The organism is Streptomyces sp. ST2-7A (genome assembly GCF_021390475.1).
GTDB lineage: Bacteria > Actinomycetota > Actinomycetes > Streptomycetales > Streptomycetaceae > Streptomyces.
Genome location: NZ_JAJUWS010000010.1, coordinates 1 through 55831, shown reverse-complemented (window position 1 = coordinate 55831; position 55831 = coordinate 1). Strand labels below are relative to the sequence as shown.

Genomic DNA, 55831 nt, shown 5'->3' with positions numbered 1-55831 from the left:
ACGTGGGCGACACCAAGACGCTGGACGTGCACGTCAAGCGGCTGCGGGCGAAGATCGAGCCGGACCCGGGGGCGCCGCGCTACCTGGTGACGGTGCGTGGGTTGGGATACAAGTTCGAGCCGTGACGGTCGCGGGCCGGGCGGTGTGTTCGGTCCGCCGGCTTCACCGGCCCCACCGCCCGGGGCCGGTGAAACGGGCGGTGGACGCCGGACGGGCCCTGTCGGTCCCGCCCCAGCGGGGGGGGACCGACAGGGCCCGTCTCGTTGTCGCCGGCATCGTTTCCGCTGTTTCCCGCCGCGTTCCACCGGTTCCCGACGGGGTACGGCGGGTGGGGCACGGCCGTCGTCACCCCGGGCGCGCGGCGCGGGGGTGCGGGTGGGGTGCGTGCCCGGTGCGCCCGCCCGGCGGGCGCGTCGAGCGCGCCGCCGTCGGGGCGCGTCCGGTGCGTGCCGGGTGGGGAAGGGGGATCGGGCGGAGCGGAGGGGAGGGATCAGTCCTCGCCGGCACCGCCGGTCTCACCCTCGCCCTCCTCGTCCTCGACCTCGCCGGGCAGGCGGTCGGCGGGGGCCTCCTCGGTGTCCTCTCCCTCGCCCTCCCGCAGGCCCTCCTCGACGTCCTCGACACCCTCGATGGCGTCCTCGTCGATCTCCGCCTCGTCCTCGACCTCGATCTCGTCGATGGTCGGCGGGGCCCAGTCGGCGTAGTAGTCGAAGAAGTCGACGACCGGCATGACCCGCGCGTACAGGGCGGCCTCGCCGCTGGTGCTCAGGTCGAAGATCAGGTGCTGGGCGTTGCCCGCGGCGATGCCGGCGCTCTCCGGGTCGTCGATGATCGCGGTGGCGTTGCCCTCGCCGCCCAGCGCGATCGAGCCACGCGCCGGGATGACGATCTCGTCCTCGCCCTCGGCCGGGACCAGCTCCATCTCCTCACCGCTGCCGGGCAGGGTGATGGAGAGCAGGGTCTGGTCCTCGGTGCCGTCGTTGAAGATCCGGGCGCTGACGCCGGCGGGACCGTCCTCCTCGGAGAGCAGGACGTTGACGTTCTGGATCTTGATGTCCTCGATCTCGACGGCGGCCTGCATCGGGCCGACCTGATCCGTCTCGGCGTCGAAGCCGGCGCCGCAGGCGGCGAGCGGGGCGATAGAGAGCACGAAGGTCGCGGTCAGGGCACCGCGTCGAAGGCTGCTGCTCACGGCGGCGGCATCTCCTTGGTCGAACTTCGGCGGCGGGCCGCTCGCCCGGCCGCACTGCGGGTGTCATCCAATGGCGGGCCCAGCCTATCGAGCGGCCCCGCACCCTCCGCAGCCGACCCGGCCGTGGCGTCCGGGGGACGGCGGTCCGGACCGCCCCCGGGGGCCGGGAACCGGGGGTTCGGGTCGACGAGCGCCCCAACCCCCGTGTGGGCGAACGGAATTCCCGTGTCCGTGGTCGACGGTCGACCGGTGAGCGGGGGAGCGGGTCGGGAACAACCCCGGGAACGCGGCGGACGCGCCTCGTATCGGACCGTTCTTGATCGTTTCCGGGCGGTGGTCGTCGGTTTCCCCATGGCGTGTCGTGACCGGACCGTGATCACCCGCTTCCCGGACTCCCCTGCGAGGTTCTCGCGGGGGTGCATTCCCAATCCGGGATCGGGTTTCCGGAGGAGATGTCGGCAACTGTGGTGCCCCCGGGAATACCGCCGGAAGGGGGTGGGGAAGTGTGGCGGAAGTCGACCACCCGGAACTTCGGGAACCTCCACGATGTGATTCCGTCAACCATGACAAAACGGACATGATTTCGCCGTGAAGTGGCTTCCCGTCCGAGTTCGCGGCGTGATTCCGCCGGTCGCCGCCACCGCCCCGACCTGCGAATACCCCCCGCCGGGGGCGGGTCGATGCATGTCGACGGCGGGCTTGTCAAGCCCTGAGATATGGGCTGACCTGCGGAAACGCCATTCATGTGGGGAGAGATCCGTGTTACCCTGGATAGCCACGGAAGGGGTACCTGTCACATGACGTTCAAGGTTGGCGACACCGTGGTGTATCCCCATCACGGGGCCGCGCTGATCGAGGCCATCGAAACTCGCCAGATCAAAGGTGTGGACAAGACCTATTTGGTGTTGAAGGTCGCCCAGGGCGATCTCGAGGTGCGTGTCCCGGCGGAGAACGCCGAGCTGGTCGGGGTGCGCGACGTGGTGGGCCGGGAAGGGTTGGATCGGGTCTTCGAGGTGCTGCGCGCGCCGTATGCCGAGGAGCCCACCAACTGGTCCCGTCGTTACAAGGCGAATCTGGAAAAGCTCGCCTCCGGCGATGTCATCAAGGTGGCGGAGGTCGTCCGCGACCTGTGGCGCCGTGAGCGCGAGCGCGGTCTCTCCGCCGGTGAGAAGCGGATGCTCGCCAAGGCCCGCCAGATCCTGGTGAGCGAGCTGGCGCTCGCGGAGAGCACGAACGAGGACAAGGCGGAGACGCTGCTCGACGAGGTTCTCGCCTCCTGAGCGCCTCCTGGGTCCGTCCGGCTCCGCCGGTACGCGGAAGGGGTCGCCGGAAGGCAGCGGTTGGGGTGCCCGGTTCGTCCCGGGGGATCCTCTCGTGTCACGTCGCACTCGTGACGCGACGGGCGATCCCGTCGGTCGTGCTCGGTGCGTCCGATATCCCACCCGCCCTTCCGGCCCTGTCCCGCGTTTCCGTTCGGGGTCGCTCGCTCCCGTTCCCACCGCCGGTGTGACCGGTCATGCCGGCGGTCGGTCGTCGTCCGGGTCGATCCCCGGTACGGCCGTCTCCCGCATCCTTGCCCATCGAGTCCTGCCCTGTCGATGGGAATTCACACCCCGGCCCGAACCGGTGATGCGATCGATCGGATCGCGGTGTCGCAGGGACGCGGCTGACCCGCGGTCGCGGCGTGTGCCGGGGTGGCGGCGCATGCCCGTCGTTCCCTCATCCGTCGTTCCGATCCCGAGGGACGGGAACACGGGTGACGACGAGCCGTGGTGATCCCCGGGTACGGGGGTATGACGGCTCGAAACCACGGCTCCGCCGCTCCCGTCCGGCCAACGCCCGGCACGGCGAACCCCGGCACACGGTCGACATCGGTCATGACCGGCGCCGGAACGAGGCGCGTGGTCGATCGCGCCGATCACCGAGGCCCCGGCGCGCGACAGACGGGAACGCGCCCGGTCGGGAAACACGGGCCGATCACCCGACCCGGGCCCCGGCTCGAACACCCGGCGGTCGGCCCGGTACCTTCGGGCACCACCCCGGACGTTCCCGCGTCGGGGCGGTCGCCGGAGCGACGCCGTGCGGCGCGGGTGCGCTTCCGGAAGAGCGGCGCGATCGAGGTCACGGAGGGTTCGGAAGGGGGTCGATCGCGCGACTTCCCGGCATACCCGGGCCATACCCACCCCACCACCGACGACAAACCCGGCCCGCCGAACCCGGTCCGGAAACCTCCCCCGGAAGCGATGACACACAACCCATCCGCCGAGGCCGCCCGGCCCGGCCCCGGCCGCACCGCGGTCGTCATTCCCGCCGCCGGCCGCGGTGTCCGCCTCGGCCCCGGCACTCCCAAGGCGCTGCGCCCGCTGGGCGGCGTCCCCATGCTGGTGCACGCCGTCCGGGCGATGGCCCGATCCACGGACGTGGGGCCGATCGTGGTCGTCGCCCCGGCCGACGACGTGCCCGCCGTCCGCTCGTTGCTCGACGGGCACCCGCTGCCCGACCGGGTCACCCTGCGGGTGGTCCCCGGCGGTGACACCCGTCAGGAGTCGGTCCGACTCGGCCTGGCCGCCATCGCCGGGGGCACCGGGGGTGTGGCCGGTCCCCACGCCTCCGATGCCCCCGATGACGGAGTGGACGTGGTGCTGGTGCACGACGCGGCCCGCCCGCTGGTCCCGGTGGCCACCGTCGACGCGGTCGTCGCGGCGGTCCGCGCCGGCGCCCCCGCCGTCGTTCCCGCGCTGCCGGTCACCGACACCGTCAAACAGGTGGCCCCGCCCGCCGACCGTGATCCGGCGGACCCCGAGCCCGTCGTCGCCACCCCCGAGCGCGCCTCGTTGCGCGCCGTGCAGACCCCGCAGGGCTTCGACCGCGCGGTGCTGGTCGCCGCGCACGAGGCCGCGGTGACGGGGGCGGACGCCGGCGACGCCGCCACCGACTGCGCCGGCCTGGTGGAGCGGCGCGGCGTCCCGGTGGTGCTGGTGCGCGGCCACGAGGAGGCGTTCAAGGTGACCCGCCCCCTGGACCTGCTGCTCGCCGAGGCCGTCCTCGCCCGCAGGAGCGTGGCCGATGGCTGGTGAACACGCGCCCTCTCCCGAAACGACCCCCGCCGTGGTCGTCCCGCTGGTCGGGATCGGCACCGACGTGCACGCCTTCGAGGCCGGTCGGCCGCTGTGGTGCGCCGGCCTGCTGTGGCCCGACGCGGAGTTCGGGCTCGCCGGTCACTCCGACGGTGACGTGGCCGCGCACGCCGCCTGCGACGCGCTCTTCTCCGCCGCCGGTCTCGGCGACCTCGGCGCGCACTTCGGTACCTCCCGCCCGGAGTGGGCCGGGGCCTCCGGCACCCGCCTGCTGGGCGAGGCGGCCCGCATCGTGCGCGCCGAGGGCTTCGCCATCGGCAACATCGCCATCCAGGTCATCGGGGTCCGGCCGAAGATCGGCACCCGGCGGGCCGAGGCCCAGCGGGTGCTCGGCGGGGCCGCCGGCGCCCGGGTCACCGTCGCCGGCACCACCACCGACGGCCTCGGCTTCACCGGACGCGGCGACGGCTTGGCCGCCGTCGCCACCGCGCTGTTGCTGCCGGCCGCCGGCCGCTGAACCGAATCCGCCCCGACCGGGGCGCGCGCGTTCCGGCGGGTCCGCCCGCCGGGATGCACACGCCCCGGTCCCGGCCCACTACCCTGGTGCCGTGACTCTTCGCCTGTACGACACCGGAACCCGGCGGATCCGCGACTTCGACCCGCTCGTCCCGGGTCACGTCTCGATCTACCTGTGCGGTGCCACCGTGCAGGCCGCCCCCCACATCGGCCACATCCGCTCCGGCCTCAACTTCGACCTGCTGCGCCGCTGGCTGACGTCCCGCGGGTACGAGGTCACCTTCGTGCGGAACGTGACCGACATCGACGACAAGATCATCACCAAGGAGGCCGAGGAGGGCCGCCCCTGGTGGGCCATCGGCTACGCCAACGAACGGGCCTTCGACGACGCCTACACGGTGCTCGGCTGCCTGCCGCCGACGTACGAGCCGCGCGCCACCGGCCACGTGCCGGAGATGATCGAGATGATGAACGTGCTCATCGAGCGCGGCCACGCCTACGCCGCCGACGGCAACGTCTACTTCGCGGTGCGCTCCTACCCGGAGTACCTGGCGCTCTCCAACCAGGATCTCGACAACCTGCTGCAGCCGGCCGGCGAGGGCGAGACCGGCAAGCGGGACCCGCGCGACTTCGCGCTGTGGAAGGCCGCCAAGCCCGGCGAACCCGCCTGGGACACCCCCTGGGGACGCGGCCGTCCCGGCTGGCACCTGGAGTGCTCGGCGATGGCGCACAAGTACCTCGGTCCCGCCTTCGACATCCACGGCGGTGGTGTGGACCTGGTCTTCCCGCACCACGAGAACGAGATCGCCCAGTCCCGCGCCCACGGCGACGACTTCGCCGCCTTCTGGCTGCACAACGCCTGGGTGACGATGAGCGGCGAGAAGATGAGCAAGTCGCTGGGCAACTCGGTGCTGGTCTCCGAGATGGTCCGCCGGCACCGGCCGATCGTGCTGCGCTACTACCTCGGCACGCCGCACTACCGCTCCACCATCGAGTACTCCGAGGCGTCGCTGGCCGAGGCCGAGACCGCCTTCGGCCGGATCGAGAACTTCCTGCACCGGGCGGTCGACCAGGCCGGGGCGGTGGAGCCGGCCGGACCGGACGCACTGCCGGCCGACTTCGTCGCCGCGCTCGACGACGACCTCGGCGTGCCGCAGGCGGTGGCCGTCGTCCACACCGTGGTGCGGCGCGGCAACACCGCGCTGGACGAGGGCGACAAGGAGTCGGTGGCCTCGCTCGCCGCGCAGACCCGCGCGATGCTCGGCGTCCTGGGGATGGACCCCCTGGACCCGATGTGGAGCGGGGGTTCGGGCGGCGTGAACCGCGAGGAGAAGCTGACCGGGGCCCTGGACCAACTCGTCGGGTTGCTGCTGGAACGCCGGCAGGCCGCCCGCGAGAACCGGGACTGGGCCGAGGCCGACGCCATCCGTGACCGACTGCGCGAGGCGGGAGTGGCCATCGAGGACACCCCGGCCGGGGCCCGCTGGGAGCTGGCCTGACCGTTCGCCGGACCGGCGGGGCCCCGCCGGCCGGGGGCCGATCCGGGCCGACCAGGACCGGACCGGCCCGACGGTACGTCCGTCCCGGTCCCCGATGCCCCGGAAGCACCCCTTTGACCCCGCGTCGGCCGTGACGGCGTCCGGCGCCCACCGGCCCGAACCCCCGGGCCGGCCCGTCCGTCCCCGGTGACGGGCCCACCGAACCCATTCCCGTCACATCCCGCCCGCCGCCGATCGCGGCGGACGGGCGGAAGGAAAGCGAATCCCATGGCAGGCAACAGCGGGCGTCCCAACCGTCGCACCTCCAACAAGAAGGGCGCCACCGTCGGCAGCGGCGGCAAGCGCCGCCGCGGGCTGGAGGGCAAGGGCCCGACCCCACCCGCCGAGATGCGCAAGGGTCACGCCAAGCAGCGTGCCGCCCAGGCCCGCGCCAAGCGGACGACCGTCGCCCCCAAGCGGGCCACCGGTCGCGGCGGCAAGGGCACCTCCGAGTTGGTGGTCGGCCGCAACCCGGTGGTCGAGGCGCTGCGCGAGGGCGTGCCCGCCAACGCGCTGTACGTCCAGCAGTTCGTCGACAGCGACGAGCGGGTCCGCGAGGCGCTGCGGCTGGCCTCCGCGCGCAGCGGCGTGCGGCTGGTCGAGGCGCCCCGGCCCGAGCTGGACCGGATGACCAACAACATGAACCACCAGGGGCTGGTCCTCCAGATCCCGCCGTACGAGTACGCGCACCCGGACGACCTGGTGACCGCCGCCCGGGACCTGGGGGAGGACGCGCTGATCGTCGCCCTCGACGGGGTGACCGACCCCCGGAACCTGGGCGCGGTGGTGCGCTCGGTCTCCGCCTTCGGCGGGCACGGCGTCGTCGTCCCCGAGCGGCGGGCCGCCGGCATGACGGCGGGGGCGTGGAAGACCTCCGCGGGTACCGCCGCGCGCACGCCGGTGGCGCGCGCCGCCAACCTCACCCGCACGCTGGAGGCCTACCAGAAGGCGGGCCTGATGGTCGTGGGCCTGGCCGCCGAGGGCGAGGTGGAACTGGGCGACGTGGCGGTGCTGGACGGCCCGGTGGTCATCGTGGTCGGCAGCGAGGGCAAGGGCCTGTCCCGACTGGTGGGGGAGACCTGCGACGTGCGGGCCCGCATCCCGATGCCGGGCGGCGCGGAGTCGCTGAACGCCGGCGTGGCGGCGGGCGTGGTGCTGTACGAGGTGTCCCGCCGCAGGAGCTGAACCCCCGTCGCCCCGGGCCGCGTGGCCCGGGGGGGGTGTCGTGGCGGCCCGTCGTCCCCACCGGGGGCGGCGGGCCGGCGCCGTCGGGGGCGCGGTACCGGGAGGAGGCGTGGGCGACTTCGGGCCCTCCGGTCCCCGCCGGTCCGCGCCGGTCCCCGGGACCGCCATCCGAACGGTTCACCGCGGTCATATTCATCACATCCGTCGTGCGAGCCACATCTTTCACACCGCTCGTTCCCTTCGCCGTATGTATTTCGTTATCGGCCCCCGTGCAACGAATTCCCCGGGTCGTTGGTCTGATCGGGTGCCCAGTCCCACGTTTTCGGGGGTACTTCATGCGCTCCGCGCACATCCGCAGGTCCGTCGTGGCGGTCACCGCCGCCGCCCTGCTGCTCACGGCGTGCGGTTCGGGTTCCGACACCGACCCCGAGCCCGTCGCCAACGAGGCCACGACCGAGGTCACGGCCGAGCCGGAGCGGGCGGAGGAGGAGGAACCCGACGGGGAACCGGAGGACGAGCCGGACGACGAGGAGACCGAGGAGCCCGAACAGCCGGTCGACGAGGTCGTCATGGGCGCCGGGGACAACTCCGAGCGGGTCCGCGAACTACAGGCCCGGCTCGGGCAGGTGAACCACTTCGCCGCCAAGCCCACCGGCTTCTACGGGGACGTGACCGTCGGCGCGGTCGCCGCCTACCAGGAGGCGCACGACGGGTTGGAGGTCTCCGGAACCGTCCACACCTCCACCTGGGAGCACCTGCTGGCCCGCACCACCGAGCCCACCCGGGACGAACTGTTCCCGCGCGAGCAGGTGATGGGGTACGGGGACGACTCCGAACAGGTCCGCGAGCTCCAGGCCCGCCTGGGGCAGCTCGACCTGTTCGACGACAACCCCACCGGCTACTACGGCAACGTCACCGTCGAGGCGGTCAAGGCGTACCAGCGCTCCGCCGGTCTCGAGGCCGGCGGCACGGTGTACGACGACACCTGGGCCGCCCTGACCTCGGCCACCACCAAGCCCGCCCGGGACGAGATGTACGTGCCGGTCGAGGTGCCGGTGGTGGAGAAGGAGACCCCGGCCGGTCTGGACACCCGCTGCATGACCGGCCGCGCGCTGTGCATCTCCAAGAGCACCAACAGGCTGTCGTGGGTGGTGGACGGCACCGTGCGCACCACGCTGGACGTGCGGTTCGGCACCGAGGAGTACCCGACCCGCGAGGGTCAGTTCACGGTCTACTGGAAGAGCCGCGACCACCACTCGACGCTCTACGACTCCCCGATGCCGTTCGCGATGTTCTTCGACGGCGGCCAGGCGGTGCACTATTCGGAGAACTTCCGGCAGAACGGGTACACCGGCGGCTCCTACGGCTGTGTGAACGTGCGCGACCGGGAGGCCATCACCGCGCTCTTCGACCAGGTCCGCGAGGGCGACAAGGTGGTCGTCCACTGGTGAGCCCCGGCCCCCGCCGGTGAGGCACCCGGAGGAGGACGCCCCCGGTCGGTCCCGGCCCGCGCGACGCGGGTACCGGACCGGCCGGGGGCGTCTCGCACGCGTGTCCGATGCCCCCGTACGGGCGTGTTGACGCGTCACCGTCGGATTTCTCGCCGCCGAACAGTGTCCTAACGGTCGGTCACTCGGTTAGACGAGTGTGGACACACGAACACCCCGCACCGCTCCGGGGGGGCACGGGCCCGGATTCCATGACGTCGCCGACGCGTTCCTGAACACGACCAAGCCGTCCTGCGATCCCGCCCAGGTGATCGTCAACCACGCCAGCTTCCGGGTGCGGCTCGGGACGCCCGCCCCGGTGGGCGTCGAGAGCCCGCCCCACCTCGCGGTCGAGACGGCCCCGATCGGGGTGCCGTTCGCAGGGGAGGGGACGCTCCTCGGCGCGTCCTCCGCCGGGAGGGGAGCCCTCATCCGTCCCGGCGGTCGCCGCCCGGTGATCCGGGTCGGGGACACCGGCGCGGCGGCCGCCGCCGCGGCCGGCCTGTGGCAGTCGGCGCTCCGCCGGCAGGTGGTGACCGCCCCGGCCGGGGTGCCGGTCACGGTTCCGGCCGGTCCGGCCGGTCCCGGGGAGGAGCCGGGCACCGCGACCACCACCCTGTTGCCCCGGGTCACGCGGGTCGGGACCGCCGTCATCGGTCCCCGCTCGGCGCCGATCTCCGAGACCGTGGTCCTGCCGCGCCTGCCCGCCGTGCCGCGTCGTCGGCGTGCGACGGGCCCCGGCGGGCCGTCCGACGGGTTCCGCCCGTCGGACGACGACATCCGGACCGACGGGACGGCGGCCGACGATCTCGAGCCGCTGGTCGGACCCTCCCGCCACGATCCGCCGGAGCACGACCGGGACGGGGCCCGGTCGGGCACCCGCCCGGGCGGTGACGGCCGGCACGCCTACTACCCCGGCCGGGGGATGAACCTCGGCATCGTGCTGCTGCCGCTGCGCCTGCTGATCGGCTTCATCATGATCTCCGGGGGCATGGGCAAGCTCACCGATCCGGTGTACTTCGACGGTGGCGAGGGCGGCTCGATGGTCGCCTGGCTCTCCTCGCTCCAGCCCTGGGGACCGGCCGGACCGTTGCACGAGTGGGCGTTGGCCCATCCGGTGGGGGCGGGCCTGACGGTCGCGTTCACCCAGATCGTGGTGGGCGTGCTGACCATCGCCGGCCTGTGGCAGCGACTGGCGGCGGCCCTCGGGGCACTGCTGTCGATCGCCCTGCTCATCACGGTCAGCTGGCACTCCGGCCCGACGGACACCCCCGACATCATCCTGCTCGCGGCCTGGAGCCCGCTGATCATCGCGGGCGCGCCGGTGTACTCCCTGGACGCCCGACTGGCGGGGGAGGCGTGGCGGACGCTGGGCCCACACGTCCCGCTGCGCGAGCTGCGGGGCCGGGTACTGCGCAGAGGAGCGTTGATCGCCTGCCTGCTGCTGGGCGTGACGCTGCTGTTCGGCTCGATCATGGGCAGCGCGGTCCGCTCCTCGGAGTTCTCCACGGTGCCCCGCCCGGGCGAGGCGCCGCGCAACCACCTGCCCGGCGCGCCGCTGCCGCCCGGTCTGGACGGGGGCGAGCCCGGTACCCCGGACATGGACGAGGAGGTCGGCCCGGTCGGATCGGCGGAGGCCGTGACCGACGGGCCGGCCGGTTCGGACGCGGACCCGGGGTCGGCCGCCGACATCTCCCGGCCCGCCACCGGGAGCGGTGAGAGCCCGAACGGCGCCGGGGAGGCCGCTCCGGCGGAGGGCGTTCCCGGTGGGGACCAGACGGTTCGGGTGCCGCCGCAGCAGTCCGGTCCCGCCGTGCCCGAGCAGGGTCGGGAGGGCGGTGCCCCGGCCCCGGCCCCCGCCCCGGTCGACGGGGGCGGCGCCGGTGGCGCGGGCGGCGAGGAGCCGCCCGCCGAGAGCGGATCGCCCTCCACCCCGCCGGCCGAGGGGGGTGATCGGAGCAGCCTCGGCACCCTCGGTGGGCTGCTCGGTTAGGCGGCCTCCTCGGCGGCTGAACCACCCCGTGCGGCGGGGCCCGTCCGCGTCCGGCTCCTGTCCGGTTCGGCCGCGTGGACACCGCCATCCGACTTTGAGTTGACGCTTCAAGTAAAAAATGCTTCCATGTGACTTGAGGCGTCAAATTAGGGTGGGAGGCATGAACACGACGGAACCCCGCTGGCTGGACCCCGAGGAGCGCGAGACCTGGCTCGAGCTGGTCGGGCTGATGATCCGCCTGCCCACCGCGCTCGACACCCAGCTGCGCCGTGACGCCGGCCTGAGCCACTTCGAGTACCAGGTGCTCGCCGGCCTCTCCGAGGCCCCGGAGCGGACGCTCCGGATGAGCGACCTCGCCGTCTTCGCCGACGGCTCGCTCTCCCGCCTCTCCCACGTGGTCAAGCGACTGGAACAGCGGGGCTGGGTGCGCCGCACCCCCGACCCGGCCAACGGCCGCTACACCCTCGCCGTCCTCACCGACACCGGCATGGAGAAGGTCGTCGCCACCGCCCCCGGCCACGTCGAGGAGGTGCGCCGCCTGGTATTCGATCCGCTCACCGCCGCCCGCCGCCGACAGCTCCGGGAGATAGGGGCGCGGATCAACACCGCCATCGGCCCCGACGACTGCCCAGCCCACCTGCCCCGACGCACCCCGCCGGGTCCGGATCGATCCGAAACCGCCGCCGGACCCGGGGCGCCGACCACCGGGGTCCCGATCCCCGACGGGGCGACCCCGGGGGTGCCGGCGGAACCCCCGGAAGGAACTTTCCCATGATCGTCGTCACCGGAGCCACCGGCTCCCTCGGCCGCCTGACCGTCCACGCGCTCCTCGCCCGCGGCGTGCCCGCAGCCGACATCGTCGCCGCCGTCCGCTCCCCCGAGCGGGCCAAGGACCTCGCCGCCCTCGGCGTGGAGGTCCGCGAGGCCGACTACGACCGCCCCGAGACCATGGCCGCCGCCCTCGACGGCGCCCGCCGCGTCCTGCTGGTCTCCGGCAACGAGGTCGGACGCCGGGTGCCCCAGCACCGTGCCGTCATCGACGCGGCCGCCGCCGCCGACGTCGAACTCCTCGCCTATACGAGCGTTCTGCACGCAGACACCACCCCGCTGGCCCTCGCCCTCGAGCATCTGGCCACCGAGGGTCTGCTGCGTGCCTCCGACCTCCCCTTCACCCTGCTGCGCAACGGCTGGTACACCGAGAACTACGAGCAGGTCGTGCGCCGGGCCGTGGAGGAGGGCGTCATCGACTCGGCCACCGACGGCGGTCGGATCGCCTCCGCGCCCCGCGCCGACTACGCCGGGGCGGCCGCCGCCGTCCTGACCGCCGACCGCCCGGCGCAGGTGTACGAACTGTCCGGCGACACCGCCTGGAGCATGGCCGAACTCGCCGCCGTGGTCGGCGAGGTGGCCGGCGTGTCGGTGGTGCACCGCTCCCTGTCGCCGGCGGAGTACGAGGAGGCCCTCACCGGCTCCGGCGTACCCGTGGAGACGGCCCGGACACTGGCCGGGATGGACACGGACATCGCCGCCGGATGGCTCGCCGACACCCCCGGCGACCTCTCCCGCCTCCTGGGCCGCCCCACCACCCCGCTGCGGGAGACGATCTCCGCCTTCCTCGCCGGCTGACCCCGGCACCGTGCCCGCCCGGCCGGGAGCCGGTCGTCGGCATCGTGTCCATCCGTCCGGGGGCCGTTCCCCGGCACCGTGCCCGCTCGGCAGGGCCCGTGCCCGCGGCGCACCCCGTCTCGTGGGTTGGCCCCGACCCCACCGGGCCCCGGCCTCCGGTGGGGTCGAATTCCCGGTCCCGCACCCGGCGTGACGCCCCGCCGGCCGCAGCTCCGCTCTCCCCGCCCGGCCGTCCCTCTCCGCCGCCCGGCCCCTCCCGATTCGGAGCCTCCCGTGAACGACCCCTTCCACCCGGCGCGTCCCGCCGGAGCCTACGAGGACTTCCTCCCCGGCGCCCTGGTCGCGCCCGCCCACCCCCGCTGGACCCCCGCGGACGGCCCCCTGCCCGCCCTGTACATCAGCCACGGCGCGCCCCCGCTGCTCGACGACGGGCCGTGGATCCGCGCGCTCTTCGACTGGGCCCGGTCGATGCCCCGCCCCGAGGCCGTGTTGATCGTCTCCGCGCACTGGGAGGACGCCCCGCTCGCCCTCTCGGCGAGTGCTGCCCACACCCCGCTGGTGTACGACTTCGGCGGTTTCCACCCCCGCTACCACCGTCTGCGCTACGACACCCCCGACGCGGGCCGGCTCGCCGACCGGGTGGCGGCGATGATGCCCGCCGCGGAGCCCGTCCACCGGCACCCCTCGCGGGGCCTGGACCACGGGGCCTGGATACCGCTGATGGCCATGTACCCGGAGGCCGACGTGCCGGTCCTCCAGATGTCGCTGCCCTCGGGGGACCCGCACCGCCTGATGGGGTTGGGCCGCCGACTGGCGCCGCTGCGCGAGGAGGGAGTGCTGATCATCGGGTCGGGTTTCATGACGCACGGCCTGCCCTTCCTCACCCGGGACATGGTGATGAACGGAACGGTGCCCGGCTGGTCCTCGGAGTTCGAGGCGTGGGCGGTCGAGGCGTTGGACCGGGGGGATGTGGAGGAGCTGGCGTCCTGGCGGGACCGGGCCCCCGGGATGCCGTACGCCCACCCCACCGCCGACCACTTCCTGCCGATCTTCCTCACGATGGGGGTGGCGCCGGGGCGGGCGGACACCGCCCGCACGGTCATCGACGGGTACATGATGGGGTTCGCCCGGAGGTCCTTCCGGGTCGGCTGAACCCCGCGCCGCCGGTGCCGTCGCCGGTGGCGGCGGTCGACCGGGGCGCCTGCGGCGCGCGCCCGCCGGGCGTTCGGCGAACGCGTGTCGGAGGCGGGTCAGCCGGCGTTCTCGCCGCGCAGCTCCCGGGCGGCCTCGGTCAGGTCCTTGGCGGTGTCGATGGCCCGCCAGTACGAGCCCTGCGGCAACGGGAAGCCCGCCAGCCGTCGTTCACGGGCCAGTCGCGGGAAGGTGGTGCGCTCGTGGTCCCCCCGCTCGGGCAGCAGCTCCGCGAAGTCGGGGGAGAAGACGTAGACACCCGCGTTGATCTGGTACGACAGCGGCGGGGACTCGATGAAGTCGGTGACGTTGCCGAACTCGTCGGTGGCCACCGCGCCCCAGGGGATGCGCGGACGGGCCAGGGCGATGGTGGCCGTGGCGTCCCGCTCGGCGTGGAAGTCGGCCATGGAACGGAGCGAGAAGCGGGTCCAGATGTCGCCGTTGGTGGCGTACCAGGGCTGATCGGGGCGGGGCAGGGCGGAGGCGGCGTACTTCAGACCGCCCCCCCGGCCCAGCGGCTCGGTCTCCACGACCGTGCTCACCCGGACCGGCAGTTCGGTGTCCTTCAACCACTCCTGCAACACCTCGGCGAGGTGGCCGCAGGAGACCACGACATCGGTGACCCCCTCGGACGCCAGCCAGGTGAGCTGGTGGCCGATGATCGGCGTCCCGGTCCCGGGTATCTCGACCATCGGCTTGGGACGGTCGTTGGTGTAGGGACGCAGGCGGGAGCCCTGGCCACCGGCCAGGACCACCGCCTGCGTGGGCTGCGAGGCGTCGTTCATGCTCCGCACAGTAGCCGGGTCACCGCTCCTGCGTGACACCGATCGCGAAAGAGGTGTCGCACACCGGGCGGGCGTGCCGGTGGGCCAGTTCGGCGCTGCCGTACTTCACCACCGCGGCGCGGCCCAACTCCCGTGCGAGGGTCGGGCAGTGCTCGGCGAGCGAGGGATTGCGCTCGACCTCCCACTGGAGAGTGGTGAGCGCCACTCCGGGGTCGGTGCGCCGCAGCTCGTCCAGCAGCACCTCGAGCAGCACCTCCTCGGGGGCGGGGCCGGCGTCGGCGGTCGCCGGCTCGGTTTCCGTGTCCGCCTCGGACTCCGGCGCCGCGCCGGGCAGGCCGTACCCGCCGGCGCCGGCGGGCAGCACCGTGGTCTCGGTCACGCCGCTCCAGGGGACGTTGGCGACGGCGAGGGTGCCGGAGAGCACCAGGACGACCGGGAGGACGAGGGCGAGAGTTCTGCCGAAACGGCGGGCTGCCTGGTTCACGTGGTTTCCTCGCGTCGAATCGATCGGTTCCCGGGGCCGCCCCCTCCGCCGCGTTCGCCGGGCGGACCGGTGCGGAACCGGTTCGGGGTCGCGGCGGGGTCGGGAGCGGGACGAGACGATCGTAGCGAGAGGTGTCCGTTTGGCCACCTTGCGTCACTCGACGGAGTGAATCCGAAGTGGCGACGGCGCGTGGGGTGTTGACGAACGGGATCGAAATCGGGCGATTCGGGCGTTAGTGCCGTCCGGGCCGAACGCTTTCCCCACCCGCCGCCGGAACGTCCGACCCGGCGGGCGGCGACGGGCGGGACGCGGGCCCTCGGGAAGGCGCCGGGAGGAGGCGGTGGGGAGTGTCGGGAACGGCGAAACGGTCGGGGGCGGACCCGGTATGGGTCCACCCCCGACCGTCGAACCGAACCCGGGCCGATCGGCGGGGCGGAAGGGGCCCGCCGACCGGCCCGGACAATCCGTGTGATCTCGCGTGATCCCGTCCGGGGCGGCGGGATCCGGCGGATCAGTCGCTCAGGCGCGCGCCGGTGCTCTTGGAGAACACGTGGGTCTCGCCGGACTTCGGCACCACGTGCAGCACGGCGCCCTTCTCCGGGATCTGCCGGCCGCCGACACGGACCACCAGGTCCTTGGACCCGCCGTCGACGTCGGCGGTGCCGTAGACGAAGCCGTCCGCGCCCAGCTCCTCGACCACGTTGACGGTCACGGCCATGCCGGCCACGGCGTTCGGGTCGTCCTTGGCCAGGGAGGCGCCGGCGCCGTCCTCCACGATGGTGAAGTGCTCCGGGCGGCAGCCGACCACCACGTGGGTGTCGCCGCTGTTCTGGGCCTCGGTGAGCGCGGCGCGCTCCACCGGCACCACGCTGTTGCCGAACTTCACGCCACCGTCGGTGATCGGCGCCTCGATCAGGTTCATCGCCGGGGAGCCGATGAAGCCCGCGACGAAGAGGTTGGCCGGCTTGTCGTACATGCTGCGCGGGGAGTCCACCTGCTGCAGCAGGCCGTCCTTGAGGACCGCGACCCGGTCACCCATCGTCATGGCCTCGACCTGGTCGTGGGTCACGTAGACGGTGGTGACACCCAGGCGGCGCTGCAGGCCGGCGATCTGGGTACGGGTCTGGACGCGCAGCTTGGCGTCCAGGTTGGACAGCGGCTCGTCCATGAGGAAGACCTGCGGCTCGCGGACGATCGCCCGACCCATCGCGACACGCTGCCGCTGACCACCGGAGAGCGCCTTGGGCTTGCGGTCCAGGTACTCGGTGAGGTCGAGGATCTTCGCGGCTTCCTCGACCTTGGTGCGGATGTCGGTCTTGTTGACGCCGGCGATCTTGAGCGCGAAGCCCATGTTCTGCGCGACGGTCATGTGCGGGTAGAGCGCGTAGTTCTGGAACACCATGGCGATGTCCCGGTCCTTGGGCGGCAGGTGGGTGACGTCGCGGTCACCGATGCGGATGGCACCGCCGTTGACGTCCTCCAGGCCCGCGAGCATCCGCAGGGAGGTGGACTTGCCGCAGCCGGAGGGGCCCACCAGGACGAGGAACTCACCGTCCGCGATGTCGATCTCGAGCTTGTCGACGGCGGGCTTCTCGGAACCCGGGTAGATCCGGGTCGCCTTGTCGAATGTGACCGTGGCCATGGTGACGCTCTCCCTCACCGGCAGGAACGTGCCGGACGATCCGAGTAAAGGTGGATGCTCCACGTACGTGGACGCGAAGTGAACCTAACCCGAAGGAGTGACTCCTGTCATCATTCGGCGCCGATCCCGTGCCACGGACAACCCTCCGTGTTCACCAGGGAGGGCTTGGGTACACTGCATCCGTCACGCCGCCTTAGCTCAGCTGGTCAGAGCAGCTGTCTTGTAAACAGCAGGTCGTCGGTTCGAATCCGACAGGCGGCTCCACCTCGCCGACCTGCGATGACGCGTTCCGCTCGAACGCGACTCGGCCCCGGTCGCCCCTCGCCCGCCGCTCCGCGCGTCGGCCCGGGGTGCCTTCCGGGATACGCGCCGGTCGAACCCGCCCCCGGCGCGCGCCGACGTGCACGCCTTCCCTTTTCGGCCGTCTCGCGCCCCTTGTGTCCCGTTTCGATGGGTTTCGGGGGCGAGTCCCGCTCCGGGGTGTACGTCGTGATCACTGCCGGGCCCACCCGGCGGGCACGGTATCCCTGTGAGGCCGCGACGCCCGCCCGGGCCGTCGTATCGGTACCAGGAATGGAGAGCCCCGTGACAGCGACGCCGCGCACCGCCCCGTCCGCCTTCCCCGCCGCCGAGCAGGCCGCCGACCCGGCCCGGGGGCGGGCATCCGGACGGGCCGTGCCCACCGGCACCCCCGGTCCGCGCCGGCCGGCCGGCGGCAGAGCCGGGCGCCTGACCGCGGTGCTGCTCGGTGCCGCCCTGCTCGCACTGCCCCTCGCGGCCTGCGGAGAGGCGGAGAACGGCGCCGACGCCGCCGACGGCGCGGTGGACACCGACACCACCCGCACCGCCGGCGGCACCTCCGATACCGGCGGTACCACGGAGGGCACCGACGAGGGCGACACGGAGAACACGGGGGCCACCGGGGACGCCGAGGAGGAGGCCGAGGGGGACGCGGGCACGGACGCCGGCACCGACGCCCCCGAGCCGGCCTCCACCGACGACCCGATGGTCTTCAACTACTACCGGGCCGAGGGCGGCCGCGCCGACCGCGCTCCCGACAATCTCGTGCTCACCGAGTTCAGCACCCTCAACGACGTCACCTGGGAGAGCTGGGACGGTCGGGAGGCCATTGGCAGCGGCCTGCTCTCCGGCACCTGGTGCCTGCCCGACTGCCTCGACGACCCGTTCCCGGCCGAGGTCGTGCTCAAGGACCCCGAGGACATCAACGGCGAGCCGTACTTCACCGCCTTCGAGTTGGAGATCACCGATCCCTCCGGGTACTCGCAGGAGATGGTCGAGGCCGCCGAGACCGAGGGCTTCCTCGGCCGCCCCTGAGCCCGGCCACCCCCGACCACGGTCGTCGTGTCGTCGGACGGCCCGGGCCGTCCCTCACCGGGCGTCTTCCCGGGTTCCCGTCTTCCCGGGTTCCCGTCGGGCCCGGGTGTCCGTCCGTCCCGGGTGTCCGCCGTCCCCACCGGGCCGTCGGCTCCGCCTCGTCCCCGCTTCCGACCCCGTCGCGGACCCGGGGCGGGGACGAGTCCCCGTTCGGTGGGCAACGCCGCTCCCGGCCCCTGTCGTGTGGAGCCGCGCCACCCTCCCGGGAACCGGGGACGGGTGGCGCGGACGGGGTCGCACCACCGCCCGGCCCCGGGCCCCGAGCGGTCCCCACCCCTTACGACTTACGACGACACCGGTCCCCGGGGCAGCAGCACCACCTTGCCCGTGGTGGCCCGCCCCTCCAGGGCCGCGTGCGCCCGGGCCGCCTCCACGAGGGGGAAGGACGTCACCGGCGGGCGGAACACCCCCTCGGCGGCCAGGGTCAGGGCTTCTTCCTCCAGCGTCCGAACGGGGTTCGACCCGCCCACGGGTTCCGTGAGGGCCGATCCCGTCACCCACCGGGAAACGGCCCCGGGGGCCACCCGTTCCGCCTCCTCCGGCCCGATGGCGCCGTGCCCGTCGAACCCCGTGGCGGCCCAGCCGTACGCCAGGTGTCGGCCGCCGGGCGCGAGGAGCCCCAACGCCTGCCGGGCGACCTCCCCGCCCAACCCCTCGCACACCACCGTGACCGGTCGGTCCCCGCCCAGCGCCTCCCGGACGGTGTCGGTCCAGCCGGGGACCGTGTAGTCCACGGCCGGGTCGGCGCCGAGGTCCCGGACCATCGCGACCTTCGCGGCGCCGCCGGCCGTCCCCACCACCCGGGCGCCGCGTTCCCGGGCCGCCCCCACCAGCAGCGAACCGATGCCACCGGCGGCGGCCGCGACCAGCACGGTGTCCGAGGGGCCCGGGGCGGCGAGTCGCAGGATCCCGGCCGCCGTGCGCCCCGTCCCCACCAGCGCCACGGCCCGGTCCTCCGGCAGGTCGGCGGGGAGTTCGTGCAGCCGCTCCACGGCGGTCACGGCCCGTTCCGCGTAACCGCCGGGCACCATGCCGAGGTGGGCGACGACCCGCCGCCCCAGCCATCGTTCCGGAACGCCGGACCCCACCGCGTCCACCGTGCCCGCCACCTCCCGACCGGGCACGGTGGGCAGTTCGGGCAGGGGGAAGCCGCCGGCCCGGCCGGCGCGCAGCGCGGCGTCCAGCAGGTGCACGCCCGCCGCGACGACCGCGATTCCCACCTCACCGGGGCCGGGCTCGGGGTCGGGGACCTCCTCAAGGCGCAGGTTCTCCGGCGGACCGAAGGCGTGCAGACGGATGGCGCGCATGGCGGGGCCTCCCCACTTCCGTCCCGACCCGGTGCCGGGAGCAGTGTGCCGCCCGGTGACCGGCGGCGGGTCCCATGCTGAAACCTCCAGTTGACTTGAGGTCAAGCGGGAAGGCGGTCCCCTCCCGGCCCCACCGGCCACGCCCGTCCCGGGGGTCCCTTCCGGGACAGTGGGCCCCGGGGCCCACCGATTGTCGGTGTGACGGGGCACACTGCCCCCATGCCCTCCTCCGGCCGTCGCCGCCCCGCCGCAGTTCGCGCCACCGCCCGTACCGGACCCCGACCCCCGGCCCCGCCCCGACCGCCGGAGATCTCCCTGCCGATACTGCGGTCCGCTCCCGGCCCCCCGTACCTGGGTCCCGGCAGCGACCACGACGCGGAGGAGTTCATCGGTATCGACTTCTCCGGTGAGGACGGCGGGGGCGCCACCTTCCTGGAGTGCCTGCTGCGCGACTGCGTCCTGGACGGGACCCGGCTGCGTGGCGCCCGGCTGGTCGACTCCCTGCTGGAGAACGTGCGGGGCCTGGGCGTCGGCCTCGGCGAGGGCGTGCTGCGCGACGTGGAGTGGCGCGACGCCCGCCTGGGCGGCGCGCAGTTCTCCGGAGCGCAGCTCAACCGGGTGGTGTTCCGGGGCGGGAAGATCGACTACGCCAACTTCCGGCAGGCCGGCCTCGTGGACGTCGCCTTCGTCAACTGCGTGCTGATCGAGCCCGACTTCGGTGGAGCCCGACTGGAGCGGGTCTCCTTCGAGGGGTGCGAGGTACGCGGAGCGGACCTCTCGGCGGTCCGCATGACCGATGTGGACCTGCGCGGTGTCACCGCCCTGGAGATCGCGCGCGGGGTGGACTCCCTGGCCGGGGCGATCGTCGCCCCGACCCAACTCCTCGACCTCGCGACCGTCCTCGCCGCCCACCTCGGGCTGCGCGTCGAGCCCTGAGGGGCCCCGGGCCCCGGTCGGGGCCGGTCGCTGCGGGCGGCGACGGGCCGGCGGCCGGAACCCCGCGGATGGCCGGGGGGCCGGACGAGCGCCGGTGCGACGGCCGGTGACGGGCTTCGTCCGACACCTCGTCCGCCGACGGGAGATGCCCACGGCCGGACCGACGACTGCCGGGCCGGCATCCCGCGCCGGAGCCGGCATCCCGCGCCGGAGCCGGCATCCCGCGCCGGAGCCGGCATCCCGCGCCGGAGCCGGCGCCCCGGGCGTCCCGGCGTGCTCAGACGCGGGGGAAGCGGGCCCGCAGGTCCCACACCACCGGGTTCTCGGCCAGGTCATCGTGCATGTCGGCGAGGTCCGCCAGCAGGTCGTGCAGGAAGTCCCGCGCCTCCCGGCGCAGTTCGGCGTGGTGCACCGACAGCGCCGGCTGATCGGGCGAGGGGTGCTCGGGGGCGATGTCCACGTGCCCGAACCGCCGCACGAACAGCCACACGTCCGCCGACTCCGGGAAGTCCAGCGCGGCCCGCTGCGGACGCGCCGCCCGACTCCCCATCGGGTCCCGGTCCAGCCGCTCGGCGATGTCGCACAGCGCCCACGCGAAGTCCAGCACCGGCACCCAGCCGCGCGCGGTCGCCAACTCCTCGTCCCGCTCGGTGTCGGCCAGGTACACGTCCCCGGAGAACAGGTCGTGGCGCAACGCCTTGACGTCGGCCCGCCGGTAGTCGGTCTGCGGCGGGTCGGGGAAGCGGGAGGAGAGCGCGTAGCCGATGTCGAGCACCCCCCGATGCTCCCACGCCGGCCGGGCTCGGTCGGGCGGGGCGTGGGCGACGGGGCGGTGAGGGCGGCGGGGGAGGTCACCCGGCGGGCGTCGCTCCCTCGACGGCTCCGGGGGCCCCACCGGCCTCCAGAGCCTCCAAGTGGGAGTGAAGCCGTGCCGCTCCGGCCACCATCGCCCGCGTCCGGGCGTGCAGAGCGGCCCCGCAATCCGCCAGTGCGGCGCGCAGGGCCCCGGGACCGCCGGCCCCGCGCACCTCCTCGACCACGGGACGGATGCGGGCGAGGGAGTACCCACCCCGACGCAGCAGGTGGACGACCCGGGCGTCCCGCACGTCCCGGGCCGCGTACACCCGGTATCCGGTGCCTCGCCGCCGGGTCGGCGCGAGCAACCCGGCCCGCTCCCACACGCGAAGGGCGGACGGCCGTACCCCCAGCAGGCGGGCCACCCCGCCGATGGGAAGGCCACCGGCGGACGAACCGGATGAACCGTCGCCGGGGGAGGAGCCGGCGAGGGGGGTCAGGGCCGCCTCGATCTCCTCCAGTGACCGCCGCTCCGCGTGCGCCGCCGCGTGACTCGCGTCGATCAGCGCCAACGCCCCGGACACGTCGTCCCGGCCGACGGCGACCATCACGGCCCGGGCGGTGACGTGGCCGTGCCCGACCACCAGCGCGCGGTGGGTGAGTAGCGCCCGGCGGTACCCGGCAGGGGTTCTCGCGGCGGCGGGCAGCACCCCGGCCGCCTCCAGGTTCCGCACGGTCTGCACGGCCACCCCCGCCCGCCGCGCCAGGTCCACCGGCCTCATCCCACGCCCTCCACCCCGGTTGGAGACTTTCCGACGGAGTCTCCGGCGATCCCCGGACGAAATCAACTTCGGGGTCTCCAGAAGCACTTCAAGGATAAAGTTGAAGTGGAATGTGACCCGGTGAAAGGGATGGCATGAAATTCCACATCGACATCGACACGGACGAATTGACCGGTGGGACGGAGGAGGAGTTGGGTCGGATCCTGCGGTACTGGGCCGGCAACCTCAAGCATTACCGCCTCGACGAGGAACGCTCCGAAACCATCCACGACTCCGCCTACCGGGAGGTCGGCACCTGGTCCCTGGGCTGAGGACTACCTCGCTCCCGCCCCGGGCGGGAACGTCTTCCTTCCCGGAAACGCCCGCCAGGCTCTGCTCGGCGCCCCCTTCACACGCTCGGGTGCACCCGCCTCTTCGGAGTCTCTTCCGGCTCACCCGAGAAAGTAACCGGATGAAAAAGTAACGACGTTTCGGCCGGGTGATCGTGGAGGGAATGTTGACCTGTCGGCAAATGCTGCCCGCCGCACGCAAGGTGTGAGGCAGGCGGCATTCCGGTGACAGATCAACGCGGGTGGGATGGCAGGGCGAGTCGAACGAGGGTGCGCGCCAGATCGATGCTTTCCGGGAGAGTGCCGATCCGGAGTGGCTGTGTGGTGAGGGCGCCTTCGTGCAGCAGGAGGAGTCGAGTGGCGAGGGTCGCGGGGTCCGAGCAGCCGGCCTCCGCGGCGAGCTCCTCGAACAGGTTCAGTAGCCAGAGCTTTTGATCCACGGCGATGCGCCGCGCGGGATGATCGGGGTCCGGGAGTTCGGCCAGCGCGTTGACGAAGGCGCATCCACGGGTGTGTGTGTCGGTCCAGGTCCGTAGTACGTCGAAGGGGGCGAGGACGGCGTCAGCGGGCTGTTCACAGGCTTCGACGGCTTGACGGACGAGAGCTCGCCAGTGCTGGTCGCGTTCCGCGAGGTAGACCGCCACGAGGTGGTCCTTCGAGCCGAAACGGTTGTACAGGGTGCGCTTGGTCACGCCCGAGCGCTCGGCGATCAGATCCACGCCCACCGCTGTGATTCCGCGGTTGTAGAACAACTCCTCGGCGGCGGCCAGGATGCGGCGGCCGGCCGGTGTCATGGGTTGTGCTTCCTGCATCGAGCGCTCTTTACCGATCTGTATACCATGGGAAAAGTTCACCGATCAGTGTACTTGTGAGGAGACGTGTGATGGAGGTCCCCGGAACCATCCGGGCGGTGCGGATCACGGAGCACGGAGGACCGGAACGTCTCGAGTTGGTGGAGGTGGCCGTACCCGTTCCGCGGGAAGGGGAGGTGCTGGTGCGGGTCGGCGCGGTGGCGCTGAACAACACCGATCTGTGGACCCGCGAGGGGTCCTACGGTCGCCCGGGGGCCCCGGACGCGCTGTCGGGCTGGCGGGGACCGATCGATTTCCCCCGGATTCAGGGGGCCGATGTGGTGGGTCGTGTCGTCGCGGTCGGTGTCGACGCGGAGGAGAGTCTTCTCGGTCGCCGGATGCTCGTCGACCCGGCGATCCACGACTCCGGGGGGCCGGGCGCGAACCCGGTGGGTCTGATGGGGAGCGAACGCGACGGTGGTTACGCCGAGTACGTCACCGTGCCGATGGAGCGGGTGCACGATGTGACCGAATCACCGCTCACGGACGAACAACTCGCCGCACTGCCCATCGCCTATGGAACGGCCCTGGGCATGATCGAGCGGGGAGGGGCGGAGGAGGGCGGGACCGTCGTGGTCTCGGGGGCCTCCGGCGGAGTCGGCCTCGCGCTGGTCCAGCTCGCCCGGGAGCGCGGTGCGCGGGTACTCGCCATCAGCAGCGGATCCAAAATCGACTCGGTACGCGAGGCGGGCGCCCACCATGTCGTCGACCGCGCGCAGGGCATCGTCGAGCAGATCCGTACCGTGGCGCCGGAGGGCATCGACATCGTGCTCGATGTCATCGCCGGTGACTTTTCGGGAGAAGGACTTCCATTGCTGCGCGAAGGTGGCCGGTGGGTCGTGGCCGGTGCGCTCGGCGGGTACGACGTGAACTTCGATGTGCGTCGTCTCTACCTGCACAACAATCGGATCATCGGTTCCGCGATGCATGCGCCCCGGCATTTCGACCTGCTCGTGGACCTGGCCCGGCGGGCCGGAATCCAACCCGTTGTCGCCGCGACGTTTCCCCTGGAGCAGGCCGCTCGCACACAGGAGGAACTCGCCCGTCGGGAGCACGTGGGAAAGATCGTCATGCACCCTTGACGCCGGAGTTCCCGGATGTGGGTCGGCAGAAGGAAGCGTGTTCCCCGCGAGTCCTCCCCCTCGATCGTCGAGACGTCCCTCGGTCCGGGGCTCGAGACGGGCTTCCCTTCTCGTGGTCACCGGATGTCGGAGGGGTGGGGTTTCGGGTGAAAGAAAGGGGGTGTGTTCGACTCTTCCGGAACGTGAGACGGGGGCTCGATTTTTTCCGGGAGCGCGCGTTCCGTGTTTTTCTGGTGACAGAGGGGAATGAATCACCGGGAATCACTCGGTAGGGTGAGGAAGGCTGGCGTGGAGCGAAAGTGAAAGAAAATCACATCATCTCGGAATGGTGCTGTAAGTTCATGCCCGGCCGGGTACGGGGTGCCGTTTCCCCGTGTGTCTCCCGGGGGCGGGGCCGATGAGGGCGGGCGTGTTCCGGTGCGAGGTGATCGCCCGGTGTCTGGAGTCGCAGGGCGAGTGGGTGCTCGCGAGCCGCTCGGTCGGTTCCCCGCGTCTGGCCCTGCGCTGGTTGCAGGAGTGGGCGGGGCGGCTGGCCGAGACCCCGGGCTCGGAGGGGGGTGAGAGCTCCCCCTCCTCGCTGCACGGTTGGCCGGCCGACCGCCGGCACCGGGAGGGCCGGGCGGCGCTGCTGGCCGCCGGGCGGCCGGTGCGGTTCCTCGTGGACGTGGTGGACCGGATGGGCGGCGGGGGTGGCACGGTGGCCGTTCGCTACACGCTCTCCTGCCGCCCGATCCTGCCCGCCCGGTCGCTGCGGCCGATGCCGGAGGAGTTCCCGGAGGCCGTGTAGGGGCTGGGCAGGCGGTGGGCGGGGGAGTCACGGGAAGAGACCCCCCGAGGGGTGCTTGAGGGGTCTCCATGGCAGTGGGGGAGCGGGTCAGGCGGGGTCGAGGTCGCCGTTGCGCAGGGCGGTGACGAAGCCGGTCCAGCCGGTGGGGGTGAGGTGCAGATGGGGGCCCCCGGGGTTCTTGCTGTCCCGGACGGGGACGAGGCCCCGGGCCCGAGCCCCATCGGGTGCCCACTCGACGCACTGCCCGCCGTCTCCGCTGCTATGAGTGGACTTGACCCATGTCGTCGGCTCGCCGTTCACGGTGCTCATCGTGTGTACTCCTTCATCGCCTCGTGAAGCGCGTCGAGGGACTTCCTGGGTGACAGGGAGTCAGCGCGTAGGCGCTCGTACCGATCGGTGCCCGTTCTCACGATAGACGCCGAGTCGATCACGCGACCCAACCCCTGGCCTCCGAGTAGAGGACCGGCGCCGCGTCCTCATCGTCCTCGAATGTCAGAAGCGTAAACGCTTCCGCCGCTGCCGGGGCCCCCGAGTCGTACGGCAGTACTTGGATGGTCGCATTCGGCCCTTCGGCTTCGCGTAGGAGATGTTCCATCTGGTTGCGCATGGCCTCGCGTCCGCCAACCTGCGCGTCGCAGGCACGACTCATCCAGTACCACCCACAGCAGCGGTGGAGAGGGTTGTTCGAGGGCGATTCGCCGTCGAAGTCGCGCGGCGACCTTCTCCTTGATCACCTCGTCGGCGTCCCTGGGATGGGCGGCTCGGAACAGGGCCTCCGCGTACGCCGGGGTCTGCGGGATGCCCATGATCAGGAAGGGCGAGAAGTCGAGCACCCGCGTGGCCTTTTCCTCAAGTCGCAGGTACGGCACGAACCACTCGGGATGACCGTGTTGGGAGGCCCTGGTCAGGAGACGGGCAAAGTACCCGGAGGTGTTGAAGAACCGGTCGCACCCCTCGGCGAAGTGGGGTGACGGCAGGGTCTTGCCGCTTTTCACCTTCGATGCGTACGGCTCCTTGTAGCCGGTGACCTCCGCCAGATCGCGTTGCTTGGCCCGCTTGTGCTCAGGGGCGGCCCTCAGTTCTCGCCCGAACCACTCAAGACCGTTTGCCGGCTCGGGTGATGAATCGATCACGTGCACGCACCCCTGGCTTTCCAGGCGGTTTGGAAACCTCTTACCCCCATCCGAGAGTACGCCGGTTCCGTAATGGTGAACGCACGGATAGTGAAGATCCGCTCCTGCGGGGGACGGATCGGTGCGATGCGGAGGGGCCGGCATGACGACGGATGAGGACAACGGGTCCAGGGGCGACGAGATCGGGGAAGCCGAGGCGGTGTGCGACGGGTTGGAGGACGCGCTGAGGGCGCACGGCATCACGCTGCCGTCCCTGTGCGTGGACGCGGGTACCGCCATCCGTTGGCCTCGGTCGCACCCCCTCTCGTGGAATTGGGGCGGTGCAACGTGGAGACGGCCAGGGCCCTGACGGCCGCCCTCGCCTCCGACGCGGCGACGGGTGCGGCCCGGTGAACGAGGTGCTTCCGGTACCCGCTCCGGTTCCCGAGGGGGAGGAGGACCCCGCCGACGCGACTTCCGGTCTCGCGGAGTTGGGTGAGCGGTGGAAGGCCCTCGGCGCGCGCATCGCGGAGCACCTCCACACCCTGGAGGGCGGTGACGTGTGAGGTGAGTGCCCCGCTCCGGTTCACCGAGGAGGTGCCCACCCACCCCCGGCACGACAAACGCCCCCGTCGGAACGGGGGCGTTTCCCGGTGCGGCCCCGGCGCCGGCCGGTGGGCCGGTACGGCGTTCCGGGGGTGGGTGCGCGGTCTCAGACGCTGACGCCGTAGTCCTGCGCGATGCCGACCAGACCGGAGGCGTAACCCTGGCCCACGGCGCGGAACTTCCACTCGGCGCCGTTGCGGTACAGCTCGCCGAAGACCATGGCGGTCTCGGTGGAGGCGTCCTCGCTCAGGTCGTAGCGGGCGATCTCGGTGCCGCCGTTCTGGTTGACCACGCGGATGTAGGCGTTGCGGACCTGACCGAAGTTCTGGCCACGGGCCTCGGCCTGGTGGATGGAGACCGGGAAGACGATCTTGTCGACATCCTGGCCCAGGCCGTCGAGGAAGACGTTGATCTGCTCGTCGTCGCCCTCGCCCTCACCGGTGAGGTTGTCACCGGTGTGCTGGATGGCCTGGTCGGGCGAGGCGAGGTTGTTGTAGAAGATGAAGTGGCCGGGGGAGACGACCTTGCTGCCGGCGTCCACGGCGATGGCGCTGGCGTCCAGGTCGAAGTCGGCCCCGGTGGTGGTGCGGGTGTCCCAACCGAGCCCGATGGTGACGGCGGTCAGCCCCGGCGCCTCCTTGGTCAGCGAGACGTTTCCGCCCTTGGTCAGGCTCACGACCATGACATAACCCCTTGTGTGTCTGTTGTCCTGTGGTCCCGGCGTGTTCACCGGTGCGGGTCGGGGCGTGTGTCCCGCGCCGCCCCGGCCCTTCGCGGACGACGTTACCCGCATCGTTTCCAACGTCGGGTGAGGTCGGAGAGGTTCCGCCCCGGACGGACGCGATGGCCGAACCTCTTCGGCCCGGGGCCGAAAGGCGCGGTGCGGCGCGCGGCCCGTGCGCGGTGCGGCGCCGGCAGGGGACGCCGGTCGGGGTGTTCGGGGTGTTCGGGGCGGTGGGGCCGGATAAGGGGATGCGTCGGCGGGTTCCGACGGGGAATCATGGGGGCATGTCCGAGCCAGTCGTGATCCGCGGTTCGGTCGTCCTCCCGGAGTCCGAGTTGCGGTGGCGCTTCTCGCGCTCCTCCGGGCCCGGCGGCCAGCACGTGAACACCACCGACAGCCGGGTCGAGGTGAGCCTCGACCTGGCGGCGACGTCTGCCCTGCCGGAGGTGTGGCGGGAGCGGGCGCTGGAGCGGTTGGCCACCCGGCTGGTGGACGGGGTGCTGACGGTGGCGGCCTCCGAGCACCGTTCGCAGTGGCGCAACCGTGAGGTCGCCGCACGGAAGATGGCCGCGCTGCTGGCGGAGGCGACGGCCCCGCCGCCGCGTCCCCGCCGGGCGCGGAAGGTGCCGCGCGGTGTCAATGAGCGGCGGCTGCGGGAGAAGAAGCGGCGCGGCGACACCAAGCGTGGACGGTCCGGCGGCGCCTGGGACTGACCCGGCGCCCCGCCGGGCGCGTCGGGGTCCGGCCGGTCGGGTGGATGCCGGAGCCCTTCGGTTCGACGTGTTCGGGCACCGCTGTTCCGGAAGGGTCCCCCGGCTCCCGACGACCGTGCCCGGGGCTCGGTGCGGGTGTTCACGGGGCGCCGTCCGATCTCGCCGGTCCCCTCGGACGGCCTCCGGCCGTTTTCCCCGTCCCGCCCCGTCCCGCCGGCGCCCGGAGGCGGCCCCCCGGCCCCGGAGGGCCGCTCGACGCGGGACCGCCCGTCGTGGCCGACCCGGCCGCGATCTCCGCCGGCGGCCGGCGGCCGGTCGGTGGTGGGCGACCGGATCGTGACCGGAGGACGGGCTGCCCCGGCCCGTCCGACCGGCGCGCCCGTCCGACCGGCCCGACCCGCTCCGGTCGCTCAGTCCAGGCCGCGGTAGCGGCTGCGGAAGTAGGTCAGTGGCCGGGCCTCGGAGGCGGGCAGGTCGGTGTGCAGGACCCGCCCGATGAACAGGGTGTGGTCTCCCGCGGCCACTCGTTGTTCGGTGCGGCACTCCACCACGGCCAGGGCGCCGTGCAGCAGGGGCGCGCCGGTGTGGTCGCCGAGGGTGTGGGGCGTCTCGCGGAAGACCAGGCGGTCGCTGAGCCGGCCCTTCATGGCGAACCGGCCGGCGAGCGCGCGCTGGTCCTCGGCGAGGAGTGAGGCCGCCCACAGGTCGGTGTGGCGCAGCGCCTCCTCCATCCGGGAGTCGGTGCGCACGCTCACCATGACCAGCGGCGGGTCGAGGGAGACGGAGAGGAAGGCGGTGGCGGTCATACCGATCGGCGCGCCCATCGGGCCGTCGTCCTCGTCGTGGGCGGTGATCAGGACGACACCGGCGGCGAGGCGGGCCATGGCGGCACGGAAGTCGTCGGCGTTCACGTTCCCCGTCGCCCCGAGGGGGGCGTCGGCGGGATCGGGGGCGTCGGTCAGGGCCGTGCGTCGGGTCGCTTCGCTGTCGAACACACCGAAACGCTAACCGCCCCGAGGGCTCCGCGCATGGGTCCGGGGTCGGGATCGGTCCCGGGTCCGGAGACGGAGACTCCGGGGGCGGTCCCGGGAGGGATGGGGCGGGGAGGCGCCGTCGGATCGGACGGACGGCCGATGGGAACGCCGGGGCCGGTGTGGGACGTTCGGCCGAGGGAGGCTTTCTGTGCGAATGTGATCGCCAGTGTTGATGTGGCAGAGGGTGAAGGGGGGCCGCACGGGGCGCACGGGGCGCACGGGGCGCCGATCGTGATTCCATCAGGGGTAGGAAATGTGACATGAATCACATGATGGGACTAATTGTTGACCCTGTGTACCTAGTGAGCAGCGCGCTGTGATTCAGTGGTCTGTGTGTCTGCACGTGCACGCGAGCGCCGGGGGAGTGATGGAAACGGATACGGAGCCCTATGTCCACCTCGCCTCGCTGCGCGAGCTGCACGAGGTCGTGTCCCGGCTCAACACCGCCCGCAGCATGGCGGACACCCTCCAGGCCATCGCCGACGGCGCCGTGCGCACCCTCGGTTTCGAACTCGCCGCCGTCAACCTCGTGCGCCCCGACGGGGACCTCCTGGTCGCCGCCGTCGCCGGCAGCCCCGGTGCCGAGGCACTGATGGCCGGGCGCACCGGCTCCCGGGACGCCTGGGAGCGCCGCCTGTCCATGGGCGAGCAGTGGGGCGAGCTGCGCTTCATACCCCACACCGAGGGCTGGGTCCTCGACCACGACGACGTCCCCCAGTGGCACGCCACCGGCCCCGCCCCCCGCTACCCCGACGAGTGGCACCCCATGGACCGGCTCTTCGCCCCCATGTACTCCTTCGACGGCGAACTGATCGCCGTCCTCTCCGTCGACAAGCCCCGCAACGGCCGCCGCCCCGGGCAGTGGGGCCGCGAGGCGATCCGCTTCTACGCCACCCAGGCCGCCGTCGCCATCGGCAACGCCCGCCTGCGCGCCAACATGCAGCGCGCCCTCGCCCGCCTGGAGCGCGAACAGGACGCCCTGCGTGCCAGCGAGGAGAGCTTCCGCCAGGCCTTCGAGTACGCCCCCAGCGGCATGGCCGTCGCCGAGATGGGCGGGGATTCCCACGGCCGGCTGATCCGCGTCAACGACGCCCTGTGCCGGATGCTCGCCCGCCCCGCCTCCCAGCTGCGCCGCCACTTCTTCGCCGATCTCGTGCACCCCGATGACATCGGGGTGCTGCTGCGCAGCTCCGCCGAGGGCGGCCGCGCCGAACTGCGCCTGATCCACCGCGACGGTGGCACGCTGTGGGTCTCCCTGCGCAACTCGGTCGTCGCCGACACCGCCGACGGACCCCGCTTCCTGCTCATCCACGTCGAGGACATCGAGGAGCGCAAGCGGCACGAACAGGCCCTCGCCCACCGTGCCAGCCACGACGCCCTCACCGGCCTGCCCAACAACGCCGAGCTGCGCCTGCGCCTGGGCAACCGGATATGCGCCCGCCCCCGCGAGACCCCGGTTCGCCGATCCACCGACGTCTTCGACGGGTTCGGCACCCCGGCTCCCCCGCCCTACGACCACCACGAGCACCTGCTGGACCCCGACACCCCCGGAGCGGACGGCAAGGGTCTGGCCGTGCTCTTCTGCGACCTCGACGGCTTCAAGTCCATCAACGACCGTTTCGGCCACGACAGCGGCGACGCTGTCCTGCGGGAGGTCGCCCGCCGACTCCGCGAATGCGTGCGCGACGACGACACCGTGGCGCGGCTGGGTGGTGACGAGTTCGTGGTCCTCGCCGACGGCCTCGGTCCGGCCGACGCCTCCGACCTCGCGGTACGCCTGCGCAGCGCCGTCATCCCGCCGATCCGCATCGACGGCGGATCCGTGCGGGTCGGCGCCAGCTTCGGCATCGGCTGGGCCTCCTGTGGCCTCTCCATCGAGGAAATACTGCGCTCGGCCGACCAGCGCATGTACATCGAGAAGCGGGCGCGCTCCCACGGCAGACGCCGCGCGGGCTGAGTCGCCGGCCGTCCGGAAGGGACCTGCGTTCTCACCCGAACGGGGTAGGCTCGGCCCCGGCATGACCGAGGGCGGGGAACGAGAAGGAGCGCGAGCCATGAGCGCGGGCCACCACGGAGCGGGGACCCCGGAGGGGGACGACCCGTTCGGCTACCTGTACCGCCCGGAGAACGGCGCCTCCGGCGCCGCTCCGGCACCGCCCTCCGGTTACGACCGGGTGCGGCCCGTCGGCGAACGCGACTACGGTGCCGGCCGCGGCGGCGGGTACGGCTACCCGCAGCAGCAGAACGGCTACGCCGGCCACCAGCAGCCCGCGCCCCACTACGCCGCCCCCGAGACCACCGGTTACGGCACCCCGCCGCCCGGACCGCCCGCCGGCCACGGCCGGAGCGACGACTCCCGGCGCAACGGTCTGCTGATCGGCGCCATCGCCGTGGTCACCGCCGTCGTCCTGGGCGTCGGCGCGGCCATCGTCTTCAGCGGCGACGACGGGAAGGCCGGCGACGACCTCGCCGGCGTCGGCAACCCGCAGTCCGTCGGCGCCGGCGACTCCGGGGACGAGGAGCCCGGGGAGCCCGGGGAGGACGACGACCCGCGGGACGGCGATGAGGGCGATGAGGAGGACGAGGAGGACGAGGAGGACGAGGAGGAGCCCGTCGAGCTCCCCGGGGCCGACCTCGCTTCCCTTCAGCTCTCCAACGGCGCGGGCCTCGCCGGCGACATCCCCAACGCGCGTTCCGCCGACGGTTCCTACATCGCCGGCCTCAACCGGGTGGGCGCCACCGTCACCTGGACCTTCGACTTCCGGGGGGAACCGGGCAGCTACGACCTGTGGGTCGGCTATTCGGTGCCCAACGGCGACCAGAAGATGAGCTTCGCGATCAACTCCACCTCGGAGATCCGCGACGACCTTCACCTGCGCGACTTCGTCAAGCAGGGCGCCTGGGAGAAGAACTGGACCCGGACGTACAACTACATCGACCTCAAAGAGGGCGAGAACGTCATCTACATCGGGTGCGACAACGGTGACAGTTGTGACGCCGTGATCGACCGGATCCTGATCACCGAGCGGGGCGCCAAGCCGGATTGGTGAGGCGGATCACCCGCGCGCCCGACGGCGCGTGGGTGGACCGTGACGGGGACGACGACACCGGGGCCGGGCCCACCCCTCGGGGCGGACCCGGCCCCGCCGCGTGTTCCGGGCCGCGGCCGGGTCAGGAACGGGCCGCGCCCGCCGTGGGGGCCGGCGCCGCGACGGCGTTCGGTGCCGGCGGACCGGACAGCCACTCGCCGCGCCGCATCACGCCCACCACCGTCAGGTCGGTGTCCAGCACCACCAGGTCGGCGTCCTTGCCCGCCTCGATCGATCCCACCCGGTCCCCGAGCCCCAACACTCGCGCCGGCGTCGTGGACAGCGCGTGCGCCGCCTCGGTGATGCCCAGGCGGTCCTCCAGCACCGCCCGGCGCAGCGCGTGGTCCAGGGTGAGGGTGGAGCCGGCGATGGCCCCGCCCTCCGCCAGCCGGGCCACACCGTCGCGCACCTCGACCTCCAGCGGTCCCAGCGGATAGGTGCCGTCGCCCATCCCCGCCGCGCCCATCGCGTCGGTGATGAACGCGACCCGGCCCGGCCCGGCGTTGCGGAAGGCCAGTCGCAGCACCGAGGGGTGCAGGTGGACGCCGTCGTTGATCAGCTCGACCGTCACCCGCTCGTCCTCCAGCAGCGCGGGGATCGGCCCCGGGGCGCGGTGGGCGAGCGCCGGCATGGCGTTGAACAGGTGGGTGGCGACCCGGGCGCCGGCGTCGATGGCCCGGCGGGTGGTCTCCCAGTCGGCGTCGGTGTGCCCGACGGCCGGGATCACGCCGTGGTCGGCCAGCAGCCGCACCGCCTCGATGCCGTGCGGCAGCTCGGGCGCGATGGTGAGCATCCGGGCCGCGCCGCGCGCCGCCCCGATCAGCTTGCGCACCTCGTCCGGCTCCGGCTCGCGCAGCAGCGAGGGCTGGTGGGCGCCGCAGCGGTTGAGGGCGATGAACGGCCCCTCGAAGTGGATGCCCGCCAGGTCGCCCTGTTCGGTCAGTTCGGAGAGCAGGCCGGCGCGTTCGGCCAGCTCGTCGAGGTCGTCGGTGACGGTGGAGGCGACCATGGTGGTGGTGCCGTGCCGCCGGTGGGTGTCGATGACGGTCAGGGCGTCGTCGGCGGCGCCGGTGGAGAACGAGGCCCCGCCGCCGCCGTGCACGTGCATGTCGACGAAGCCGGGCAGCACCCAGTACCCGGTCAGGTCCAGGGTGCCGGCCTCCTCGGGGCGGCCGGTGACGATCCGTCCGCCCTCCACGGTGACCCGTCCGCCCTCGGCGACGCCGCCGGGCAGCACGACCCTCGCGCCGGTCAGCACGGTCCGGCCGGCGGCGACTGAACCGGCGCGGCCCCCGGTCGGGGTGTGAACGGTCATGGCTTGCGTACCTCCGCGGAGTCGGGTGCGGGGCCGGTGGGGAACGCCGTCGCGGTGACGGGCGCCTCTCCTCGCGGGTCCCGCCGGGCGCCGCCGTGTCCCTCGGCGGCGAACGGGCGGTTCGGGACCCCGGCGACATCGGCGGGGCGGGGGGGGGGGCGGGGCTCGGGAATGTCCGACCGCGGCCGGGCGACACGGCGGCGCCCGGCGTCGGGGTCCGGCGAGGCGTCGGTGGCGGTGCCGGGCTCGGGGGAGGTCACGGGGACGGCGGCGGGGCCGGCCCCCCGGGACCCCGCCGGAACCCCCGTTCCCGACGGGGTCGACTCGTGGAAGGGCCGGCTGTCGGTCGCGACCCGGGCGCGGGCCAGCAGCCCCGCCCCCAGACAGCCGGCCGCGTCGCCCAGCTCCGCGGGCACCAGGGCCGGCGGGTGCTGGAAGGTGATCCGCTCGCGCAGTGCCGTGCGCAGCGGATCGAGCAGGGTGTCGCCGGCGCGGGCCAGGCCGCCGCCGACGATCACCACCTCCGGGTCGAGCAGGGTGATCCCGGTCAGCAGGCCGTCGGCGAGGGCGGCCACGGCCTCCCCCCACACCCGCGTCGCGCGCGGATCGCCCGCCTCCACGGCGCGGGCCGCGTCGGCGGCGTCGGCGGCGGGATCGCCGCAGGCGGCGGCCCAGGCCCGGCCCACCGCCGAGGCGGAGGCCAGCGTCTCCAGGCAGCCGCGCTGTCCGCAGCCGCATACGGGGCCGTCGGGACGCACCACGATGTGACCGATCTCGCCGGCGCCGCTGTGCGCGCCGGCCTCGACCCGGCCGTCGATGCCGATGGCGCCGGCGATGCCCGTGCCCAGCGCGAGGAAGAGGAAGCGCGAGGCGCCCCGACCGGCGCCCAGCAGCCCTTCGGCCAGGCCGCCGGCCCGCACGTCGTGTCCGACGGCGACCGGGATGCCGGCGAGGCGCTCGCCCAGCAGTCGGCGCAGCGGGACGTCCCGCCAGCCGAGGTTCGCGGCGTACCGCACGACATCCCCGTCCCCGTCGAGGATGCCGGGCACGACCACGCCCGCTGCGACGGGTGGGGCGCCGAACCGGTCCAGACCGATGGAGACCAGGTCGTCGGCGAAATCCAGGAGGCCGGTGAGAGCGGCGTCGGCGCGACCGTCGGCCGTCGCTCCCTCCGCCGGGCCCGTCACGCCGGCGGCCGACGGCCCGACTCCACCGGTGGGGCGGCGGGCCTCGTGGACGGGGTGTCCGTCGGGGCCGATCAGCGCGGCCTTCATGCCGGTGCCGCCCACGTCGAGGGCGAGCACGTGATCGGTCGCCGCGCGCGTGGGAGCGTTCTCGGGGGGACTCACGGGGCAAGTCTCGCCCGAAGACCCCGGAAAGGTCTAGTCCAGTGTGAAGGGCTGTCGTGACTCCTTCCTCCCGTCCCGGGTGCGCCCCTCGCGCCTCGGCGCCCCCACCGGCGCCCGACCGTCGCCCCCGCGCCCCCTGTCGGGCATCCCACCGCCCGGCCCCTCGGGGCGAGTTGCCACCGGAAACCCCGGAACCCCGCACCGGAGGCCCCATCATTAATCCCTTCCGTCCCATCCGCCACACCCACCCCGGTGGCACCGGCCGGGAAATCCGTTGCGAAAGCGATACCCGCCTTCCCGGCGACACACCCCGTCACGGCACGGCAGACTCGGCCCCCAACCGGCCCGGCCCCGCCCGGCCCGGCCCGACCGGGGGACGAGACACCGGTCACCGACGTCCGCCCGCCCACCCCGCGGCGCGGTCGGCGCCACCGGCCCGGGCACACCTCCCCGGCCCCGGGCCACCCGTCGGCCGGCGCCGCGGCACGGCCCCGACCACATCCCCCGGCGAGACCACGGAAGACCAGGGGGTTGTGAGAACGTGAGACGACGAGACTTCATCGGCGCCGCCGCCGGCCTGTTCGCCGCCGGTGCCCTGCCGGCCTGCGGCAACCGACAGGCGGACCCGGGCGCTTCCGCCGACATCCTGCGCCTGGTCGCCGTCGAGCACGGCTCCGACTCGGCCACCGGCAGCACCGAGAGCTTCTGGAACGAACTCGTGCGCCGCTTCCGCCGCGACCATCCCGATCTGATGATCGACGTGACCGTCTTCCCGCCCGACGAGGCCGACGCCCGCGTCGCGGAGATGGTCGCCGCCGGCGAACCCCCGGACATCGCCCAGCTCGGCGCCTACGCCGAGTTCGCCGAGGCCGGTCTGCTCCACCCCGCCGGCGACCTGCTCACCCTCCCCATGCAGTCCGACTTCCTGCCCGGACTCGCCGGGGCCGGGGAGATGCGCCATGTCCAGTACGGCCTGCCCTACGCCACCGACACCCGTCGTCTCTTCTGCAACCGCGAACTCTTCGAGAACGCCGACCTCGACCCCGACAAGCCGCCCGCCACCCGGGAGGAAGTGCGCGAAGCCGCCCTCGCTCTCGCCGCCTCCGGCGTGCCGACCCCCTACGGCCTGCCGCTGGGCCCCGAGGAGGGTCACGCCGAGGCCGCGATCTGGATGCTCGGAGGCGGTGGTGGCCTCACCCGATCCGGTGGCGGCTACGCGCTGAACTCCGCGGAGAACATCGAGACCTTCACCTGGCTGCGCGACCAGCTCGTCCGTCCCCGTCTCACCGGGCCCAACGACCCCGGCACCACCGACCGGCGCGAGGTCTACCGGGGATTCGGTCGCGGTGAGGTCGCGATGATGCACGCCCACCCCACTTTCCTGCGGCAGGCCGAACTCTTCGACATCGCCTACACCACCGGCCCCGTTCCCGGCGTCGACGGCCCCTCCGAGGTCACCCTGGGCTCCGTCGACTGGCTGATGGCCTTCAACGGCAACGGCCGACTCGACGCCATCCGGACCTTCCTCGGACACGTCTTCGCCACCGAACACGTCGTCGCCTTCGCCGAGCGATACCACCTGCTACCGGTCACCGTCCCCGCCGTCGAACGGATGCAGGTCAGCGACGACCACACCCGCTTCCGGCCCTTCCTCGACCAGCTGCCCGTCGCCCGCCCCTTCCCGGTCGGGAAGGCGAGCTGGGCCCGGGTCTCCGGAGAGATGCGCCGCACCATCGGCGAGGCGGTCCGGCCGGACAACGACCCGGCGCGGGTACTGACCGCCCTCCAGCAGTACGCCGAGCAGCAGGAGGCGGCGGGCTGACCCCGCCGGGCGGGCGACTCCGGCCGGCCCCCGCCACCGAGCCGCTGTCCGTCGACGCTCCTAGACTGGAGCGGTGAGCAGCGCCGGCCGACCCGAGCACGCCGGGCGACCCGGAGATCCGGACCGCCCGGTGGCCGGTGCCCGCCCGGAGCGCCACGGGCCGGCACCGGCGGCCGGTCCCGAAGCCGCCTCCCCCGGCGGCCCCGACACCCCGTCGGCGGCCTCCGATGGGAGGGGGACCGCGCCGCAGGAAGCGGCGGGGGCGCGCACACCGCGCGTCCCCGCCGCCCCCGCCCCCGCGTCGGCCGACGCCGGGACGCCGGAGCCCACCGACGAGCCCGGGCCCGACACCCCCCGCACGCCGCCCGCCCCGGCGGAAACCGCCCGAGCCGAGGCCACCCAGGGGGTGGGAGACGAGCCCCCCACCCGGCCCGATGAGGACGCCCCCGGTGTCCCGGGGGGCGGCGTCGAGGCCGGTGGACCCGGCGGCGACACGGAGAGCCCCACCGCCGAGGGCCCCGGGGAGGTCCGGCCGATCCCGGAAGGGGAGGGACACGACGCCCCCCACCCCACCGACGAGCCCCCCGACGGCGCCCCGTCCACCCCTGCCGACGCCGGACCCCTCACCGATCGAGACCTCGCGATCCTCGGCATCGCCGCCCGTACCTTCCCCAACCCCGGAGTCCGTGACCGTGTCATCCGGGAGCGGCTGGGCATGTCCCCCACGCGTTACCATCAGTTGCTCAACGCGCTCCTGGACGACCCCGCCGCCCTGGCCCGGGACCCGGTCACCGTCAACCGTCTCCGTCGCCTGCGCGACCTCCGCCGCTCCGACCGCTGAGCCCTCCCACCACCTGGGGCGGGGTGGTCACGGGCGTCGCTCGGCGGAGCGTCGCACTCGGCGGAGCGTCCACCCGTCGCCCCGCCACGGTCACCCGCCGTGGCCCCGCCCGGTGAGCGACCGCGCGACGCCGCGTCCGTCCCCGTCCGGCCGTGGCCGAACGCCGCCCCTCGCGATCACCGGCCCCGGCCGCACCCGTCCCGGGTCCCCGCGCCCGTCCACCCGCCACCGACTCCGTGGGGAACGCCTTCCGGCCGACCCGGCCCCGTCACGCCCCGGGCGATCGACGCGCCGGTAGGCTCGCCGGCATGGGCAGCCATCCCGCACTCCCCGTCCCGACCACGGCAGCGGGCCGCGACGGCTTGGCGGCGTTCCTCGCCGCCCCCGAACGCGCGCTCGTCGCCCTCGACTTCGACGGCACCCTCGCGCCGATCGTGCCGAATCCCGAGGACTCCCGGCCCCACCCCGACGTACCCCCCGCACTCACCCGCCTGGCGCCCCTCATCGGTGGACTCGCCGTCATCACCGGCAGGGCCGCCGCCGACGCCGCGCGACTGGGCGGGTTCGAGGCCCTGCGCGGCACCCCCGGCTTCGACCGTTTCACCGTCCTGGGCGCGTACGGCGCCGAACGGTGGACCGCCCTCGACGGGCGGCTGACCACTCCGCCCGCGCACCCCGGTGTCATGGCGGCCCGCGCCGACCTCCCCGGCATCGTCCGCGACGCACTGCCGTCGGACCGTGTCCACATCGAGGACAAGGGTGGCGCCCTCGCCGTCCACACCCGCCGTGCCGCCGACCCCGAGGCCGCCCTGGAGGCCCTGCGCGAGCCCCTCATCCTCCTCGCCGCGCGCCACGCCCTCACCGTCGAGCCCGGTCGGCGCGTCCTGGAACTGCGTCCACCCGGCACCGACAAGGGAGCCGCCCTCGCCGAACTGGTCCGCTCCGCCCGTCCCTCCGTTGTCCTCTACGCCGGGGACGACCTTGGCGACCTCGCCGCCTTCGAGGCACTGGTCAAGCTCCGGGACAACGGCCTGCCCGGGGTACGGGTGTGCAGCGGCAGTACCGAGGTACCGGCGCTGGTCGAGGCGTGCGACCTGGTCGTCGACGGGCCCGCCGGGGTCGCCGCACTGCTCTCCGGTCTCGCGGACGCCGTCGCCGGGACGGGGGACGGGAACCGGGCCGACGCCGGATAACCGGCCGGGGGCCGGGGGCCGGCGCGTGCGAGGGCCGGTGCGTTCGGTACCCGGTGTCCGGGGTGGGGTGAGCCCGACGTCCCGCCCCGGGCCCGGGGCCGGGGCCGGGGTTTGGAGCAGGCCCCGGACGGAACGATGCGGGACCTCGGAGTACCGGGGTCCCGAACCCCGTCCCGCGCCCCGCACCTCCGATCCCGGTCGAAGTCCGCGCCGGGGAGAGCCGTCCCCTTGACCCGGAGTGCACTCCAGGTGTCACTCTCGGGGCATGAGCGACACCTACTCCCCGGCCGAGGCCGCCGAGCGGAGCGGCTTCAGTCTCGACACGCTGCGTTACTACGAGCGCATCGGACTCCTTCCGCCCATCACCCGCACCTCCACCGGTCACCGTCGATTCTCCGAGCGGGACCTGGAGTGGCTGGGTATGTTGCGGTGTCTGCGGGACACCGGCATGTCCATCGCCCAACTCCGCCGCTACGCCGAACAGGCACGCGCCGGCGACGGCACCATCCCCGGGCGTCTCGCCCTCCTCGTGGAGCACGCCGCGCGGGTCGAGGAGCACATCGCGCTCCTGCGCGAACAGCAGGAACGGCTGCGCCGCAAGATCGACTGGTACTCCACCATGGCGCCGGCCGCGACCGTGTCCTCCGCCGAACACGGTGGGTCCGCCGGGTTCGAGCGCGAGGCGGCCCGCTCCGGCGTGGCCGCCTGACCCCTGCCGGCTCCGGGGCCGAACCCGGCCCCGGGTGAGGGACGGCGCCGACCGGGGTGGGGCACGACGGCTGGGGGTGGGTGAACGCACCTGCGCGTCGGGTGGGGTCGCGGAACGTTCCATGACCCCACCCGACGCGCAGGTGGCCGGCGGTCGGTGGGGAGGCCGGCACGGTGTCAGAAGCCGGTCACCGCGATCCCGAACAGCAGGACCATCCAGCCCGCCAGGGTCAGATACCCGAGGATCAGGCCCGCGAGGGCCATGCCCTCGCCCTTCTCACCGGTGCGCTGGACATCCGAACGGGCCTTGTGCCCGAGGATGATCGCAGGGATCGACGTCACCCCCCACGTGAACGGGCACAGCACCCCGCACACCAGCGCGCCCACCGCGTTGCCGTTGGTCTGCTGTGGGGGCGGGACGGGCGACCAGGGACGCTGGGGCACGTACGGCATCGGCGCGGGCACCGGTCCCTGGAAGGTCGGTACCGGGGCGGGCAGCGGTGAGGGCCCCTGCGGCAGGTCGGCGAGCAGGCGGTGCAACTCGCCGTAGGTCGCGGCGGCGTGCACGTGCGCCATCCGCTGCTCGAACTCGTGTTTACTCAATCGGCCCTCGGCGTATCCGGCCTTCAGCACGTCCTCCGCACGCGCCCGATCCGAATCCGAGGCGCGCATCATCGGTTGCTGACCACCGGGGCCGGGCATGGGGCCCGGCTGCCGTTGGGGCACGTTTCCGTACGGACCGGAGCCCGGCCACTGCTGCATCGACATCCCCGTACCTCCCCGCACGTCGTACGTGCTCTGCCCCCATCATCCCGGACGCCTCCGGAAAGAGAGAGGTTCCCTCCGATTCGATGCCGGCAAGCCGTGCCACCGGTGCCGTGACCGGCTGTGATTCCGTCTGATGGCGATGAGTTCCGGCGGGCGCGAAACCTCTGTTGGCGTGTCCGCGTCCCGTCATACAGTGACATGCGGGGGACACCGCATCCCGCGCGTGTACGCGCCGACGCCGTGAGGTGTGGCGTGTCGCACCCTCATCCGCCGTGCTGCCCCGGGGAGTTCTTGTCATGAAGCGTCGTCTTGCCGGTCCCGCCGTGGCGGGGATGGTGGCCGCGGGTCTGTTGTTGACCGCTTGTTCCTCCGATGGTGAGGGGGATGACGGGGCCGCCGCGCCGATCGAGGGTGCGGACGGTGCCGGGGAGGCGACGGAGGAGCCGGAACCCGAGCCGGAGGAGCCGGCCGAGGACCCGGCTCCGGAGGACGACGGCATCGACCGCCCGGAGATCCGCGTCGCCGACGACCTGGAGATGATCTTCGAGGAGCCCGACACCGACGATCCGGTGGAGCGAGCCATCATCGCCGATTCTCGGCGTCAACTGGAGGCTGTCTACGAAGTGGCCACCAACCACGACCCGGAGAATGGTTCCGTCTCCTTCTATACTCAGGGGAATGCCCTTTTCCGGGAGATGGGGCTGATTGAAATCTTCCTGGAGGAGGGAAGCGCTTCGGCCGGGAAAATGGTTTATTTTGGGTGGGGGGTTGAAATGCTTGATGATGCATCTGCGCTGGTAACCTTCTGTAGAGATTTCAGTGATGTGTACACCAAGGATTTCACCACCGGGGAAGTGATCGAGGAGGCGGATTCCGAAGCCCTACCCACGCGGTACGTCAACCGGGTGGAGTTGGGTGAAAACGGAGTTTGGCAGACGCATGAAAAGGAGGCCGAGGTGGATTCTCCGCAATGTTGACAAGAGGTAGGTCCTTCACTCTCCTCGCTCTCACTTTCATCCCTCTTCTTTTCGGATCGTCAACTGCTCGCGCGGATCGTGAGCGCCAGGTGGACGAAAAACCACCCCCGGTTGCCGAGTCGGATGGTGGGGGTGGTATCGGTGCTGGGGTTTCGACTCGGCCGAAGATCACGTTCTCGCCTGCGGCTTCGGGGTCGGAGGGGGCGTTGGCGTCGTCGTCGTGGTCGCCGCCGGCGTGTTATTACGCGCCGGTGAATACGCCTGCGGAGGCGGAGGCGTATTGGACGGCGGTGCAGGGTCGGATCATCTCCGCGCCGTTCCCGCAGGAGGACAAGGATTCGGCGCGGGTCGGTCACGAGGGGCGGTTCGGGGAGGAGGGGGAGTTCCCGGATTTCAATCGTGATCTCGATGGTGAGGGCATGTTCTGGATGCGGGTGACGAACGAGGATTTCCCGGCTTCGGAGCGGTTCGCGTGTGAGTGGCGGTTGTTCTGGGTGGATTTCTCGGAGTCACCGCCGGTGGATGCTTTGGTGGTGTCGGGGGAGACGTTGGCGGCGTTGGCGTGGGAGCAGACGCGGGTGCCGGATACGGAGTTGTCGTTGAATCCGGATGCGGTGCAGACGGTGAATCTGGCGACGTGGGTGTGGTTGGACGGGGATCGGTTCGCGCCGGTGTCGGTGCGGGCGTCGTTGGATGGTTACGGGATCTGGGCGGAGACCACCGCGCGGCCGGTGGCGATGCGGTTGGACGCGGGGACCGGGGACGCGGTGTTGCATCCGTCCGGTGGTCGGTGCGGGATGCGGGGGGCCTCGGTGGGGGAGCCGTACGCGCGGGGTCGTGCGGGTGAGGATCCGCCGTGCGGGGTGACGTATCTGCGCTCCACCCATCAGGCGGGGTCGTACCGGCTCAGTGCCACGGTGACGTGGGAGGTGACCTGGCGCGACCATGCCGGCGCGGGCGGCACGCTGCCCGACGGAGTGGTCGACGGCGGCACCGATGTCACCGTCCGGGAGGTCCAGGCCATCGTCCGCTGAAGGGCTGAAGGGTGGAGCCGTGGGGAGCGAGGGGCGACACCCGCTTGATGCTGTCCTACTCTTGGTGGGATAGTTGGGTCATGGCTGCATCCACGTCATCATCGCCCGCTCGTACCGACGACACGACCGTCAAGAAGTCCGTGACCCTGCGCCGCTCAATAGTGGAGGAGATCGAGGAACGGGCCGGATCCCGAGGGTTCTCCGGTTTTCTGGACGCCGCTGCCGAGCATTGGCTGGCTTTGCTTCGGGCCCGGGAGATCGTTGAGGAGCACGAGCGCGAGGTGGGTCCGTTGTCCGAGGAAGATGTCAGGGGAGCCGAGCGGGCGTGGCGAGGAGAATGAGCCGCGGCCGGTGGACGGAACCGGTGGGCGCCCTTTTCGTTCTCGACGCTCAACCGCTTTCTCTCCTGGCGGATGACGAGAACCGCATGGTGGCGCTTCTGGACGTGGCTCTTCGTGAGGGGTATCTGCCCGCCGTCAGCGCGGTCACGATCGCGGAAGTCAGGCGGAGTGGTGGGGCAGCCCGCCGGCTGCGATGGTTGCGATCCCGCCTGAGGGTGATTCCCGTAACCGAGGAGATCGCCGATGAGGCGGCCCGTTTGTTGGAGGAGACACGCCTCGATGGCCACGAGTGCGTCGTGGACGCGTTGGTGGTGGCTACAGCCGCCGCCTCCTCGGGGATGGTGAAGGTCGCTTCCTCGGACGCCTCCCATGTGGCGAAGATGTGTGCTGCCGCTTCCCTCGACCGTCCTTCTCCTGTGGGATGGGTACGGGTATAAGCCCTTTGAGGGAGTGGGGAGAGCCCCTGAACCCGGGTGGGGCGGCGGCCCCGGCTCAGTGTTCGTCGAGGGCGTGGAGTTGGGCGAGGAACCAGGCGGTGGGCGGCAGGGCGGTCGCGGCGGCGGCGAGCCGCTTGGTGCGGTCGGTCCGTTCCCCCGGCGTCATGGACAGCGCGCGGTGCAGGGCGTCGGCGGTACCGGCGAGGTCGTAGGGGTTGACCACGAGGGCCTCCTCGCCCAGGTCGGCGACGGCTCCGGCCTCGCGGGAGAGCACGAGGACGCAGCCCTCGTCGGAGACGACCGGCATCTCCTTGGCGACCAGGTTCATGCCGTCCCGAATGGGGTTGACCAGGGCCACGTCCGCCATCCGGTAGGCGGCCAGCGAGCGTGCGAAGTCGTCCTTGACGTGCAGCACCACGGGGGTCCAGCCGTCGCGGCCGAACTCGGCGTTGATGCCGTCGGCGACCCGGGAGACCTCCTCGGTGTACTCGCGGTAGATCGCGAGGTCCTGCCGGGAGGGGTAGGCGAAGGCGACGTGCACCACGCGGTCGTGCCACTCGGGGTGGTCGTGCAGCAGGCGGCGGTAGGCGTGCAGGCCGCGCACGATGTTCTTGGACAGTTCGGTGCGGTCCACCCGCACGATGGTGCGGCGGTCGCCGACCTGCTCGCGGAGGGCGGCCAGTCGCTCGTCCACGTCGGGACGGTGGGAGCGTTCGCGCAGGAAGTCGCCGTCGGCGCCGAGGCCGTGGACGCCGATCCGGGTGGTCTCGCCGTCGACGGTGAGGTGCAGTTCGTGGCCCCGGTCGACGACCTCGGCCCCGAGCAGGTCGCGGCAGCAGTCGGCGAACGCCTTGGCCCACCGCCAGGTGAGGAAGGCGGCGCGATCGCCGCCGAGGATGCCGCGCAGGACGGCCCGGGCGATGTCGTCGGGCAGCATCCGGTAGCACTCGGGCGGCGCCCAGGGGGTGTGTGAGAAGTGCCCGATGCGCAGGTCGGGGCGGCGTTCGCGGAGCATTTCGGGGACGAGCGAGAGGTGGTAGTCCTGCACCAGCACCCGGGCGCCGTGTTCGGCCTCGGCGGCGAGGGCGTCGGCGAACGCGGCGTTGTATGCCTCGTAACCCGCCCACTGCTCCTCGAAGTGCCGGTCGAAGAGCGGCTCGAGCGGCGACCGGTAGAGCAGGTGGTGGACGAACCACAGGACGGAGTTGGCGATGCCGTTGTAGGCGGCGTCGAAGGTGTGGGCGGGGATGTCGAGCATCCGCACGGCCCGGCCGTCGGTGTCGGCGGGGTCGAGAAGGCCGCCGGCGGCGCGTCGGACGGCTTCGCGGTCGATGTCGTTCAGGGCCGCGCAGACCCAGGTCCCGGCGTTGTCTCCGAGGGCGCCGAGGCCGGAGACGAGGCCGCCTCCGCCGCGTTTCGCGACGAGCGTGTCGTCCTCGCCGGGTGTGAAACCGACCGGGCCGCGATTGGACGCGACCAGGACCTGATCAGAGGTGGCCATGGCCGGAGGATAGCCGGCCAGGGGGGCGGTCAAACGTGTGTCCGGTCACGCACCCGGGGCGGGAGGGGCACGAGGGGCGCGGGGGGCGTGCCGAAAGGGAGCACGGTGGTGCCCGGTCACACCCGGGGTACCCGGTACCCCGGGGACGGGTGCGGGGCGGTGGCGGTATCCGGCGACGCTGCCGGGGACCGGGTGCCGGCACACGGGGCGGTGTGCGGGGGCCCCGGTCGGCACCGGTGACACCCGGGCCCGGGGTGCCGGTGCCGGTCGGACCGGCACCGTCGATCGTTCGAATGTTCAATCGCTCGCGCTCCCGAGCCGGGGAGTCCTGCCTTTCGGATCGGATCGGATGGGATCGCACGGAATCGGGTGGGACGGGATCGGTTGTCTCCGGGCTCGTCTCCGGGCTCGTCCCGGGATCGTTTCGGCCTGCTTTCCGCTCCGCCCCGGGGCGTGCCCCCTCGTGCCCGAAAGGGGTTCGGCGGGAGTCCGGGTCGGAAGCGGAAGAGGGTCGGCCAGTGGCCGGACGGGGGTCGGGTCGGCGGCTCAGGCGGCCCGACGGGCGGCCATGTACTCGGGAACGGTCACCAGCGGTGGCCGTTCCACGGTGTCCACGGCGTGGTGGCGGGGCGCGAACCCGCCCTCGGGGGCACGGTCGAACTGCGTGATGCCGGGCCGGATCGGGATCACCCCGGGCGGCACCGGGAGACGGGACTGCGCGGTGCGCAGGATGGCGGCGGCCATCCTGCCGAGCGCCTGCCCGTCCTGGTGCCGGTGGCGGCGCACCCCCACGTCGACCTGGGCGATGGCGTCCAGCCCGCACAGGTCGAGGGTGTCCACCAGGGTGCCCAGCTCCACGCCGTAGCCGACCGGGAACGGCAGGCGTTCCAGCAGTGAGCGACGGGCGGCGTACTCCCCGCCGAGCGGCTGGACGACACCGGCCAGCTGCGGCCAGTGCAGGTTCAACAGCGGGCGGGCGACCAGTTCGGTCACCCGTCCGCCCTGGCCGGCGCCCGACGCCTCGGTGCCCAGCGGCCGGTCGTACATGGCCTTGACCAGGTGCACCCCGGGGTCGGTGAGCAGGGGGCCGATGATGCCGGAGGCGAATGTGGAGTCGAACTCCTTGAGGTCGGCGTCCACGAAACAGATGATCTCGCCGCTCGCGGCGAACAGCGAGCGCCAGAGCACCTCGCCCTTGCCGGGTAGGGCGGGCATCCGGGGCAGGATCTCGTCCCGGTGCACGACCTTGGCCCCGGCGGCGGCGGCCACCTCGGCCGTGCGGTCGGTGGAGCCCGAGTCCATCACCAGCAGTTCGTCGACCAGGGGTGCGTCGACCATGAGGTCGCGGCGGATCGCCTCGACGATCTCGCCAACGGTCGCCTCCTCGTTCAGCGCGGGGAGCACGACGCTGACGCTGCCGGCCGGGCCCGCCTTGCGCTTGGCGGCCACCAGCCGTGACAGCGGGCGGTCGGCGGCGGTCCAGGACCGGCGACTCAGCCACTCCGTTGCCTCTTCCAGCACGATGTCGCTCCTCGGTGTCTCGGGAACTGGACGGACCGAGTCATTGTGCGGGCCGTCGGTTACAGTCTTGAGCAGCGAAGATGACCTCCGCATATCGGGGGCCTCCGCTTGACAATCGCATACAGCTCATCCAGAGGGGCAGAGGGAACGGCCCGTTGAAGCCCCGGCAACCCTCCCGCCGGTCTCGCGATTCCGCTGCGAGGTCCCCGGTGGGGAAGGTGCCAATTCCGTCCCGTGACGAGGGTCGTCGCGGGGAAGATGAGGAGAGAGGGCCTCGCTCCCATGTCCGTGCTTTCAGCACCCACCACCCCCGCTTCCGCCGCTTCCACCGCCCCCGTCGATCTCGGACCGGCCTCCGCGCTGTCGTGTCGCGAATGCGGGCAGCGGTACCCGTTGGGCCCGATCTTCGCGTGTGCGGAGTGTTTCGGCCCCCTGGAGATCGCCTACGACCTTCCCACCGGTGATCCGGAGGGGCTGCGGTCCCGGATCGAGGCGGGCCCGGCGAGCATCTGGCGATACGCGGAGCTGCTGCCCGTCCCGGCTGACGTGGCGACCAAGCCGAACCTGAACCCGGGGTGGACCCCGCTGGTGCGGGCGGACCGGCTGGCGGCCGAGCTGGGCGTGACCGGTGGGCTGTGGGTGAAGGACGACTCCGGCAACCCCACGCACTCCTTCAAGGACCGGGTGGTGGCGAACGCCCTGGAGGCGGCGCGCGCCTTCGGTTTCACCACCCTCTCCTGCTCCTCCACCGGCAACCTGGCGGGCGCGGTCGGCGCCGCGGCGGCCCGGGCCGGTCTGCGCTCGTGCGTGTTCATCCCGCACGACCTGGAGCAGGGCAAGGTCGTGATGGCCGCCGTGTACGGGGGCGACCTGGTCGGCATCGAGGGCAGCTACGACGACGTCAACCGTTTCTGCAGCGAGCTGATCGGCGACCCGGCGGGCGAGGGTTGGGGCTTCGTCAACGTCAACCTGCGCCCGTACTACGCCGAGGGGTCCAAGACCCTGGCGTTCGAGATCTGCGAGCAACTCGGCTGGCGGATCCCGGACCAGCTGGTGATCCCCATCGCCTCCGGTTCGCAGCTCACCAAGATCGACAAGGGTCTTCGGGAGCTGATCTCCCTGGGGCTGGTCGAGGACCGGCCGTACCGGATCTTCGGCGCCCAGGCGGAGGGCTGCTCGCCGGTCTCCCGCGCCTTCAAGGACGGGCACGAGGTGATCCGGCCGGTGAAGCCGGACACCATCGCCAAGTCGCTGGCGATCGGCAACCCGGCGGACGGGCCGTACGTGCTGGACATCGCCCGGCGCACCGGCGGCGCGGTGGAGGACGTCACCGACGGGCAGGTGGTGGACGCCATCAAGCTGCTGGCCCGCACCGAGGGGATCTTCGCGGAGACGGCCGGCGGCGTGACGGTCGGCGTGACCCGCAAGCTGATCGAGAGCGGTGTGCTGGACCCGACGCTGTCCACCGTGGTGCTCAACACCGGGGACGGCCTCAAGACACTGGACGCGGTGGCGCCGACCACGGGCCCGACCGCGGTGATCCGCCCGGATCTGGACGCCTTCCGGGAGGCCGGGCTCGCCTGAGCCCGCGCCGGGGTGTCCGGGGACGGACCGTCCCCGGACACCCCGGCGCGGGGGACGTGTCCCACGCCCCCGGGCCCCGGGTTCGCCCGACACCGGGGCGTGGCCTCCCGGCGCACCCCGGCCTCTCCGTCCCTTTCGTGTCTCCACCGTTCCGCATCGTTCAGCCCGACCCGACGGCCCGCCCGCCGCGGCGCCGTGCCATCCGCGTCCCCATCCGGCCCCCGGCTCCCGGGGTTTCACGGCGAGGAGAACCACCCATGAGCGTGACTGTCCGAATCCCGACCATCCTGCGCACCTACACCGGCGGCACGGCCGAGGTGAAGGCGGAGGGAACGACCCTCTCCGAGGTGCTCGCGGACCTCGACGCCAACCACCCCGGCATCGCCGGTCGGGTGCTGGACGACGAGGGGAAGCTGCGCCGCTTCGTGAACGTCTACGTCAACGACGACGACGTGCGCTTCGCGGACGGCCTGGCCACGGAAATCCCCGAGGGCGCGGGGATCTCGATCATCCCGGCGGTCGCCGGGGGCTGACCCTCCGCGTGCCGTCGGCCACCCGGCGTCGAACGGCGCGTTCGACGGTTCGGGCACCGCCCCGGGGCCTTCTCGGTCCCGGGGCGGAGGCGTTTCCGAGGGGCGCTAGAGTGAGTCCACCGGGCTCCGCGCCGGCACATCCGGGCGCCTGAGGCGCATATGAATTCGCGACACTTCGCCACCCCCATGTGCTGAAAACCATCGCCTTGAATGCCGGATTGGCGCGCTTCCTCCCACCCGAACTCTCAATACTTTTCGGCATTTCGCACGCTTTGCCCGTTCCGGGGCTCCGGAATTCCCGGTCGAATGACCTGTTGCAGTGGGCGTCCGGGCGGATACATTCAGCGGCGGTCACGCGTTCCGGCGCACACCCCCGTCCGGCCGGGGGTGGAGCCCGAGAGGTGTGATCCGGGGCCGCGAGGTGCGGTCTCGTGAAAAGGCCGGCAACAGGGGAGTTGGCAATGGCTCAGGGCACCGTCAAGTGGTTCAACGCGGAGAAGGGATACGGCTTCATCGCGGTCGACGGTGGTGCGGACGTATTCGTCCACTACAGCGCGATTCAGATGGACGGCTATCGCACTCTCGAGGAAGGACAGCGGGTCGAGTTCGAGATCTCGCAGGGCCAGAAGGGCCCACAGGCCGATATGGTCCGGGTCACCGCCTGACCTCCGCGGCACCGCAACGTCCGAGTATCCGTCGGGCCCGCATCCTCCGGGATGCGGGCCCGACGCGTGTCCGGCTTCTGGAACGTGCGCTCGGAGCCCTCCGCCGACCCGTACGCGTCCCGATCCCGAGATCGCTCCCGGCCGGGGGTCGGATCCCGGGCATCGGAAACCCGCCCCGGACGGGTGACGGAGCGGGTGCGGTCCCCCGTTCCGGCGGGCCCGGTGGGGCGCGGGCGGTCTCCCGGCGGGGGCGCGCGGGGGGCGCGCGGACGTCCGGAACCTTTCGACCCGGCGGTCGGCGCTTGCACTCTCGGGGGTCGAGTGCTAATCATGGGCTTGGCACTCCGAAGGTGGGAGTGACAAAGAAGGACCGGTCTCGGTGAGGTCCGCGGAACTCGGTGGAGCAAGGAACCACCGTGTGTGCGGGCCGTCCGTCGCGGGCGCCGGCGCGGTCCGGAGCAATCCACCCCGTCTCTGGGAGGACCCCTTCACATGGCCAAGACCATCGCGTTCAACGAGGAGGCACGGCGTGGCCTCGAGCGCGGGATGAACCAGCTCGCCGACGCCGTCAAGGTCACGCTCGGCCCCAAGGGTCGCAACGTCGTGCTGGAGAAGAAGTGGGGCGCCCCCACGATCACCAACGACGGTGTGTCCATCGCCAAGGAGATCGAGCTCGAGCAGCCGTACGAGAAGATCGGCGCCGAACTCGTCAAGGAGGTCGCGAAGAAGACCGACGACGTCGCGGGTGACGGCACCACCACCGCCACCGTGCTGGCCCAGGCGCTCGTTCGCGAGGGCCTGCGCAACGTCGCCGCCGGCGCCAACCCGATGGCCCTGAAGCGGGGCATCGAGAAGGCCGTCGAGCAGGTCTCCGAGGCCCTCCTCGGTCAGGCCAAGGAGGTCGAGACCAAGGAGCAGATCGCCTCCACCGCCTCCATCTCCGCCGGCGATGTCCAGATCGGCGAGCTGATCGCCGAGGCCATGGACAAGGTCGGCAAGGAAGGCGTCATCACCGTCGAGGAGTCGCAGACCTTCGGGCTCGAGCTCGAGCTCACCGAGGGCATGCGCTTCGACAAGGGCTACATCTCCGCCTACTTCGCCACCGACATGGAGCGCATGGAGGCGGAGCTCGAGGACCCCTACATCCTCATCGCCAACTCCAAGATCAGCGGTGTGAAGGACCTGCTGCCGCTGCTCGAGAAGATCATGCAGTCCGGCAAGCCGCTGCTGATCATCGCCGAGGACGTCGAGGGCGAGGCCCTGTCCACCCTGGTGGTCAACAAGATCCGCGGCACCTTCAAGTCCGTCGCCGTCAAGGCCCCGGGCTTCGGTGACCGTCGCAAGGCCATGCTGGGCGACATCGCCATCCTCACCGGCGGTCAGGTCATCTCCGAGGAGGTCGGCCTCAAGCTCGAGAACGCCGGTCCGGAGCTGCTGGGTCGTGCCCGCAAGGTCGTCATCACCAAGGACGAGACCACCATCGTCGACGGTGCCGGCGACAGCGATGCCGTGCAGGGTCGGGTCAACCAGATCCGCGCCGAGATCGAGAACTCCGACTCCGACTACGACCGCGAGAAGCTCCAGGAGCGCCTGGCCAAGCTCGCGGGCGGCGTCGCCGTCATCAAGGCCGGTGCCGCCACCGAGGTGGAGCTCAAGGAGCGCAAGCACCGCATCGAGGACGCGGTGCGCAACGCCAAGGCCGCCGTCGAGGAGGGCATCGTCGCCGGTGGTGGCGTGGCCCTGCTGCAGGCCGCCTCGGTCTTCGACAAGCTCGACCTGGAGGGCGACGAGGCCACCGGTGCCGCCATCGTCAAGCTGGCGCTGGAGGCCCCGCTCAAGCAGATCGCGGTCAACGCCGGCCTCGAGGGTGGCGTCGTGGTGGAGAAGGTTCGCAACCTCACCCCGGGGCACGGCCTGAACGCCGCCTCCGGCGAGTACGTGGACCTGATCGCCGAGGGCATCATCGACCCCGCCAAGGTGACCCGCTCCGCGCTGCAGAACGCCGCCTCCATCGCGGCGCTCTTCCTCACCACCGAGGCCGTCATCGCCGACAAGCCGGAGAAGAACGCCGGTGCCGACGCCGCCGCGGCGGCCGGTATGGGCGGTGGCATGGACTTCTGATCCCCCGGGATCGGAAGGGCCGACCGCGTCACCGACGCACGGTGAGACGCCCGAGGGCGGCATCCCCACACCGGGGATGCCGCCCTCGGCGCGTTCCGGGACGTTCCCCGGCGGCTCCGCGAACCGCCCGGAGTACACCGCTCGCCCCCTCGACCTCGCCCGACCTCGCCCGGATCGGGCCCGACGGCCGAGCAGGTCGACGCGGGGGTGCCGCGACCGATGGAGAACGGCCACCACGTCATCCCGGGGGTTCCTCCCCACGGCCCCGGGTTCGCCACCATCCGCCGTGTCCCGGTGATCCGGCGCCGAGCGGCCCTCAGCCCTCGTTCGCCGGGGAGACCTACCCGGCCGGGGAACCCGCGGATCCGCCGGAGGCCGCGCCGGTGGCGAGGAGGGCGGTGCGCAGGCGGCCCCGGGCGTCCGTCAGCAGACGCCCGGCCGTGTCGGCGTCCACGTCCGCGAGGAGCATCAGGATCGCCGGCTTGACCTCCCCGCCGGTGGCCGCCAGCGCCTTCTCGATCGCCGGCTCCGGGGCGCCGGTGGCCAGTGCGATGATCCGCCGCGAGCGGGCCCGCAGTTTGTCATTGGTGGCCCGCACGTCCACCATCAGGTTTCCGTAGGTCTTGCCCAGGCGGATCATGGTGACCGTCGAGATCATGTTGAGCACGAGCTTCTGGGCCGTGCCGGCCTTCAGTCGGGTGGAGCCGGTGATCAGCTCCGGTCCGACGACCACCTCGATGGGGTGTTCGGCCGCCGCTCCCAGGGGTGTGCCCGGATTGCAGGCCAGGCCGATGGTCAGCGCCCCCAGCCGCCGTGCGTGTTCCACCGCGCCGACGGCGTACGGGGTGCGACCGGAGGCGGAGACGCCGACCACCGTGTCGAGCGGCCCGACGCCCCGGGCGTCGAGGTCGGCCGCGCCGGCCGCCGCGTCGTCCTCGGCCCCCTCCACGGCCGAGACCATGGCCTCCGATCCGCCGGCCAGCAGGCCGACCACGGTCTCGGGGTCGGTGTTGAAGGTGGGCGGGCACTCGCTGGCGTCCAGCACGCCCAGCCGACCGGCGGTGCCGGCGCCGGTGTAGAGGAGCCGGCCGCCCTCCTCCATCCGCGCCGCCACCGCGTCGATGGCCGCCGCGATGCGCGGCAGCACCGCCTCCACCGCGCCGGGGACCCCGCTGTCCTCGCGGTTCATCACCCGCGCGATCTCCAGCGTGGGCAGGCGGTCGATCGCCGCGAGGTCGGACCGGTGGGCCTCGGTGGTCAGACTCTCCAACTGGCCGCGCAGCGGATCCCCACCCGGCCCCGGCCGGTCGGCGGGGCCGGGATTCCCCGGCGGCGGGGATGACGGGGAGGGCTGGTGCCGGGGGTGCTGGGGGATCGACGGGGTCGGGGAGGGAACGGCGCTCATGGGCGTGCGGATCTCCGGGATCGGGCGGGCCGGGGCCGGCGCCGGGGCGCCGGCCGCTCAGCGCGGCTCGCGGGACGGGTGGCGGTGGGCCAGGGCCTCGTAACTGGCGCGCAGCGCGGGCGCCGCGGTGTCGTAGGTGAGCTGTGCCACGCCCACGAACAGGCAGTCCACCACCAGCAACTGGCCGGTTCGGCTGGACATCGCCGCCGGGCGCAACTCGCTCTCGCGGGCGGTGGAGGTGGTCAGCACGTGATCGGCCCAGCGGGTGACCTCGCCGTTCGGGCGGCCGGTGACCGCCACGGTGGTGGCACCGTGGTCGAAGGCCGCCCGCAGCGGCTCGACCACGTCCACGGTGCTGCCCGAGTGGGTGATGGCGAGGGCCACGTCGCCGGCGCGCAACTGCACGGCGCCGGTGACCGCCAGGTGGGGGTCGGTGTGGGCGTGGGTGACCTTGCCGATCCGCAGCAGCTTCTGCGCCAGGTCCTGGGCGACCAGCGAGGAGGCCCCGACGCCGTACAGGTCGATGCGGGGCGCGGCGGCCAGGGCGGCGACCGCGGCCTCCACCTGCCGCAGGTCCAGGGCGCCGGCGGTGTCGGTGAGGGTTTGCCGCTCGTCGCGGGTCAGTTTGGCGAGGACCTCCGCCATGGGATCGTCCACGCTGATGTCGGTGGTCAGGGAGGGGGCGGCACCGGACGCCTGTTGCGCGGCGAGGCCGGCGAGCGCCAACCGCAGGTCGCGGTAGCCGGGGTAACCCAGCAGCCGGGCGGTCCGTACGACGGTGGCCTCGCTGGTTCCGGTGCGCCCCGCGAGGGCGGTGACGGTGAGGGCGGCGCAGCCGGCCGGGTCCTCGGCCACCGCCTCGGCGACCCGCTGCATGGAACGGGTCATGGAGGGGGCCATGGTGCGGACCTTGGCGGCCAGCGCGGCCGGCTCGGGCGGTGCCGGCCGCGGCACGGTGGTGACCGGTCGGGTCCGCTCCCCGCGCCGTACGGCATTTTTCTTCATGGACTCCCTCACGTTTGAAAGATATTTTCGGACGGGTTCTTCCGTCAACCCCGGAGCGCCGGCCGATCGGGGCACGCGCCGGGTTCATACTGGTGGGCGGAGCCGCCCTCGGGAACCCTCGTGCCGGGCGGCGGCGGGAAACGATCCCGGAGGGAACGCGCGGATGGCGGTGTACATCGACCCGCCCCGCTGGCCGGGCCACGGCCGGCTGTGGTCGCACCTGATCAGCGACCGTTCCACCGCCGAACTCCACGCCTTCGTCCTGCGGATGGGTGGTGTGCCGCCCCGCGCCTTCGACCGGGACCACTACGACCTGCCGGCCGAGCGGTACGAGGACGCGGTCCGGCTCGGGGCGCGGCCGGTGGGAAGCCGGGAGGTCGTGCGACTGCTGCACGCCTCGGGGCTGCGTCGCCGCAAGCGGTACGCGCCGCGCCGGTGACCGGCCCGGTGTCGGCGTCCGGTGCCGGTATCCGGTGTCGGCGTCCGGCGCGGACCCGGTGGTGCGCCGCGAGGTGCCCGGGGGCGACGCCCGGGAATCGCCCGGCCCTCCCTCCGGGGCGAGCCGGGGCGGGGCCCGCCCGGCTCGCCCGCCCCGGCGGTGGGCGGTTCGGGGGCGTGGGTGCGGTGGGCCGGTACCCGTTCCCGCTGAGAGCGGGGGCGGGGACGTGGGCGCCCCGACGATTCGCGGCCCGTCCGGGCGGGGAACCCGGCGGCCCGGCGGTCCGCGTGATCCGGAGCCCCCGCCCGGTCGGGCGGGTGGGCCGGGTGGGCCGGTCATCATCGGAGCACTCCGGGCGGGTGGTCGGCGACGAAGCGGGAAGCCTCACGGCGCGAGCGGTGGGAAACCCCTTTGCTCGCGAGGGGGAGGAGGTCAAGCCGTGAGCAGTTCCAGTTCGGCGCGCAGGTTGTACCGGGCGGTGGCCTCCCAGTGCGCCGTCCCGTACGGGGTGCGGTAGAGGCGGGGGAGGGCCAGCAGGTCGCGCAGGACGGCGGCGCGACCCGCGCGGAAGGCGTCGGCGGGCACCGCCGCGTACTCCATCCGCACGGCCGCCGTGTAGCGGGCGTACTCCTCCGGCGGACCGCCGAGCACGCCGAGGTCGGCGTCGCACAGGGCCTCCCCGTTGGTGTCCCCGGGGGCGGTGCGGTGGCCGTCGGTCAGCCGTACCAGGCGGGCGACCTCGGCGATCCGGTCGGCGGGTATCCCGAGGGCGGGGAGTTCCTCCTCGGCCAGGCGGGCGCTGCGCTCCTCGTTGTCCGGGGCGCCCGGCTCGTACACGGCGTCGTGGTACCAGGCGGCGAGTTCGACGGCGACGGGGTCGTCCGCGTGGCCGGTGAGCAGGTCCAGGCGGCGGAGCACGGCCCAGAGGTGGTCGGTGGTGTGGTAGTGCCGGGCGGGTTCGGCCCAGCGGGCGAGGAGGGCGCGGGTCCGTGCCGTGACCTCCGGCCGGTCACCGAGCAGTCTGGCCAGTCGGGTCTCCGGCGGGGGCGCGTAGTCGCCGGTCGTCCCGGGGCCGGTCGTCCCCGGGACGGGCGTGAGGGGTGAACGGACGGGGGCACCGGTCCGTCCGACGGGTGAGCCGGGTGCGGCGCACATGGTCTGGACCTTTCCTCGGAACGGTGTGTGTGACACTCTTTGCGATATGTCTAGACCACTTCTCGAGGTGATCGCCCTCGACGTCGAGGACGCCGTGGCGGCCCGGACCGGTGGGGCTGATCGCCTCGAACTGGTGACCGACATGGCCGCCGACGGCCTGACCCCCTCCCTTTCCATCTTCGCCGCTGTGCGCGCCGCCGTCGATCTGCCGATCCGGGTCATGCTGCGCCCCCGCGACGGGTTCGCCGTCGGCGGGGCCGCCGACCTCGAGCGACTGTGCGCCACGGCCGCCGCACTGCGGGAAGCCGGCGCCGACGAATTCGTCCTCGGCTTCCTCGACGCGGACGGCGAGGCTGACCTGCCCGCGATCGGAGCCCTCCTCGCCGTTCTCGGCGAGGTCCGTTGGACCTTTCACAGGGCCCTGGACCACGCCCGCGACCGGGGCGCCGTCCGCCGCGCCGTGGACGGCCTGCCGGGGCTGGACACCCTGCTCACGGCGGGTTCGGCCGCCGGGGTGGACGCCGGTCTGGGCGTGCTGCGCGAGGAGGCCGCGCAGACCGCCGCCCCGCCGCCCGCCCCCCGTCCCCGCCCCGGCCCCCGCGTGATGGTCGGCGGCGGCCTGCGGCTGGACCACCTCCCCGCACTGCGGGCGGCCGGCCTGAAGGCCTTCCACATCGGTGGCGCCGCCCGGCCGAACGGCTGGGCCGGACCGGTGTGCGCCGAGGCGGTCCGCACCTGGCGCCGCGCGCTGGACACCCCGACCCCCGCAACCCCACCGGTCCCCGCCACCGCCGGCTGACCCACCCCCGGCCGACTCCCCCGCCGAACGCCGGGGCGGCGCCGGAGGGGGTGCGCCCCG

At 72.9% G+C, this 55831-nt stretch carries 53 protein-coding genes, 1 tRNA gene, 2 pseudogenes and 1 riboswitch (1 of these 57 cut by a window edge); of the genes and pseudogenes, 35 read left to right on the top strand and 21 right to left on the bottom strand.

Annotated elements, in window-relative coordinates:
* A protein-coding gene (locus LZF96_RS08595; protein ID WP_143617419.1) for a response regulator transcription factor crosses the window boundary here: on the top strand, positions 1-125 show its 3' portion. It extends 556 nt beyond the left edge of the window; the window shows 125 of its 681 coding nt (coding positions 557-681); its start codon lies beyond the left edge, outside the window; it ends in the stop codon at positions 123-125.
* Positions 126-490: 365 nt separating this feature from the next.
* Here LZF96_RS08595 and LZF96_RS08590 read toward each other — a convergent pair whose 3' ends face one another.
* Positions 491-1192 carry a DUF461 domain-containing protein gene (locus LZF96_RS08590; protein ID WP_233868138.1) on the bottom strand — a complete coding sequence of 234 codons (702 nt, stop codon included), beginning with the start codon at positions 1190-1192 and terminating at the stop codon, positions 491-493.
* 797 nt (positions 1193-1989) lie between these two features.
* On the opposite strand from LZF96_RS08590, the gene LZF96_RS08585 reads away from it, so the two are divergent.
* The 10 genes from LZF96_RS08585 (at position 1990) to LZF96_RS08540 (ending at position 13766) form a co-directional block, all read left to right on the top strand.
* Positions 1990-2472 carry a CarD family transcriptional regulator gene (locus tag LZF96_RS08585; protein ID WP_233868136.1) on the top strand — a complete coding sequence of 161 codons (483 nt, stop codon included), beginning with the start codon at positions 1990-1992 and terminating at the stop codon, positions 2470-2472.
* Between the two features lie 963 nt (positions 2473-3435).
* Positions 3436-4269, top strand: a complete 834-nt coding sequence (gene ispD, locus LZF96_RS08580) for a 2-C-methyl-D-erythritol 4-phosphate cytidylyltransferase (RefSeq protein ID WP_233868133.1) — start codon at positions 3436-3438, stop codon at positions 4267-4269.
* On the top strand, positions 4259-4786 hold the full coding sequence (gene ispF, locus LZF96_RS08575; RefSeq protein WP_233868129.1) for a 2-C-methyl-D-erythritol 2,4-cyclodiphosphate synthase: 528 nt from the start codon (positions 4259-4261) through the stop codon (positions 4784-4786). Before ispD ends, ispF begins: the two co-directional genes overlap by 11 nt.
* Before the next feature lie 91 nt (positions 4787-4877).
* Positions 4878-6284, top strand: coding sequence for a cysteine--tRNA ligase (cysS, locus tag LZF96_RS08570; RefSeq protein WP_233868126.1), 1407 nt, complete (start codon positions 4878-4880; stop codon positions 6282-6284).
* A gap of 267 nt (positions 6285-6551) precedes the next feature.
* Positions 6552-7508, top strand: a complete 957-nt coding sequence (gene rlmB, locus LZF96_RS08565) for a 23S rRNA (guanosine(2251)-2'-O)-methyltransferase RlmB (protein WP_233868123.1) — start codon at positions 6552-6554, stop codon at positions 7506-7508.
* Positions 7509-7843: 335 nt separating this feature from the next.
* Positions 7844-8959, top strand: coding sequence for a peptidoglycan-binding protein (locus LZF96_RS08560; protein ID WP_233868120.1), 1116 nt, complete (start codon positions 7844-7846; stop codon positions 8957-8959).
* 304 nt (positions 8960-9263) lie between these two features.
* Entirely contained in the window at positions 9264-10988 is a 1725-nt protein-coding gene (locus tag LZF96_RS08555; RefSeq protein ID WP_233868117.1) for a DoxX family protein, read from the top strand.
* A 160-nt stretch (positions 10989-11148) separates the two neighbouring features.
* Positions 11149-11763, top strand: coding sequence for a MarR family winged helix-turn-helix transcriptional regulator (locus tag LZF96_RS08550; protein WP_374203174.1), 615 nt, complete (start codon positions 11149-11151; stop codon positions 11761-11763).
* Positions 11760-12614, top strand: a complete 855-nt coding sequence (locus tag LZF96_RS08545; protein WP_233868113.1) for an NAD(P)H-binding protein — start codon at positions 11760-11762, stop codon at positions 12612-12614. Before LZF96_RS08550 ends, LZF96_RS08545 begins: the two co-directional genes overlap by 4 nt.
* 273 nt (positions 12615-12887) lie before the next feature.
* On the top strand, positions 12888-13766 hold the full coding sequence (locus LZF96_RS08540) for a dioxygenase (protein ID WP_233868097.1): 879 nt from the start codon (positions 12888-12890) through the stop codon (positions 13764-13766).
* 98 nt (positions 13767-13864) lie between these two features.
* Here the strand turns inward: LZF96_RS08540 and LZF96_RS08535 are convergent, their stop codons facing one another.
* The 3 genes from LZF96_RS08535 to LZF96_RS08525 all read right to left on the bottom strand — a co-directional run bounded on the left by LZF96_RS08535 (position 13865) and on the right by LZF96_RS08525 (position 16716).
* Entirely contained in the window at positions 13865-14590 is a 726-nt protein-coding gene (locus tag LZF96_RS08535; RefSeq protein WP_233868094.1) for a nucleotidyltransferase family protein, read from the bottom strand.
* A gap of 19 nt (positions 14591-14609) precedes the next feature.
* A complete protein-coding gene (locus tag LZF96_RS08530) occupies positions 14610-15074 on the bottom strand; it encodes a hypothetical protein (RefSeq protein ID WP_233868090.1) in 465 nt (154 codons plus the stop codon).
* Positions 15075-15585: 511 nt separating this feature from the next.
* On the bottom strand, positions 15586-16716 hold the full coding sequence (locus LZF96_RS08525) for an ABC transporter ATP-binding protein (protein ID WP_233868087.1): 1131 nt from the start codon (positions 16714-16716) through the stop codon (positions 15586-15588).
* 187 nt (positions 16717-16903) lie between these two features.
* Between LZF96_RS08525 and LZF96_RS08520 the strand changes: the two genes are divergently transcribed.
* A tRNA-Thr gene (locus LZF96_RS08520) sits at positions 16904-16980 on the top strand.
* Positions 16981-17301: 321 nt separating this feature from the next.
* Positions 17302-18051, top strand: coding sequence for a hypothetical protein (locus LZF96_RS08515; RefSeq protein WP_233868084.1), 750 nt, complete (start codon positions 17302-17304; stop codon positions 18049-18051).
* 344 nt (positions 18052-18395) lie between these two features.
* Here the strand turns inward: LZF96_RS08515 and LZF96_RS08510 are convergent, their stop codons facing one another.
* Entirely contained in the window at positions 18396-19418 is a 1023-nt protein-coding gene (locus tag LZF96_RS08510; protein ID WP_233868082.1) for a zinc-binding dehydrogenase, read from the bottom strand.
* A gap of 219 nt (positions 19419-19637) precedes the next feature.
* Between LZF96_RS08510 and LZF96_RS08505 the strand changes: the two genes are divergently transcribed.
* Positions 19638-20354: a pentapeptide repeat-containing protein gene (locus LZF96_RS08505; RefSeq protein WP_233868080.1), complete on the top strand. Its 717-nt coding sequence runs from the start codon at positions 19638-19640 to the stop codon at positions 20352-20354.
* Positions 20355-20631: 277 nt separating this feature from the next.
* Here the strand turns inward: LZF96_RS08505 and LZF96_RS08500 are convergent, their stop codons facing one another.
* Together LZF96_RS08500 and LZF96_RS08495 are read right to left on the bottom strand one after the other, a co-directional pair.
* On the bottom strand, positions 20632-21129 hold the full coding sequence (locus LZF96_RS08500) for a hypothetical protein (protein ID WP_233868078.1): 498 nt from the start codon (positions 21127-21129) through the stop codon (positions 20632-20634).
* A gap of 76 nt (positions 21130-21205) precedes the next feature.
* Positions 21206-21931, bottom strand: coding sequence for a MerR family DNA-binding transcriptional regulator (locus LZF96_RS08495; protein ID WP_233868076.1), 726 nt, complete (start codon positions 21929-21931; stop codon positions 21206-21208).
* Between the two features lie 134 nt (positions 21932-22065).
* Between LZF96_RS08495 and LZF96_RS08490 the strand changes: the two genes are divergently transcribed.
* Positions 22066-22242 (top strand): hypothetical protein, encoded by a 177-nt coding sequence (locus LZF96_RS08490; protein WP_233868074.1) that lies wholly within the window; start codon positions 22066-22068, stop codon positions 22240-22242.
* A 251-nt stretch (positions 22243-22493) separates the two neighbouring features.
* On the opposite strand, the gene LZF96_RS08485 is transcribed toward LZF96_RS08490, so the two are convergent.
* Positions 22494-23072 (bottom strand): TetR/AcrR family transcriptional regulator, encoded by a 579-nt coding sequence (locus LZF96_RS08485; RefSeq protein ID WP_233868073.1) that lies wholly within the window; start codon positions 23070-23072, stop codon positions 22494-22496.
* Positions 23073-23143: 71 nt separating this feature from the next.
* Between LZF96_RS08485 and LZF96_RS08480 the strand changes: the two genes are divergently transcribed.
* The gene (locus tag LZF96_RS08480) at positions 23144-24193 is read left to right on the top strand and encodes a zinc-binding dehydrogenase (protein ID WP_233868071.1); all 1050 of its coding nucleotides are present in this window, start codon (positions 23144-23146) and stop codon (positions 24191-24193) included.
* Between the two features lie 397 nt (positions 24194-24590).
* On the top strand, positions 24591-24980 hold the full coding sequence (locus LZF96_RS08475) for a hypothetical protein (protein ID WP_233868068.1): 390 nt from the start codon (positions 24591-24593) through the stop codon (positions 24978-24980).
* A gap of 87 nt (positions 24981-25067) precedes the next feature.
* On the opposite strand, the gene LZF96_RS08470 is transcribed toward LZF96_RS08475, so the two are convergent.
* The 3 genes and pseudogenes from LZF96_RS08470 to LZF96_RS26960 all read right to left on the bottom strand — a co-directional run.
* Complete coding sequence (locus LZF96_RS08470; protein WP_233868065.1) at positions 25068-25289, bottom strand: DUF397 domain-containing protein; 222 nt, start codon at positions 25287-25289, stop codon at positions 25068-25070.
* A 118-nt stretch (positions 25290-25407) separates the two neighbouring features.
* Positions 25408-25575 carry a Scr1 family TA system antitoxin-like transcriptional regulator gene (locus tag LZF96_RS26965; RefSeq protein ID WP_308294170.1) on the bottom strand — a complete coding sequence of 56 codons (168 nt, stop codon included), beginning with the start codon at positions 25573-25575 and terminating at the stop codon, positions 25408-25410.
* Positions 25576-25624: 49 nt separating this feature from the next.
* Positions 25625-26257, bottom strand: a pseudogene (locus tag LZF96_RS26960) (Scr1 family TA system antitoxin-like transcriptional regulator); the annotation flags it as partial.
* 245 nt (positions 26258-26502) lie between these two features.
* On the opposite strand from LZF96_RS26960, the gene LZF96_RS08455 reads away from it, so the two are divergent.
* Positions 26503-26658 carry a hypothetical protein gene (locus LZF96_RS08455; protein WP_233868063.1) on the top strand — a complete coding sequence of 52 codons (156 nt, stop codon included), beginning with the start codon at positions 26503-26505 and terminating at the stop codon, positions 26656-26658.
* Between the two features lie 146 nt (positions 26659-26804).
* Here LZF96_RS08455 and LZF96_RS08450 read toward each other — a convergent pair whose 3' ends face one another.
* Positions 26805-27380 (bottom strand): TerD family protein, encoded by a 576-nt coding sequence (locus LZF96_RS08450; RefSeq protein WP_233868060.1) that lies wholly within the window; start codon positions 27378-27380, stop codon positions 26805-26807.
* Positions 27381-27706: 326 nt separating this feature from the next.
* Between LZF96_RS08450 and arfB the strand changes: the two genes are divergently transcribed.
* Entirely contained in the window at positions 27707-28135 is a 429-nt protein-coding gene (gene arfB, locus LZF96_RS08445) for an alternative ribosome rescue aminoacyl-tRNA hydrolase ArfB (RefSeq protein WP_233868057.1), read from the top strand.
* Between the two features lie 410 nt (positions 28136-28545).
* Here the strand turns inward: arfB and LZF96_RS08440 are convergent, their stop codons facing one another.
* Positions 28546-29019, bottom strand: a complete 474-nt coding sequence (locus LZF96_RS08440; RefSeq protein WP_233868353.1) for a flavin reductase family protein — start codon at positions 29017-29019, stop codon at positions 28546-28548.
* 517 nt (positions 29020-29536) lie between these two features.
* Here LZF96_RS08440 and cdgB point away from each other — a divergent pair.
* Both cdgB and LZF96_RS08430 read left to right on the top strand, forming a co-directional pair.
* A complete protein-coding gene (gene cdgB / locus LZF96_RS08435) occupies positions 29537-31126 on the top strand; it encodes a diguanylate cyclase CdgB (RefSeq protein WP_233868054.1) in 1590 nt (529 codons plus the stop codon).
* Between the two features lie 97 nt (positions 31127-31223).
* Positions 31224-32219 carry a carbohydrate-binding protein gene (locus tag LZF96_RS08430; RefSeq protein ID WP_233868051.1) on the top strand — a complete coding sequence of 332 codons (996 nt, stop codon included), beginning with the start codon at positions 31224-31226 and terminating at the stop codon, positions 32217-32219.
* A gap of 121 nt (positions 32220-32340) precedes the next feature.
* Here LZF96_RS08430 and nagA read toward each other — a convergent pair whose 3' ends face one another.
* Both nagA and LZF96_RS08420 read right to left on the bottom strand, forming a co-directional pair.
* On the bottom strand, positions 32341-33573 hold the full coding sequence (nagA, locus tag LZF96_RS08425; RefSeq protein WP_233868045.1) for an N-acetylglucosamine-6-phosphate deacetylase: 1233 nt from the start codon (positions 33571-33573) through the stop codon (positions 32341-32343).
* Between the two features lie 341 nt (positions 33574-33914).
* A pseudogene (locus LZF96_RS08420) lies at positions 33915-34847 on the bottom strand (ROK family protein); the annotation flags it as partial.
* Between the two features lie 616 nt (positions 34848-35463).
* Here LZF96_RS08420 and LZF96_RS08415 point away from each other — a divergent pair.
* From LZF96_RS08415 to LZF96_RS08400, 4 genes are all read left to right on the top strand, one after another.
* On the top strand, positions 35464-36744 hold the full coding sequence (locus LZF96_RS08415) for an extracellular solute-binding protein (protein ID WP_233868043.1): 1281 nt from the start codon (positions 35464-35466) through the stop codon (positions 36742-36744).
* 73 nt (positions 36745-36817) lie between these two features.
* Positions 36818-37585, top strand: a complete 768-nt coding sequence (locus LZF96_RS26955; RefSeq protein WP_233868040.1) for a DUF3263 domain-containing protein — start codon at positions 36818-36820, stop codon at positions 37583-37585.
* A 308-nt stretch (positions 37586-37893) separates the two neighbouring features.
* A complete protein-coding gene (gene otsB, locus LZF96_RS08405; protein ID WP_233868037.1) occupies positions 37894-38778 on the top strand; it encodes a trehalose-phosphatase in 885 nt (294 codons plus the stop codon).
* 265 nt (positions 38779-39043) lie between these two features.
* The gene (locus tag LZF96_RS08400; RefSeq protein ID WP_233868018.1) at positions 39044-39487 is read left to right on the top strand and encodes a MerR family transcriptional regulator; all 444 of its coding nucleotides are present in this window, start codon (positions 39044-39046) and stop codon (positions 39485-39487) included.
* Positions 39488-39663: 176 nt separating this feature from the next.
* On the opposite strand, the gene LZF96_RS08395 is transcribed toward LZF96_RS08400, so the two are convergent.
* Positions 39664-40254 (bottom strand): DUF4190 domain-containing protein, encoded by a 591-nt coding sequence (locus LZF96_RS08395; protein WP_308294169.1) that lies wholly within the window; start codon positions 40252-40254, stop codon positions 39664-39666.
* Between the two features lie 296 nt (positions 40255-40550).
* Between LZF96_RS08395 and LZF96_RS08390 the strand changes: the two genes are divergently transcribed.
* From LZF96_RS08390 to LZF96_RS08375, 4 genes are all read left to right on the top strand, one after another.
* Entirely contained in the window at positions 40551-41231 is a 681-nt protein-coding gene (locus tag LZF96_RS08390; protein ID WP_233868015.1) for a hypothetical protein, read from the top strand.
* Between the two features lie 251 nt (positions 41232-41482).
* Positions 41483-42265, top strand: coding sequence for a hypothetical protein (locus tag LZF96_RS08385; RefSeq protein WP_233868012.1), 783 nt, complete (start codon positions 41483-41485; stop codon positions 42263-42265).
* Positions 42266-42345: 80 nt separating this feature from the next.
* On the top strand, positions 42346-42606 hold the full coding sequence (locus tag LZF96_RS08380; protein ID WP_233868009.1) for a hypothetical protein: 261 nt from the start codon (positions 42346-42348) through the stop codon (positions 42604-42606).
* Positions 42603-43043, top strand: a complete 441-nt coding sequence (locus LZF96_RS08375) for a PIN domain-containing protein (protein ID WP_267940644.1) — start codon at positions 42603-42605, stop codon at positions 43041-43043. Before LZF96_RS08380 ends, LZF96_RS08375 begins: the two co-directional genes overlap by 4 nt.
* 55 nt (positions 43044-43098) lie before the next feature.
* On the opposite strand, the gene LZF96_RS08370 is transcribed toward LZF96_RS08375, so the two are convergent.
* Complete coding sequence (locus tag LZF96_RS08370) at positions 43099-44544, bottom strand: trehalose-6-phosphate synthase (protein WP_233868003.1); 1446 nt, start codon at positions 44542-44544, stop codon at positions 43099-43101.
* Positions 44545-45090: 546 nt separating this feature from the next.
* Positions 45091-46065: a glucosyl-3-phosphoglycerate synthase gene (locus LZF96_RS08365; RefSeq protein WP_233868347.1), complete on the bottom strand. Its 975-nt coding sequence runs from the start codon at positions 46063-46065 to the stop codon at positions 45091-45093.
* 123 nt (positions 46066-46188) lie between these two features.
* Positions 46189-46330, top strand: a riboswitch (SAM riboswitch).
* A 17-nt stretch (positions 46331-46347) separates the two neighbouring features.
* Between LZF96_RS08365 and thrC the strand changes: the two genes are divergently transcribed.
* From thrC to groL, 4 genes are all read left to right on the top strand, one after another.
* Positions 46348-47649 carry a threonine synthase gene (gene thrC / locus LZF96_RS08360; protein WP_233868001.1) on the top strand — a complete coding sequence of 434 codons (1302 nt, stop codon included), beginning with the start codon at positions 46348-46350 and terminating at the stop codon, positions 47647-47649.
* Positions 47650-47906: 257 nt separating this feature from the next.
* Complete coding sequence (locus LZF96_RS08355) at positions 47907-48182, top strand: ubiquitin-like small modifier protein 1 (protein ID WP_233867998.1); 276 nt, start codon at positions 47907-47909, stop codon at positions 48180-48182.
* Between the two features lie 461 nt (positions 48183-48643).
* Positions 48644-48847, top strand: a complete 204-nt coding sequence (locus LZF96_RS08350) for a cold-shock protein (RefSeq protein WP_004986573.1) — start codon at positions 48644-48646, stop codon at positions 48845-48847.
* Between the two features lie 492 nt (positions 48848-49339).
* Entirely contained in the window at positions 49340-50968 is a 1629-nt protein-coding gene (groL, locus tag LZF96_RS08345) for a chaperonin GroEL (RefSeq protein ID WP_233867995.1), read from the top strand.
* 340 nt (positions 50969-51308) lie between these two features.
* Here the strand turns inward: groL and murQ are convergent, their stop codons facing one another.
* On the bottom strand, positions 51309-52373 hold the full coding sequence (gene murQ / locus LZF96_RS08340; protein ID WP_233867992.1) for an N-acetylmuramic acid 6-phosphate etherase: 1065 nt from the start codon (positions 52371-52373) through the stop codon (positions 51309-51311).
* Positions 52374-52430: 57 nt separating this feature from the next.
* Complete coding sequence (locus LZF96_RS08335) at positions 52431-53378, bottom strand: MurR/RpiR family transcriptional regulator (protein WP_267940643.1); 948 nt, start codon at positions 53376-53378, stop codon at positions 52431-52433.
* A gap of 163 nt (positions 53379-53541) precedes the next feature.
* On the opposite strand from LZF96_RS08335, the gene LZF96_RS08330 reads away from it, so the two are divergent.
* Complete coding sequence (locus tag LZF96_RS08330) at positions 53542-53817, top strand: DUF4031 domain-containing protein (protein ID WP_233867978.1); 276 nt, start codon at positions 53542-53544, stop codon at positions 53815-53817.
* Positions 53818-54249: 432 nt separating this feature from the next.
* Here LZF96_RS08330 and LZF96_RS08325 read toward each other — a convergent pair whose 3' ends face one another.
* Positions 54250-54972: a hypothetical protein gene (locus LZF96_RS08325; RefSeq protein WP_233867975.1), complete on the bottom strand. Its 723-nt coding sequence runs from the start codon at positions 54970-54972 to the stop codon at positions 54250-54252.
* Positions 54973-55018: 46 nt separating this feature from the next.
* Between LZF96_RS08325 and LZF96_RS08320 the strand changes: the two genes are divergently transcribed.
* Positions 55019-55771, top strand: coding sequence for a copper homeostasis protein CutC (locus tag LZF96_RS08320; protein ID WP_233867972.1), 753 nt, complete (start codon positions 55019-55021; stop codon positions 55769-55771).
* The last annotated feature ends 60 nt before the right edge of the window (positions 55772-55831 follow it).

Coding starts and splice junctions, on each gene's coding strand:
- LZF96_RS08380 (WP_233868009.1), top strand. CDS start 42,346: ATGGCTGCATCCACGTCATCATCGCCCGCTCGTACCGACGACACGACC.
- LZF96_RS08330 (WP_233867978.1), top strand. CDS start 53,542: ATGGCGGTGTACATCGACCCGCCCCGCTGGCCGGGCCACGGCCGGCTG.
- arfB (WP_233868057.1), top strand. CDS start 27,707: ATGTCCGAGCCAGTCGTGATCCGCGGTTCGGTCGTCCTCCCGGAGTCC.
- rlmB (WP_233868123.1), top strand. CDS start 6,552: ATGGCAGGCAACAGCGGGCGTCCCAACCGTCGCACCTCCAACAAGAAG.
- LZF96_RS08350 (WP_004986573.1), top strand. CDS start 48,644: ATGGCTCAGGGCACCGTCAAGTGGTTCAACGCGGAGAAGGGATACGGC.
- LZF96_RS08585 (WP_233868136.1), top strand. CDS start 1,990: ATGACGTTCAAGGTTGGCGACACCGTGGTGTATCCCCATCACGGGGCC.
- LZF96_RS08390 (WP_233868015.1), top strand. CDS start 40,551: ATGAAGCGTCGTCTTGCCGGTCCCGCCGTGGCGGGGATGGTGGCCGCG.
- LZF96_RS08525 (WP_233868087.1), bottom strand. CDS start 16,716: ATGGCCACGGTCACATTCGACAAGGCGACCCGGATCTACCCGGGTTCC.
- LZF96_RS08495 (WP_233868076.1), bottom strand. CDS start 21,931: ATGAGGCCGGTGGACCTGGCGCGGCGGGCGGGGGTGGCCGTGCAGACC.
- LZF96_RS08510 (WP_233868082.1), bottom strand. CDS start 19,418: ATGCGCGCCATCCGTCTGCACGCCTTCGGTCCGCCGGAGAACCTGCGC.
- ispF (WP_233868129.1), top strand. CDS start 4,259: ATGGCTGGTGAACACGCGCCCTCTCCCGAAACGACCCCCGCCGTGGTC.
- LZF96_RS08355 (WP_233867998.1), top strand. CDS start 47,907: ATGAGCGTGACTGTCCGAATCCCGACCATCCTGCGCACCTACACCGGC.
- LZF96_RS08480 (WP_233868071.1), top strand. CDS start 23,144: ATGGAGGTCCCCGGAACCATCCGGGCGGTGCGGATCACGGAGCACGGA.
- nagA (WP_233868045.1), bottom strand. CDS start 33,573: ATGACCGTTCACACCCCGACCGGGGGCCGCGCCGGTTCAGTCGCCGCC.
- LZF96_RS08550 (WP_374203174.1), top strand. CDS start 11,149: ATGAACACGACGGAACCCCGCTGGCTGGACCCCGAGGAGCGCGAGACC.
- LZF96_RS08375 (WP_267940644.1), top strand. CDS start 42,603: ATGAGCCGCGGCCGGTGGACGGAACCGGTGGGCGCCCTTTTCGTTCTC.
- LZF96_RS08440 (WP_233868353.1), bottom strand. CDS start 29,019: ATGGCCCGCCTCGCCGCCGGTGTCGTCCTGATCACCGCCCACGACGAG.
- LZF96_RS08430 (WP_233868051.1), top strand. CDS start 31,224: ATGAGCGCGGGCCACCACGGAGCGGGGACCCCGGAGGGGGACGACCCG.
- ispD (WP_233868133.1), top strand. CDS start 3,436: ATGACACACAACCCATCCGCCGAGGCCGCCCGGCCCGGCCCCGGCCGC.
- LZF96_RS08370 (WP_233868003.1), bottom strand. CDS start 44,544: ATGGCCACCTCTGATCAGGTCCTGGTCGCGTCCAATCGCGGCCCGGTC.
- LZF96_RS08320 (WP_233867972.1), top strand. CDS start 55,019: ATGTCTAGACCACTTCTCGAGGTGATCGCCCTCGACGTCGAGGACGCC.
- LZF96_RS08485 (WP_233868073.1), bottom strand. CDS start 23,072: ATGCAGGAAGCACAACCCATGACACCGGCCGGCCGCCGCATCCTGGCC.
- LZF96_RS08560 (WP_233868120.1), top strand. CDS start 7,844: ATGCGCTCCGCGCACATCCGCAGGTCCGTCGTGGCGGTCACCGCCGCC.
- LZF96_RS08450 (WP_233868060.1), bottom strand. CDS start 27,380: ATGGTCGTGAGCCTGACCAAGGGCGGAAACGTCTCGCTGACCAAGGAG.
- LZF96_RS08325 (WP_233867975.1), bottom strand. CDS start 54,972: ATGTGCGCCGCACCCGGCTCACCCGTCGGACGGACCGGTGCCCCCGTC.
- LZF96_RS08470 (WP_233868065.1), bottom strand. CDS start 25,289: ATGAGCACCGTGAACGGCGAGCCGACGACATGGGTCAAGTCCACTCAT.
- thrC (WP_233868001.1), top strand. CDS start 46,348: ATGTCCGTGCTTTCAGCACCCACCACCCCCGCTTCCGCCGCTTCCACC.
- LZF96_RS08535 (WP_233868094.1), bottom strand. CDS start 14,590: ATGAACGACGCCTCGCAGCCCACGCAGGCGGTGGTCCTGGCCGGTGGC.
- murQ (WP_233867992.1), bottom strand. CDS start 52,373: ATGAGCGCCGTTCCCTCCCCGACCCCGTCGATCCCCCAGCACCCCCGG.
- LZF96_RS08505 (WP_233868080.1), top strand. CDS start 19,638: ATGCCCTCCTCCGGCCGTCGCCGCCCCGCCGCAGTTCGCGCCACCGCC.
- otsB (WP_233868037.1), top strand. CDS start 37,894: ATGGGCAGCCATCCCGCACTCCCCGTCCCGACCACGGCAGCGGGCCGC.
- LZF96_RS08545 (WP_233868113.1), top strand. CDS start 11,760: ATGATCGTCGTCACCGGAGCCACCGGCTCCCTCGGCCGCCTGACCGTC.
- LZF96_RS08490 (WP_233868074.1), top strand. CDS start 22,066: ATGAAATTCCACATCGACATCGACACGGACGAATTGACCGGTGGGACG.
- LZF96_RS08395 (WP_308294169.1), bottom strand. CDS start 40,254: ATGTCGATGCAGCAGTGGCCGGGCTCCGGTCCGTACGGAAACGTGCCC.
- LZF96_RS08335 (WP_267940643.1), bottom strand. CDS start 53,378: ATGAAGAAAAATGCCGTACGGCGCGGGGAGCGGACCCGACCGGTCACC.
- LZF96_RS26965 (WP_308294170.1), bottom strand. CDS start 25,575: ATGGAACATCTCCTACGCGAAGCCGAAGGGCCGAATGCGACCATCCAA.
- groL (WP_233867995.1), top strand. CDS start 49,340: ATGGCCAAGACCATCGCGTTCAACGAGGAGGCACGGCGTGGCCTCGAG.
- cdgB (WP_233868054.1), top strand. CDS start 29,537: ATGGAAACGGATACGGAGCCCTATGTCCACCTCGCCTCGCTGCGCGAG.
- LZF96_RS08400 (WP_233868018.1), top strand. CDS start 39,044: ATGAGCGACACCTACTCCCCGGCCGAGGCCGCCGAGCGGAGCGGCTTC.
- LZF96_RS08475 (WP_233868068.1), top strand. CDS start 24,591: ATGAGGGCGGGCGTGTTCCGGTGCGAGGTGATCGCCCGGTGTCTGGAG.